51 protein-coding genes, 3 pseudogenes and 1 riboswitch (1 of these 55 cut by a window edge) are annotated in these 56,105 nt (G+C 71.2%); of the genes and pseudogenes, 14 read left to right on the top strand and 40 right to left on the bottom strand.

What is annotated here, in order from left to right; all coding sequences use genetic code 11:
- Nucleotides 1-25 carry the end of an MBL fold metallo-hydrolase gene (locus OG627_RS34200; protein ID WP_329071861.1) on the top strand. 920 nt of this gene lie to the left of the window's left edge, so 25 of the gene's 945 nt are visible here — the last part of the coding sequence; the start codon falls outside the window, past its left edge; the stop codon is at nt 23-25.
- 244 nt (nt 26-269) lie between these two features.
- Here the strand turns inward: OG627_RS34200 and OG627_RS34195 are convergent, their stop codons facing one another.
- The 3 genes and pseudogenes from OG627_RS34195 to OG627_RS34185 form a co-directional block, all read right to left on the bottom strand.
- Nucleotides 270-413: a zinc-binding dehydrogenase gene (locus OG627_RS34195; RefSeq protein ID WP_329073192.1), complete on the bottom strand. Its 144-nt coding sequence runs from the start codon at nt 411-413 to the stop codon at nt 270-272.
- 466 nt (nt 414-879) lie between these two features.
- A pseudogene (locus OG627_RS34190) lies at nt 880-1,053 on the bottom strand (M15 family metallopeptidase); the annotation flags it as partial.
- A 54-nt stretch (nt 1,054-1,107) separates the two neighbouring features.
- Nucleotides 1,108-1,470 carry an ArsR/SmtB family transcription factor gene (locus OG627_RS34185; protein ID WP_329071859.1) on the bottom strand — a complete coding sequence of 121 codons (363 nt, stop codon included), beginning with the start codon at nt 1,468-1,470 and terminating at the stop codon, nt 1,108-1,110.
- A gap of 100 nt (nt 1,471-1,570) precedes the next feature.
- Between OG627_RS34185 and OG627_RS34180 the strand changes: the two genes are divergently transcribed.
- Nucleotides 1,571-2,986, top strand: a complete 1,416-nt coding sequence (locus OG627_RS34180) for an NAD(P)-binding domain-containing protein (RefSeq protein WP_443073595.1) — start codon at nt 1,571-1,573, stop codon at nt 2,984-2,986.
- A 192-nt stretch (nt 2,987-3,178) separates the two neighbouring features.
- Here the strand turns inward: OG627_RS34180 and manD are convergent, their stop codons facing one another.
- The 4 genes from manD to OG627_RS34160 form a co-directional block, all read right to left on the bottom strand.
- Nucleotides 3,179-4,399 (bottom strand): D-mannonate dehydratase ManD, encoded by a 1,221-nt coding sequence (gene manD / locus OG627_RS34175; protein WP_329071857.1) that lies wholly within the window; start codon nt 4,397-4,399, stop codon nt 3,179-3,181.
- Nucleotides 4,400-4,490: 91 nt separating this feature from the next.
- On the bottom strand, nt 4,491-5,375 hold the full coding sequence (locus tag OG627_RS34170; protein ID WP_329071855.1) for a carbohydrate ABC transporter permease: 885 nt from the start codon (nt 5,373-5,375) through the stop codon (nt 4,491-4,493).
- Complete coding sequence (locus OG627_RS34165; RefSeq protein ID WP_329071853.1) at nt 5,372-6,343, bottom strand: carbohydrate ABC transporter permease; 972 nt, start codon at nt 6,341-6,343, stop codon at nt 5,372-5,374. Before OG627_RS34165 ends, OG627_RS34170 begins: the two co-directional genes overlap by 4 nt.
- Entirely contained in the window at nt 6,343-7,521 is a 1,179-nt protein-coding gene (locus tag OG627_RS34160) for an ABC transporter substrate-binding protein (RefSeq protein ID WP_329071851.1), read from the bottom strand. Before OG627_RS34160 ends, OG627_RS34165 begins: the two co-directional genes overlap by 1 nt.
- Between OG627_RS34160 and OG627_RS34155 the strand changes: the two genes are divergently transcribed.
- Nucleotides 7,511-7,687, top strand: coding sequence for a hypothetical protein (locus tag OG627_RS34155; RefSeq protein WP_329071850.1), 177 nt, complete (start codon nt 7,511-7,513; stop codon nt 7,685-7,687). The two genes, OG627_RS34160 and OG627_RS34155, sit on opposite strands and share 11 nt — an antisense overlap.
- Before the next feature lie 258 nt (nt 7,688-7,945).
- Here the strand turns inward: OG627_RS34155 and OG627_RS34150 are convergent, their stop codons facing one another.
- Nucleotides 7,946-8,737 (bottom strand): FadR/GntR family transcriptional regulator, encoded by a 792-nt coding sequence (locus tag OG627_RS34150; protein ID WP_329071848.1) that lies wholly within the window; start codon nt 8,735-8,737, stop codon nt 7,946-7,948.
- A gap of 105 nt (nt 8,738-8,842) precedes the next feature.
- Nucleotides 8,843-9,715: a helix-turn-helix domain-containing protein gene (locus tag OG627_RS34145; protein WP_329071845.1), complete on the bottom strand. Its 873-nt coding sequence runs from the start codon at nt 9,713-9,715 to the stop codon at nt 8,843-8,845.
- Nucleotides 9,716-10,046: 331 nt separating this feature from the next.
- Between OG627_RS34145 and OG627_RS34140 the strand changes: the two genes are divergently transcribed.
- Nucleotides 10,047-10,895 carry a hypothetical protein gene (locus OG627_RS34140; RefSeq protein WP_329071843.1) on the top strand — a complete coding sequence of 283 codons (849 nt, stop codon included), beginning with the start codon at nt 10,047-10,049 and terminating at the stop codon, nt 10,893-10,895.
- Between the two features lie 55 nt (nt 10,896-10,950).
- Here OG627_RS34140 and OG627_RS34135 read toward each other — a convergent pair whose 3' ends face one another.
- The 11 genes from OG627_RS34135 to OG627_RS34085 all read right to left on the bottom strand — a co-directional run bounded on the left by OG627_RS34135 (nt 10,951) and on the right by OG627_RS34085 (nt 21,512).
- Complete coding sequence (locus OG627_RS34135; protein WP_329071841.1) at nt 10,951-12,144, bottom strand: phosphopentomutase; 1,194 nt, start codon at nt 12,142-12,144, stop codon at nt 10,951-10,953.
- Nucleotides 12,141-13,316 (bottom strand): alanine racemase, encoded by a 1,176-nt coding sequence (locus tag OG627_RS34130; RefSeq protein WP_329073190.1) that lies wholly within the window; start codon nt 13,314-13,316, stop codon nt 12,141-12,143. The genes OG627_RS34135 and OG627_RS34130 overlap by 4 nt, the downstream gene beginning before the upstream one ends.
- 5 nt (nt 13,317-13,321) lie before the next feature.
- Nucleotides 13,322-14,425, bottom strand: coding sequence for an aminotransferase class V-fold PLP-dependent enzyme (locus OG627_RS34125; protein ID WP_329071839.1), 1,104 nt, complete (start codon nt 14,423-14,425; stop codon nt 13,322-13,324).
- A gap of 1 nt (nt 14,426) precedes the next feature.
- Nucleotides 14,427-15,458: a phosphotriesterase family protein gene (locus OG627_RS34120; protein ID WP_329071837.1), complete on the bottom strand. Its 1,032-nt coding sequence runs from the start codon at nt 15,456-15,458 to the stop codon at nt 14,427-14,429.
- 88 nt (nt 15,459-15,546) lie between these two features.
- The gene (locus tag OG627_RS34115; RefSeq protein WP_329071835.1) at nt 15,547-16,944 is read right to left on the bottom strand and encodes a YhfT family protein; all 1,398 of its coding nucleotides are present in this window, start codon (nt 16,942-16,944) and stop codon (nt 15,547-15,549) included.
- Nucleotides 16,945-16,980: 36 nt separating this feature from the next.
- The gene (locus tag OG627_RS34110; RefSeq protein WP_329071833.1) at nt 16,981-17,337 is read right to left on the bottom strand and encodes a DUF2620 domain-containing protein; all 357 of its coding nucleotides are present in this window, start codon (nt 17,335-17,337) and stop codon (nt 16,981-16,983) included.
- A complete protein-coding gene (locus OG627_RS34105) occupies nt 17,334-17,723 on the bottom strand; it encodes a PRD domain-containing protein (RefSeq protein ID WP_329071831.1) in 390 nt (129 codons plus the stop codon). Before OG627_RS34105 ends, OG627_RS34110 begins: the two co-directional genes overlap by 4 nt.
- A gap of 180 nt (nt 17,724-17,903) precedes the next feature.
- Nucleotides 17,904-18,842: a GntR family transcriptional regulator YhfZ gene (yhfZ, locus tag OG627_RS34100; RefSeq protein ID WP_329071829.1), complete on the bottom strand. Its 939-nt coding sequence runs from the start codon at nt 18,840-18,842 to the stop codon at nt 17,904-17,906.
- Between the two features lie 248 nt (nt 18,843-19,090).
- Nucleotides 19,091-20,455 (bottom strand): FAD-dependent oxidoreductase, encoded by a 1,365-nt coding sequence (locus tag OG627_RS34095; RefSeq protein ID WP_329071828.1) that lies wholly within the window; start codon nt 20,453-20,455, stop codon nt 19,091-19,093.
- Between the two features lie 125 nt (nt 20,456-20,580).
- Complete coding sequence (locus tag OG627_RS34090; RefSeq protein WP_329071826.1) at nt 20,581-21,198, bottom strand: TOPRIM nucleotidyl transferase/hydrolase domain-containing protein; 618 nt, start codon at nt 21,196-21,198, stop codon at nt 20,581-20,583.
- Nucleotides 21,199-21,362: 164 nt separating this feature from the next.
- The gene (locus tag OG627_RS34085; RefSeq protein ID WP_329071824.1) at nt 21,363-21,512 is read right to left on the bottom strand and encodes a hypothetical protein; all 150 of its coding nucleotides are present in this window, start codon (nt 21,510-21,512) and stop codon (nt 21,363-21,365) included.
- Nucleotides 21,513-21,592: 80 nt separating this feature from the next.
- Here OG627_RS34085 and OG627_RS34080 point away from each other — a divergent pair, with 80 nt between their 5' ends.
- On the top strand, nt 21,593-21,991 hold the full coding sequence (locus OG627_RS34080) for a hypothetical protein (protein ID WP_329071823.1): 399 nt from the start codon (nt 21,593-21,595) through the stop codon (nt 21,989-21,991).
- Nucleotides 21,992-22,327: 336 nt separating this feature from the next.
- Here OG627_RS34080 and OG627_RS34075 read toward each other — a convergent pair whose 3' ends face one another.
- From OG627_RS34075 to OG627_RS34065, 3 genes are all read right to left on the bottom strand, one after another.
- On the bottom strand, nt 22,328-22,525 hold the full coding sequence (locus OG627_RS34075; RefSeq protein ID WP_329071821.1) for a hypothetical protein: 198 nt from the start codon (nt 22,523-22,525) through the stop codon (nt 22,328-22,330).
- 108 nt (nt 22,526-22,633) lie between these two features.
- The gene (locus OG627_RS34070) at nt 22,634-24,115 is read right to left on the bottom strand and encodes an MFS transporter (RefSeq protein ID WP_329071820.1); all 1,482 of its coding nucleotides are present in this window, start codon (nt 24,113-24,115) and stop codon (nt 22,634-22,636) included.
- Nucleotides 24,108-24,554 carry a MarR family winged helix-turn-helix transcriptional regulator gene (locus OG627_RS34065; RefSeq protein WP_329071818.1) on the bottom strand — a complete coding sequence of 149 codons (447 nt, stop codon included), beginning with the start codon at nt 24,552-24,554 and terminating at the stop codon, nt 24,108-24,110. Before OG627_RS34065 ends, OG627_RS34070 begins: the two co-directional genes overlap by 8 nt.
- A gap of 112 nt (nt 24,555-24,666) precedes the next feature.
- Between OG627_RS34065 and OG627_RS34060 the strand changes: the two are divergent.
- Nucleotides 24,667-24,919 (top strand): annotated as a pseudogene (locus OG627_RS34060) (class I SAM-dependent methyltransferase); the annotation flags it as partial.
- Nucleotides 24,920-25,218: 299 nt separating this feature from the next.
- On the opposite strand, the gene OG627_RS34055 reads toward OG627_RS34060, so the two are convergent.
- The 3 genes from OG627_RS34055 to OG627_RS34045 form a co-directional block, all read right to left on the bottom strand.
- Nucleotides 25,219-25,863, bottom strand: coding sequence for a hypothetical protein (locus OG627_RS34055; protein ID WP_329071816.1), 645 nt, complete (start codon nt 25,861-25,863; stop codon nt 25,219-25,221).
- Nucleotides 25,864-26,057: 194 nt separating this feature from the next.
- Nucleotides 26,058-26,564 carry a DUF4232 domain-containing protein gene (locus tag OG627_RS34050; RefSeq protein ID WP_329071814.1) on the bottom strand — a complete coding sequence of 169 codons (507 nt, stop codon included), beginning with the start codon at nt 26,562-26,564 and terminating at the stop codon, nt 26,058-26,060.
- A gap of 144 nt (nt 26,565-26,708) precedes the next feature.
- The gene (locus tag OG627_RS34045; protein ID WP_329071812.1) at nt 26,709-28,160 is read right to left on the bottom strand and encodes an amidase; all 1,452 of its coding nucleotides are present in this window, start codon (nt 28,158-28,160) and stop codon (nt 26,709-26,711) included.
- A gap of 127 nt (nt 28,161-28,287) precedes the next feature.
- On the opposite strand from OG627_RS34045, the gene OG627_RS34040 reads away from it, so the two are divergent.
- Nucleotides 28,288-28,902, top strand: coding sequence for a TetR/AcrR family transcriptional regulator (locus OG627_RS34040; protein ID WP_329071810.1), 615 nt, complete (start codon nt 28,288-28,290; stop codon nt 28,900-28,902).
- Between the two features lie 44 nt (nt 28,903-28,946).
- Here the strand turns inward: OG627_RS34040 and OG627_RS34035 are convergent, their stop codons facing one another.
- The 3 genes from OG627_RS34035 to OG627_RS34025 are packed head-to-tail and all read right to left on the bottom strand — an operon-like array spanning nt 28,947 to nt 31,892.
- On the bottom strand, nt 28,947-30,002 hold the full coding sequence (locus tag OG627_RS34035) for an ABC transporter substrate-binding protein (protein WP_329071808.1): 1,056 nt from the start codon (nt 30,000-30,002) through the stop codon (nt 28,947-28,949).
- A 16-nt stretch (nt 30,003-30,018) separates the two neighbouring features.
- The gene (locus tag OG627_RS34030) at nt 30,019-30,804 is read right to left on the bottom strand and encodes an ABC transporter ATP-binding protein (protein ID WP_329071806.1); all 786 of its coding nucleotides are present in this window, start codon (nt 30,802-30,804) and stop codon (nt 30,019-30,021) included.
- On the bottom strand, nt 30,804-31,892 hold the full coding sequence (locus tag OG627_RS34025; RefSeq protein ID WP_443073669.1) for a FecCD family ABC transporter permease: 1,089 nt from the start codon (nt 31,890-31,892) through the stop codon (nt 30,804-30,806). The genes OG627_RS34030 and OG627_RS34025 overlap by 1 nt, the downstream gene beginning before the upstream one ends.
- Before the next feature lie 124 nt (nt 31,893-32,016).
- Nucleotides 32,017-32,192, bottom strand: a riboswitch (cobalamin riboswitch).
- Nucleotides 32,193-32,207: 15 nt separating this feature from the next.
- On the opposite strand from OG627_RS34025, the gene OG627_RS34020 reads away from it, so the two are divergent.
- Nucleotides 32,208-32,870, top strand: coding sequence for a TetR/AcrR family transcriptional regulator (locus tag OG627_RS34020; RefSeq protein ID WP_329071802.1), 663 nt, complete (start codon nt 32,208-32,210; stop codon nt 32,868-32,870).
- Nucleotides 32,871-32,897: 27 nt separating this feature from the next.
- On the opposite strand, the gene OG627_RS34015 is transcribed toward OG627_RS34020, so the two are convergent.
- The 8 genes from OG627_RS34015 to OG627_RS33980 form a co-directional block, all read right to left on the bottom strand.
- Entirely contained in the window at nt 32,898-35,588 is a 2,691-nt protein-coding gene (locus OG627_RS34015; protein WP_329071800.1) for an ATP-binding protein, read from the bottom strand.
- A 194-nt stretch (nt 35,589-35,782) separates the two neighbouring features.
- Entirely contained in the window at nt 35,783-36,796 is a 1,014-nt protein-coding gene (locus OG627_RS34010) for a hypothetical protein (RefSeq protein ID WP_329071798.1), read from the bottom strand.
- 41 nt (nt 36,797-36,837) lie between these two features.
- Nucleotides 36,838-38,124 carry a TRAP transporter large permease subunit gene (locus OG627_RS34005; RefSeq protein WP_329071796.1) on the bottom strand — a complete coding sequence of 429 codons (1,287 nt, stop codon included), beginning with the start codon at nt 38,122-38,124 and terminating at the stop codon, nt 36,838-36,840.
- Nucleotides 38,125-38,127: 3 nt separating this feature from the next.
- A complete protein-coding gene (locus OG627_RS34000; RefSeq protein ID WP_329071794.1) occupies nt 38,128-38,781 on the bottom strand; it encodes a hypothetical protein in 654 nt (217 codons plus the stop codon).
- Nucleotides 38,778-40,907, bottom strand: coding sequence for a hydantoinase/oxoprolinase family protein (locus OG627_RS33995; RefSeq protein ID WP_329071792.1), 2,130 nt, complete (start codon nt 40,905-40,907; stop codon nt 38,778-38,780). The genes OG627_RS34000 and OG627_RS33995 overlap by 4 nt, the downstream gene beginning before the upstream one ends.
- A gap of 137 nt (nt 40,908-41,044) precedes the next feature.
- Nucleotides 41,045-42,655, bottom strand: a complete 1,611-nt coding sequence (locus OG627_RS33990) for an FAD-dependent oxidoreductase (protein WP_329071790.1) — start codon at nt 42,653-42,655, stop codon at nt 41,045-41,047.
- Nucleotides 42,656-42,720: 65 nt separating this feature from the next.
- Nucleotides 42,721-43,824, bottom strand: a complete 1,104-nt coding sequence (locus OG627_RS33985; RefSeq protein WP_329071789.1) for a LacI family DNA-binding transcriptional regulator — start codon at nt 43,822-43,824, stop codon at nt 42,721-42,723.
- Between the two features lie 436 nt (nt 43,825-44,260).
- Nucleotides 44,261-44,632, bottom strand: coding sequence for a bifunctional 3-phenylpropionate/cinnamic acid dioxygenase ferredoxin subunit (locus OG627_RS33980; protein ID WP_329071787.1), 372 nt, complete (start codon nt 44,630-44,632; stop codon nt 44,261-44,263).
- A 143-nt stretch (nt 44,633-44,775) separates the two neighbouring features.
- Between OG627_RS33980 and OG627_RS33975 the strand changes: the two genes are divergently transcribed.
- From OG627_RS33975 to OG627_RS33960, 4 genes are all read left to right on the top strand, one after another.
- Nucleotides 44,776-45,573: an IclR family transcriptional regulator gene (locus OG627_RS33975; RefSeq protein WP_329071785.1), complete on the top strand. Its 798-nt coding sequence runs from the start codon at nt 44,776-44,778 to the stop codon at nt 45,571-45,573.
- 213 nt (nt 45,574-45,786) lie between these two features.
- Nucleotides 45,787-48,324, top strand: a complete 2,538-nt coding sequence (locus OG627_RS33970) for a GcvT family protein (protein WP_329071783.1) — start codon at nt 45,787-45,789, stop codon at nt 48,322-48,324.
- A 25-nt stretch (nt 48,325-48,349) separates the two neighbouring features.
- Nucleotides 48,350-49,510 (top strand): N-methyl-L-tryptophan oxidase, encoded by a 1,161-nt coding sequence (gene solA / locus OG627_RS33965; protein WP_329071780.1) that lies wholly within the window; start codon nt 48,350-48,352, stop codon nt 49,508-49,510.
- Nucleotides 49,511-49,524: 14 nt separating this feature from the next.
- Nucleotides 49,525-50,673 (top strand): aromatic ring-hydroxylating oxygenase subunit alpha, encoded by a 1,149-nt coding sequence (locus OG627_RS33960; protein ID WP_329071779.1) that lies wholly within the window; start codon nt 49,525-49,527, stop codon nt 50,671-50,673.
- A gap of 140 nt (nt 50,674-50,813) precedes the next feature.
- Here the strand turns inward: OG627_RS33960 and OG627_RS33955 are convergent, their stop codons facing one another.
- The gene (locus tag OG627_RS33955; RefSeq protein ID WP_329071777.1) at nt 50,814-51,545 is read right to left on the bottom strand and encodes a ribonuclease H family protein; all 732 of its coding nucleotides are present in this window, start codon (nt 51,543-51,545) and stop codon (nt 50,814-50,816) included.
- 268 nt (nt 51,546-51,813) lie between these two features.
- Complete coding sequence (locus OG627_RS33950) at nt 51,814-52,716, bottom strand: alpha/beta fold hydrolase (RefSeq protein ID WP_329071775.1); 903 nt, start codon at nt 52,714-52,716, stop codon at nt 51,814-51,816.
- A gap of 208 nt (nt 52,717-52,924) precedes the next feature.
- Between OG627_RS33950 and OG627_RS33945 the strand changes: the two genes are divergently transcribed.
- Both OG627_RS33945 and OG627_RS33940 read left to right on the top strand, forming a co-directional pair.
- Nucleotides 52,925-53,764, top strand: coding sequence for an SDR family oxidoreductase (locus OG627_RS33945; RefSeq protein ID WP_443073594.1), 840 nt, complete (start codon nt 52,925-52,927; stop codon nt 53,762-53,764).
- Between the two features lie 152 nt (nt 53,765-53,916).
- Nucleotides 53,917-55,389 carry a hypothetical protein gene (locus tag OG627_RS33940; RefSeq protein ID WP_329071771.1) on the top strand — a complete coding sequence of 491 codons (1,473 nt, stop codon included), beginning with the start codon at nt 53,917-53,919 and terminating at the stop codon, nt 55,387-55,389.
- Between the two features lie 95 nt (nt 55,390-55,484).
- Here the strand turns inward: OG627_RS33940 and OG627_RS33935 are convergent.
- A pseudogene (locus tag OG627_RS33935) lies at nt 55,485-55,995 on the bottom strand (SDR family NAD(P)-dependent oxidoreductase); the annotation flags it as partial.
- Between the last annotated feature and the right edge of the window lie 110 nt (nt 55,996-56,105).

Genomic DNA, 56,105 nt, shown 5'->3' with positions numbered 1-56,105 from the left:
GACGAGGGCGTCAGCCTCTGAGTGAGCCTTTGGTCCGGTGTATCGCGCGTGGTCCCGGATGAGGCCGGGGCAAGACGGATGTGAAAGATGCGTTCGTCCTTGCTGATCAAGCACGCATGCACCAAGACCCCGGTCTCACGCGGCCACGCCCTGGTACTCCAGTGTGACTTCGCGATCCTGTAGGGACCCTGGTCGGGAACGGGTACGGTCACCGCGTGATCATCGGGGGTTGTACGGACCCCTTTCGCCTGGCCGGGCCGGCAAGGCGATCACAGGACGAGCATGACCTTGCCGCCGGGTCGCCGGGACTGGCTGAGCTTGGCCGCTTCTTGGATCTGGTCGAGCGTGTAGGTGCGGGCGACCGATACGGCCAGGACGCCTTCGCCGGCCAGCCGGGCGAACTCGCCCATCAGGTCGTAGCGGATCTCGGTGGTGATCCGGGCGCCCAGCTCGGCCGCCGCGGCGAAGTCCGAGACGGTGAGGACGCGGTCGGGATCGCCGGTCGGTCAGCTCGATCAGCGTCTGGGCGCCGATCCCTTCCAGGACAGCGGCCCGGGTCGGCCCGGCGGTGGCGATCACCCGAATACCCCGGTGCAGCGCGAAGCGCACCGCCGCCTCACCCACCGTGGTGCCCGCGCCGTGGACGATCAGCAGCTCACCCGGCTGGACGCCGAGGTCGTCGAGCGCGCGCCACGCCGTCTCGGCCGCCATCGGCAGCGCGGGGCCTGCTCGGCGGTGACGCCCTCTCTCCATCCGGATCGGCTGGGCTCCCTCATGAGCGATCAAATCCGTCAGACAGTGCCGGGCTCGTCGCGATCACCAGGCGCATCGGATCCGCCGACAGCAGCGCGCGGACCCGCTGGCTGCCGCGGCCGTCGTTCAGAACGAACAGCCGAGGTCGTGCGGCCCGTAGCGGGCCGCGGCCGCCCCGGTGGCCATGGCCCAGTAGAGGTCCTGGAAGGACCAGTGCCACCACTCCCTCGGACAGTTCACCAGGCCCACGGCTGTCAGAGCCGCCGCCAGGATCGCCCGGTGGGCGCGCGCCTCCTCAGAACGATCTCAGTCATGGGCCGATCATCCCCGACGCGCCGGTCAGTGGCGTGATCGTCATACGGGGGCCGCGCGGGTGAGGAGTTGGCCCATGGCTGCGAGCACGGACGGCTCGACCCGGTAGTACACCCAGGTGCCGCGCCGCTCGGAGGACAGCAGCCCCGCCTCCCGCAGCTTCTTCAGGTGGTGGGAGACCGTCGGCTGGGAAACGCCGACGTCGGAGATGTCGCACACGCACGCCTCCCCGCCCTCGTGCGAGGCGACCAGCGAGAACAGCCGCAGCCGCACCGGATCCCCGAGCGCCTTGAACATGGCCGAGGTCCGCTCGGCCTCCTCGGCCGTCAGCGGGCGCTCGGACAGGGGCGGGCAGCACGGGGCCACGGACTCCGGCTCCAGCAGCGGCAAGACCTTCGCGGACATGCCTCCATCATCCGTGGAACTTCGATGAATGTCTATGTTGACGGTTGTCGATTCACGGTGCCATCCTGAGAACATCCGTATATCGATATTTGTCGAATCAATGGGAGAGCCCATCGTGAGCGCATCCACCGAAGCCCTGCCCGTCGTCGTCATCGGTGCCGGGCCCATCGGCCTCGCGGCAGCCGCCCAGCTCATCGAGCGGAACATCCGGCCCCTCGTCCTGGAGGCCGGACCGGCCGCGGGATCGGCGGTGCGCGAGTGGGCGCACGTCCGGCTGTTCTCCACCTGGTCCGAAGTGGTCGACGCGGCCGCCGAAAAGCTCCTCGCGCCCACGGGGTGGGTCCGGCCCGACGGGGCCGCCTACCCGTCCGGCGGGGACTGGGCCGATCTCTACCTCCAGCCGCTCGCCGATGCCCTGGGCGATAAAGTCCGCCGCAACGCCACCGTCACCGGCGTCTCCCGCCCCGGCCGCGACCGCGTCGTGGACGCCGGCCGCGAGGACCAGCCGTTCCTCGTCCACTTCACCGGCGCCGACGGCGGCGAGGAGCGCGTCCTCGCCCGCGCGGTCATCGACGCCTCCGGCACCTGGGCCACCCCGGGCCCGGCCGGCGGCAGCGGCCTCCCCGCTCTCGGCGAGAAGAGCGCCGCCGACCACATCACCTACCGCGTCCCCGACCTCGACAACCCGCTGGTCCGGGCCCGGTACGCGGGCAGGCGCACCGCCGTCATCGGCTCCGGCGCCTCCGCGTTCACCGCCCTCGCCCACCTGGCCGACCTGGCGAAGACCGACGAAGGCACCGGCACCCACGGCGTGTTGATCCTGCGCCGCGGCATCTCCGGCTCCACCTTCGGCGGCGGCGAAGCCGACCAGATCCCCGCCCGCGGCGCCCTCGGTCTCGCCGCCAGGGCCGCCGTCGACGAAGGCCACGCCGAGACCGTCACGGGCTTCCTCGTCAGCGCCGTCGAGCGTGACGACGACGGCCGTCTGGTCCTGACCGGCGAAGACGGACAGCGTCTCGACGCGGTCGACGAGGTCATCGTCCTCACCGGCTTCCGCCCCGACCTCACCTTCCTCGACGAACTCCGCCTCGGCCTAGACGAACGCCTCCAGGCACCCACCGCGCTGGCCCCGCTGATCGATCCCAACCAGCACTCCTGCGGAACCGTCTACCCGCACGGTCACCGCGAGCTCTCCCACCCCGAGCCCGGTGTGTACCTGGTCGGCATGAAGTCCTACGGCCGCGCCCCGACCTTCCTCGCCCTGACCGGTTACGCGCAGGTCCGCTCCATCGCAGCGGCGATCGCGGGCGACCTCGACTCCGCCGACCGCGTCGAACTCACCCTCCCCGAGACCGGGGTGTGCGGCGGCGCCGGACTCTTCAACGCACCGGCCGCCGACCGGGCCGACGGCGGAGGCGGCCGCGCCCCGGAGCCCGCCCTCGTACGGCTCGGCGCCTGCGCCCCGGCGACGGCGACCGCCGAGGAGCCGTCGGCGGGCGGCGCCTGCGGCTCGTGAAACAACGTCAACACCCCTGAGCGCGGGGCCGCGACCGGAACGGGGGACCGGCCGCGGCCCCGGCGGCTCCCCCTCCCTCTCCCTCTCCCTCTCCACACGGCGAAGCCCTGGGGCCGTTCGTCCCAGGGCTTCGCACCCGGACCTCCGCCAGCGCGCCGGGCCTCTGTCAGCGCACCGGGTCGGTGTCAACGGTCACCAGTCGTGGACCGTACCGTCCAGGAGGCGGTTGACCGGCAGATAAGCGGCCTCGTATCCGTGGGCGGCGGCGAGGTCCTCGTCGAGTTCCACACCGATGCCCGGCGTCTCGCCGGGGTGCAGATGTCCGTCGGTGAAGGTGTAGGCGTGCGGGAACACCTCGTGGGTCAGCGGCGTGTACCCCGCGTACTCCTGAATGCCGAAGTTGTGGATCGCCAGATCGAGGTGGATGGCGGCGGCCATGCCGACCGGTGAGATGTCCTCCGGCCCGTGAATGGCGCTCTTGATCTGGTGCTGCGCGGCGAAATCGAAGAGCTTCTTCAGCGGCGAGACACCACCGAAGTGGGTGACCGCGGAGCGCACGTAGTCGATGAGCTTCTCACTCACGAGCGTCTGATAGTCGTACACGGAGTTGAAGACCTCGCCGATCGCGAGCGGTGTGGTCGTGTGCCGGCGGACCAGGCGCAGGCCGTCCTGGTCCTCGGCGGGCGTGCAGTCCTCCAGCCAGAACGGACGGTACGGCTCAAGGTCCTTGCCCAGCTGAGCCGCCTGGATCGGCGTGAGCCGGTGATGGGCGTCGTGCAGCAGGGGCAGTTCCGGACCGAATTCGCCGCGGACCGCCTCGAAGACCGTCGGTATGTGCCGCAGGTAGGCCGCGGTGTCCCAGTCCTCCACCACCGGACGGGCCTGCTGGTGCGGCACGGGGCCGTCCCCGTCGGGGCCGGCCCCGTGGTGCACGCCGTATACGGTCTTCAGGCCCGGGATGCCCGTCTGTATCCGGATCGCCGGGTAGCCCTCGGCCAGCCGGGCGCGGATCGAGTCGAACAGCTCGGGGACGTCCTGCCCGTTGGCGTGTCCGTAGGTTCCGACGCGCTCGCGGCTCGCGCCGCCGAGCAGCTGGTAGAGGGGAAGACCGGCGGCCTTGGCCTTGATGTCCCACAGGGCGACGTCAACGGCGGCGATCGCGGCCATCGTCACCGGGCCGCGGCGCCAGTACGCACCCCGGTACAGCGACTGCCAGGTGTCTTCGACGCGGTGCGGATCGATACCGATGAGCAGCGGTGCGACATGGTCCTGGAGGTAGCTGGCGACGGCGAGTTCCCGCCCGTTGAGCGTGGCATCGCCGAGACCCGAAATGCCTTCGTCCGTCGTTATCTTGAGGGTGACGAAGTTGCGGCCGGGGTTGGTGACGACGACCTTGGTGTCGACGATCTTCATGAATACGCTCTTCCTGAGCTTGCGGTGCGGACAGTGGGGGGTAACGGAGAAAGGTCGAGGAGGGGACAGCGGCCGGGCTGTCGTGTGTGGTTCAGCCCTTGGAGGCACCCGAGGTCAGCCCGGCCACGAGGTACTTCTGTCCGAGGAGTGCGGCGAGGAGGACCGGCAGTGTGATGAGGGTGGCGGCGGCCATCAGGCCACCCCAGTCCGTGCTCGCGTAGGAGATGAAGTTGAACAGCGTCACGGGCACGGTCTGGGTGTGCTCGTCCGCGAAGATCAGCGCGAACATGAAGTTGTTCCAGCTGAAGACGAACGCCAGCAGGGACGCGGTGGCGGTGCCCGGCGCCGCGAGCGGCAGCGAGATGCGCCAGAAGGCGCCGAACGCGGACAGTCCGTCCGTACGGGCGGCTTCCTCCAGCTCGACCGGCAGGCCCTCGAAGAAGCTGATCATGATCCAGAGGATCAGGGGGACCGATACGAACATGTGGCTCAGGATCAGCACGGTGTAGGAGCCGACCATGCCCGCCTGCACGAACAGGTAGTACCAGGGGACGAGCAGCGAAATCGCGGGAATGATGCGCGCGACGAGGATGAGGGACCCGGTGCGGCGCATCCGGAACCGCCCCACCGCCCAGGCGGCCGGCACCGCGATGATCGCGGAGAACACGGTGGACGCGAAGCCGACGATCAGGGAGTTGCTCATCGACCGGAGGATCTGACCGGCCTCCAGGACGCTGCGGAAATTCTCCAGCGTCGGTGAGAACCACAGCCCGACGCTCGGGTCGGTCACCTGGACGTTCGTCTTGAACGCGGCGGCGAACATCCAGATGATCGGCAGCGCGAAGACGAGCACCACCAGGGCGATGGCGATTCCCCTCAGCCAGGACCAGTTCCGGCGCCTGCGGCCACGGACGGAGGTGGCCGGGGGCGGACCTGCGGCGGTCTCCCGCGGGGAGGAAGAGAGGGTGGCGCTCATGCGGACTTCCTTCCGGCACGGCGGCGGAGCAGGACCACGACGCCGATGATGAAGAGCGTGAACAGGATCAGGACGGCCGAGGCCAGGCCGTATTCCTGGTAGTCGAAGGTGAGGCCGTAGGCGTAGACGTTGAGGGTCTCCGCCTCGAAGTCCGAGCCGCCGCCCGCGCCCTTCGTCGCGTACAGGATGTCGAAGGTCTTGAGTGCATCGACGGCGCGCAGTACGAGAGCGGTGGCCAGTGTGGGGCCGAGCATCGGCAGGATGACGTAGCGGAACCGCTGCCAGGCGTTGGCTCCGTCCACACGGGACGCTTCCTCCGGCTCCTCCGGGATGGTGGTCAGACCGGCGAGCAGCAGCAGGGTCATCATCGGTGTCCACTGCCAGACGTCGATGAGCATCAGGGTCGGCAGCGACTGGCTCACCGAGCCGAGGAACTCCTGCGGGGGCAGCCCGACCGAGCCGAGGAGGTGGTTGGCGATGCCGTTGGTGGGGTCGAGGATGAGCAGCCACAGGATGCCGATCGCCACCGGCGTGGTGAGCAGCGGAATGATGAGAACGGTACGGACCCATCGCATGCCGCGGAACGGCTTGCGCATGAGCATCGCCAGGGCGAGACCGAGCACCGTCTCCATGATCACGGCACCGACGGTGAAGATCACGGTGCGTTGGGCGGCGGGCCAGAAGCGGCGCGAATCACCCAGTGCGTCGGCGAAGTTCCGCAGCCCGATGTAGCCCTTCTCGGCGTTCACCGCGCCGAAGGCGTCGGTGAGGCTGAGGTTGAGCGTGAAGACCAGGGGAAAGACGATCATCAGGCCCACGAAGATCAGCGCCGGGGCGAGCATCGCCCACTTCAGGCGCCGGTTGGCCTGCTCGAACGTCCGCGGTTTCCGCGTGCGGGACCCCGTCCCGGGCGGGGACGTGCCGGCCGGGCGGCCGGACACCGTGCGGGAGACCTCGGTGGTGGACATCAGGACTCCTGGTGGCGGTTGTCGCGGACGAGGAAATCGGCGAACTCGGCGTGGGCATCCCGGGCGACGGGTGCCACGGGGTCGCCGAGGATTCCGGCCACCAGCGGACGGCCGATGATGTCCCGCGCCCGGCCGACTTGGAGGACCCGGGGCCGGTCGTAGCCGATGCCCCGCTCCGCGTTGATCCGCATGCTCTTCGCCAGCTCGGGCGGGAACGAGGCGAGGGTCTTGGCGTCCGACCACGCCGACTGGCGGGCGCCCGGGATTCCGGCCGCCTGGAGTTCGGCCACCATCTCGGGGCTCGACGCCCACCGGATGAACTCCCAGGCGTCGTCGCGCAGCAGGGAGAACTCGTTGATGCCCAGGCTCCAGGACGGGATGTTGTGCGGCCGGGCCCCGGCCGGGCCGGCCGGGAACGGGGCGAAGCCCACCGTCTCCCCCACCGTCGAGATCTTCGGGTCGAGGAAGTTGCTGTAGACCGCGTCGGCGTCCACGAAGAGCGCCGCCTTGCCCTGAGCGAAGATCGGCATGGCCTGTTCGAGGCTCATGTTGGTGGCACCGGGCGGGCCTGCCCGGTCGAGCAGATCGCCGTAGTACTGGTACGCGGCCAGTGCTTCGGGCGTGCCGATGCCCGACTTTCCGTCGACGACGAAGTCCCCGCCGAAGGAGTAGAGGAAGCTCGACCACTGGGTGACGGCGCCGCTGCGCTGGCCCCGCCCGACGTAGCCGTAGAAGCCCTTGCGCCGGTTCGTGAGGTCCAGCGATATCGCCATCAGCTCTTCGAGCGTGCGGGGCGGACCGCCGAGATCCTCGACCAGGTCCTTGCGGTAGTAGAGCGCCGGGCGTTCGGTCACCACGGGGACGCTCAGCACCTTTCCCGCGGTGACCGACCCGTCGCGCGGGGCCTTCTGGAAGTCGCGCCAGTCGTACGCCTTGTCGCCCTCGACCCGGTCGGTGAGATCGGCGAGCCAGCCGTTGTGCGCGAAGACCAGTTGTTCCTGGAGCGCCCGGACCATCATGACGTCCACGTCGGTGGCGGAGGCGTTGAGTTTGACGTTGTAGCTGCTGGCGAGCTGGTCCGCGGTGAGCAGGACCATGGAGACCTTGCGTCCGATCCGGTCTTCGAACTCCTTCGTGCGACGACCGATCGCCTGGGACCAGACGTGGTTGATCGCCATGATCCTGAGCGGTGCGTTCGGAGACGGCGTATCGCCGCGGGCCGAACAGGCGCTGAGCGACCCCACACCCGTCGCGGCCGCGGCACCGGCGGCGATCTTGCCGAAAGAGCGCCGACTGAGGAACTGGCTGCTCGTGGACATCCTTGTCCTCGTCTTTCTGATGTGATGCATACCGGTCCATCTGGTCCAACTGGTAGGACCAGATGGACCGTAACAGCGGACCCCACACCCTGACCAGCCTCGAACGCCCGGAAACACGCACGCGGACCGGCACACCACGGAGAGCTAAGCAGCCGATGCCGCCGGGGAACCGGACACCTGGGGAGACGAGCAGGCAGCCACGCAGGACGCGCGACGCCCCGGGGAGAAGCCGACCGTGCCCGAACGCGCCCGTGCGGTCCGGACGGTGCTCAGGGCGCGACGGTCAGTGCCTGCCACTGCCGTTGGACTCGCCGAGCAGCGTCTCGATGTGCTGACGCGCCATCACGTTCACGTTCAGATCGAGATCCGCGCCATAGGTGCGCAGGCCCAGAGTGAGATGCGCGCGCATGCGTTCGCAGGCCAACTCGACATCGCGCGCGACGATCGCCTCGAAGATCTCGGGGTGGTGCGGAATGCCCGGCTCACCGATCGACGGATCGGAATTCGAGCGGAGCATCATCTCGAACATCATCCCGCTGATCGACGACAGCATGATCCGGAGAACGGGATTGCCGCTCGCGGCCGCGATCGCGTCATGAAAATCGACGTCCGCCTGGGCCTTGCGGACGAAGTCGGTCGCCGTTTCCAGGGCGTCCCTGGCCGCCCGGATCGTGGCGATGTCCTCCTCCGTCGCCCGCGCCGTCGCCAGCCGGACGGTCTCCACCTCCAGCGGGAGCCGCGCCTCGATGAGCTGCCGGACCGTGGGGCGTCCCGCGCGGTACAGCGCGTCGTAGTTGCGCGCCTGCTGGGACGTCTGCTCGCATACGAACGAACCCCGGCCCGGCTCGACCTGGATCAGGTGCTGGGCCTCCAGCCGCCGCAGCACCTCACGCACCACGTTCCGGCTGGCGTGAAACTGAACGGCCAGCTCGCGCTCCGAGGGCAGCTTGGTCCCCACGGCGATCTCTCCGGACCGGATGTCGTGCTCCAGCTGACGCGCGATGCGCTCGGTCAGGAGTCCGCGTTGGGCGGGGGGTGCGACACGGCCCGGCGGTGAGGAAGGGGCAGCTGTCATGGTGATGAGGATACAGGCCGAACATCTGCCCGAAGATCGGTTCGGTGAACACCTGGGGCTTCGGAGTGCGCGCGTGCCCCTGGCACCGCCGCCTCGCCGCCTGCCTCATCCGGCGGGAAGCGGCAGTGCGGTGCGGACGGCGGTGCCCCGCAGAAGGCCGAGCTTCTCCGCGTCCGGTGTGCCGGGCTCTGCGGTGTACGTCATGATCCTCACGTCGTGGTCCGGCACCTTCAGCACATCGCTGTCCAGCACGATCTCCCCGACGAGCGGGTGCTGGATCCGCGTACGGCCGCCGAGGCGCGAACCAAGCGTCGCGGTGGCCCACAGCTCCCGGAAGTCGGCGCTGACCCGTGCGGTCTCCTCGACCAGTTCGGCGAGTCCTCTCTCCCCCGGGTACGCGGCGCGAGCGAGCCGCAGATCGGCGACAAGAGCCGCTTTGAAGGCGACGTCGCTCCGGTCGGTGGTGGGGAAGAGGACGGAGCGGTCAGCCGTGGACGGTTCGGCGAAGACCGCTCGTACCAGGTTCCGTTCCCGCGGTGGTCGGGTCTCCGGGTCGCCCAGCAAGGCCGCCCAGGACCGCGTCCAGGTCAGCAGGGTCCACGAGGCCGAGAACACTCCCACGGAAATGCCCTCCCAACGGCTGATGAGCCGGTCGACGCTCGGCGGTACCTCCTGCGGAACCTCACCCGGCACCGGCGGGAGCAGTCCAGCGACAAGATGCAGATGGCACACCTCGTCGCCCGTCAGGCGCAGCGCACGGGCAATCGAGGCGACCACATGGCGCGACGGGCAGCGGGCCCGGCCCTGCTCAAGGCGCAGGAGGTAGTCGACGGAGATTCCGGCAAGTGACGCGAGCTCCTCGCGACGCAGCCCGGCCGTCCGACGGCGTCCCGTGGCCGGCAGGCCGACGTCGTCCGTCGTGAGGCGGTCGCGCCAGGCACGCAGTGCCTCACCCAGGGAGTTGTCCGGCCGGCTCATGGCCCCATTGTCGCTTACCGGGAGGTCATTAGCGTGGTACTGCGATTCCAGGGTTGAGCGGGGTACTGGCTGCGCGGCACGCAGAGACCGACGCTGTTCCCCGGCAGGTCACACAGGCGACTACCGACACGGGGCGCGGGCGCGAACAGCCTTCGGCCCGCCCGGGTCGCCGCTGTGGCCCGACGCCGGCAACACATCGGATACGGAGTCACTCGTGCACAAACACCTTGCCGTCCGCCTGGCCGTAGCCACCGCGAGCGCGATGATCGGGTTCACCGCGGTCTCGGCAACAGCCGAAGCGGCCACACCACCCCTCTCGGACCCACACATCGTGGCTCACTTCGACCGGCCGAACGGGCAGGTGGCGGAGAGCGTCATCGTGGAGCCGGACGGTTCGGCCGACGTCGGCCTCATCCTGTCCCGTCAGGTGGCACACGTGTCCCTCGACGGACGCGTTGAGGTGCTGGCCACCATGCCGCTCCCGGCGGACGGAGGGGTGAACACCCCGAGTGTCGGCGTCGCCTCCGTGACAGGAATCGAACGAGGCGAGGACGGCACTCTCTACTTCCTGTACTCCGCGGGCGACAGGCACCTCACCGGTCTGTGGAAGCTGCCTCCCGGCGGCGAGCCGACGCGTATCGCGGCTCTGCCGGCGGCGAGCTTCGCCAACGGGCTCGCCCGGGACAACAGCACGGGGAACTTCTACATCACCGACTCCACGCGGGGAAAGGTGTGGCAGGTCCGTCCGCACGGCGGAACGGCGACGGTGTGGGCCGAGGGGCCCGGCCTCTCCCCGACCCACTTCTTCGGTGCCAACGGTGTGAAGGTGCACAACGGTGCCGTGTGGGTGTCAAACATCGATCATGGAACGATCCTGCGCATCCCGCTGACGGGCCGGGGAACGGCCGGGACGCCCCAGGTCAGGGCCTCGGGGCTGGACAGCGTCGACGACTTCGCCTTCACGGGGCGGGGTGACCAGTTGCTGGCCGCCCTCAACATCCCCAGCAAGGTGGTGCTCATCACCCCGGGCAGGCCCGACCGCACCGTCCTCGACCAGAGCGACGGCCTCCAGAACACGACGGCCGTCGCCGTCGACGAAGACACCGTTTACGTCAGCAGCGGTGCGCTCACCACGGGCGGGGACGCCAACCTCCTGACCGCGCGTCTCGATCGGCGCTGAGACCCGGCTGCCGGGCCGGCAGGCGCCCGGCCGCCCGGCTACCCGGCAGCCCTGCTCAGGTCACCGGGGGAAGCCCGAGCCACTCCGCGGTGGCCGCGCCCACATCCGCGAGCGTCGTCGCGTCCTCGCGGAGTTCGATTCCCGCTCCGTCCGGTCGGTAGGTGAGGACCGGTACGTACTCGCGGGTGTGGTTCGGGTGCCCGATGGTGGGGTCGTTGCCGTGGTCCGCGGTCACGACGAGCCGGCCACCCTGCCGGCCGATGGACTCCACGAGCACCGCGAGTCCCGCGTCGACCTGTTCCAGGACGCGGCCGTACTCGCGCGCGTCCTGCTGGTGGCCGGCGAGGTCGGTCTCCTGGACGTTGGCGACGACGAGCCCGGTGCCGGGGGCCCGTACCGCTTCCTCCGTGTGTGCCAGCACGTCTGCCGTGGCGACGGCGGGACGGCGGACGGCCGCGTCGCAGGTCAGGATGTCCACCGCCTTGCCGACGAGGGTGACGGGGACGCCCGCGCGGGCGGCCCGCTCGGGAAGCTGACGGGTGTGGTCGACGGGCGCGCCCAGGTGTTGTACCTGAAGTCCGCCGTTGCGGTAGAGGCCCGTGGCGGGTGTGTCGAGGCCGTGGGTTCCGCCGTCGCCGTCGCGTACGTAGGCGGGCAGCGGGCCGTCCGCGTGTCCGCCGACGGCGATCACCCGGGCGACGGGCGCGACGCTGCGTACCGTACGGGCGATGGCGAGGATCCGGTCGAAGGGAAGGTCGTCGAGGCGCCCGGTGACGTTCCAGTTGATACCGGGGTCGGCTTCGAGGTTGTCGTGGATCAGGACGGTGCCGTCCGCGACGAGCAGCGGCCGGTGGCCGAGGCGTTCGACCCGGTGGCCCGCGGCGGTCAGCGCGGAGGTCACTTCGGGGAGGTGGTCGGCGAGGCGGGCGACGGTGACGTGGCTGAAGTCGGCGCCCATCATGGTCTGGTGGCCGGCGAAGGTGTCCGCGCCGGAGTAGCCGAGGGCGGCCCGGCCGACGGCGACGGGCCGTTCGGTGTGCCGGGCCAGGTCGGGATGCGGGTGGACCAGGCCGAGGCCGAGGGCCCCGAGGGTGGGCAGGCGCAAGGGCCGGCCCAGGATCCGGCGGCAGTGGTCCAGGACGTGCCGGCAGGTGTCGGCGGCGACGTCGGCGGGCCGGAGTACGCCGGCGTCGGGCATGGCGCCGATGCCGAATCCGTCGAGGACGACGATGACGGTCTTCTCGCTCATGCGGGGGCTCCTGACAGAGCGTGGCCCTGCGCGTCGTACAGGCCGGTCAGCCGGGGCCGGCCGGTGCTGAGGCCGGTGACGACGGCGACGGTCGAGCGCGTGACGAAGATCTGGGTGCGGAAGGCGAGCAGCGCGCATTCGCCGGCCCGGACCTCGGTGCCGGCGGGGGGCGCGTCGAGCAGTCGGTAGTAGTCGATGTTCTCGGCGGGCGCGTCCTGGACACGGAGACGCAGTCCGGTGCGTGGCAGCAGGGCGTCGCGGATGTCGGCGCGGGCGTAGAAGCCGCCGCCGTGGAGGGCGGGGCGGCCGTCGGCCAGGGTGTGGGCGATCTCGGTGACGTACACGTAGGCGGGTTGTTCGGGCTGGTGCGGGTCGACGGCGTGCAGCGGGGTCGTCCCCGTGAGGGAGTGGCCGGGCTCGCCGTGTGTCGCGCCCAGCTCGGCGAGCATGGGCAGGGTGGCCATGGAGGTGGCGCTCGGGGCGCTGAGTTTGACGGTGTGGCCCCGGGCGGCCAGGAGTTGTTTCGCTTTGAGGGCGAGTTCGAAGGTGGGAGTGGGTGCGGGCTGTCCGGTGGCGGGGTCGCACAGCACGCAGGGGAAGGCGGTGACGCCGGCGAGCCGTACGGACGGCAGCCGCTCGACGGCGGCGGCGAAGTCGTCGAGCGCGTCGAGCGGGACGCCGCCCTCCTGGCCTGGGTAGACAGCACCGGGGGCGCCTTCGATCCGTACGAACAGGTCCTGGCTCAGGCCGAGCCGGCCGGCGGCGGCGGAGACGGCGCGGGCGTTGTCGAGGTCGAAGACGGTGACCGCTTCGGGGCGCCAGGCGAGTGTCTCGGGCAGGGCGCGGTGGGGAATCTGCACCAGATGGCCGAGGTTGCCGGGCCGCGCGCCGGCCGCGTGGAGGGTGCGTGCTTCGGAGACGTCGATGGCGGCGGATCGCGGGATGTGCCGGGCGATGGCCCGGATGAGAGGGGGGTTGCGGCCGAGCTGCTTGACGACGAACCAGAGGGTGAGGCCGAGCCGTTCGGCCTCACCGGCCAGCAGCCGCGCGTTGGCCTCCACGGCGTCGGCGTCGATGACGTAGGTGTCGGGCGGGATCGCGCCGGAGCGGTGCAGAGCGGCGGCGGTGTCGGCCAGCGCGGGATTGCGTGTGAGGAGGGTGTCCAGGAACACGGCCATCAGCCCTTCAGGTCGTGCAGAGCGCGGCTCAGGATGCCGATCACGAGGTCGGCTCCGGCCCGCATCGGGTTGATCCGTACCACCCGGTCGGCCAGCTCGGGAGCGTCGTGGAGCGAGGAACTCGACATCCGGTAGAAGAGCGGGGCGATCTCGTAGCGGGAGTTCGAGCCCACGGGGTAGGGCGCGGCGCCGTGGCGTGCGGCCGCGGCGGGCAGCTCGCGTGCGACCGGGCGGTCCAGGCGTACCAGCAGGCAGCGGTCCTGGACGTTGGCGAGGCGGACTTCGGCGACGCCGGGTACCTCGCCGGCGGCGAGGCGCTCGGCGACCTCGGTGCCGACCTGGGACTGGATGGCCCACATGACGGGGACGTGGGTGAGGGCGCGCAGCGCGTCGAGGGCCTGGTGGCCCTGGACCTGACCGCCGCCGGAGTAGTTGTCGGCGCGTACGCGTGCGACGAGGTCGCGGGTGCCGACGACGGCTCCTACGCCCTCGGGGCCGTGCAGTTTGAAGAGGGAGAAACAGGAGGCGTCCGCGCCGAGTTCCACTCCGCAGGCGGGTACGCGCAGCACCGCGTAGTTGTCGTCGACGACCGTGCGGACCCCGGCGGCGCGGCAGGCCGCGATGACCTCGCCCGGATCGTAGGAGTCGGCGAGCCGCTGCCGGGTGTGCTGGACGTAGGCCCAGCGGAAGGCTCCGGAGTCCAGGGCCGCGCGCAGCGCCGTACGGTCGTTGAAGTCGGCCTCGGTGGTGCGGACGCCGAGGCCGCGCAGGGTGACGGCGGTGGTCCGGTAGAGGGGGGCCCGGTGGATCAGCAGCGGGTCGCCGGGTGAGAGGACCGCTTGGAGCGCGGCGCGGATCGCGCCCGTACCCGCGCCCTGGACGAGGGCGGCGTCGTCGGCGCCGAAGAAATCGGCGAGGACGGCTTCGACGCGCGCGGTCGTACGGGGGCGGCCGGGCCCGGGAACGACACCGGCGTCCGCTTCGAAGAGCTGCGCTCCCTCGAAGTGCGCGGCGGTGGCTTCGAGCAGCCGGAACTGCCGGTCGGTCGCGTCCTCCAGGGTGAAGGTCGCGAGCGGGAAGGTCTCGGGAAGCTGTACGGACATGTCAGATCTCCTCCGCGTCGGAGCCGAATCCGGTGCCGGTGCCGGTGGCAATGCCGGTGCCGGTGCCGGTAGCCACGCCGGGGTCAGCTCCGGGGTCCGCGTCGGGGTCCGCTCCGGTCAGGAAACGCACCGGGTTGCGGCGCGTCATCAGGTCGATCAGGTCGTCGTCCACGCCCGCCGCGCGCAGCCGGGGCAGGAAGGACCGCAAGAGGTGCCCGTATCCCTGCCCGCCCTCCGCCTCCAGATAGCCGTGGCGCGAGATGTCGCAGCTCAGCAGGGCACGGTCCGCGTGTCCGGCCTCCAGCAGGGCCAGCAGCAGCCGCAGCCGGGTCCCGTCGCTCTGATAGCTCTCCTTGCCGACGGTGTCGAAGGCGACGTAGGCCCCGCTCGCCGCCAGTTCACGGTGGACCGACGGCTCGTCCAGCAGATCCTGGTGTCCGATCGAGATCCGGTGCGCGGGCAGCCCCGTACCCGTGAGCAGCTCCAGCTGTGCCGGGCCGCCGCGCCCCAGCTGGGCGTGGGTGGCGACGGACAGGCCGGTGGCGAGCGCGGCGCGCGCGGAGGCGAGCAGGGCGCGGGTCTCGGGCTCGCTCGGACGGTCCCCGTGGCTGCCGATCTCCCCGAGCACCCCGGGCCGGATCCCGGTGTCGCCGAACCCGGCGGTGATCTCGTGGACGAGCGTCTCGGTGAGCTGTTCGACGCTCGCCGTACCGATGTCGTGGGGATGGAACGGTTCGTAGTACCAGCCGGTGGCGGCTACGACCGCGACCCCTGACTCCGCGGAGACGCGGGCCAGCGCGCGCGGGTCGCGGCCCATGCCCCGGCAGGTCAGCTCGACGACCAGGCAGAGCCCGAACTCCTCCCGCAGGGCGGACAGTTCGGTGGTGACGGCACTCCGGTGGCGCTTGGCGTCGAGGACCGCGGCGCCGTCGCCCGTACGGTCGAGATCGAGGACCAGATGTTCATGGGCGAGCGCCGGGCCGCGTACGGCGGCAACGGGCAGCGGCCCGGCGACAGTGGTGAGGTGGTGCATGGGTGCGGGTGCCTTCCTGGCGTGGGGGCCGGGAGCCGGGGGCGGGTGCCGGGGCCGGATGGGGTCCGGGCGGGGGGCCGGGCGGTGGTCAGCCCTTCACCGGGGTGAAGAGGTCCAGCCAGTAGAGGACGTTGAGGAGAACGCCGCCGACGATGACCGCCGCGGGCGCCGCCGCCATACGCACCACGGGCCTGCCCATCGCCTCGTTGAGGAGGTAGAGCCCGCCGACGATCAGGATCGCCAGTCCGCCGCCCATCACATTGGCCGCGAGCAGCGAGCCGAAGAGGATCGCGAGTTGCAGGGTCTCGGAGATCGCGCCGCGCAGATACTCGGAGGAGTCGCGCACGCTGGGCAGCTTGCCGAGGAGTTTGCCGATGGAGGACAGGGCCAGCACTTCGAGGGCGAAGACCACCGCGCCGACGACGGCAGCGAGGACCGGGTTCGGCATCAGATAGCCGAGGGGGTAGACGAGCGTGAACCCGGCGATGCCGTACGCGCCGGAGGCGAGCGCGGTCGTCGCGATCAGCGGAACGAAACCGAAGACGCGGTAGAAGTCGACCTGGGCGGCCTCGCCGTACTGCCCCTTGGCGATCAGGAAGCTGGTCGCCTCGCCGCCGCCGAAGACATGCATCTGGGCCAGTACGCAGATACCGGCGCCCAGCACCATGAACAGGGGCAGATGCCGGCGCAGCCGCAGCGCGCTGGAGCTGAAGAGGGAGGCCATCGGGTCGTCCCCGGCCGGTTCTCCGACCGCTCCCCCGGCCGCCTGTCCGACCGGTCCCGTACCAGATCCGCCGCTGTCCCCGGCCGCGCGGGCGGCGGCCCGGTCGGTCCGGCGCTGGAGCAGGTCCTTGCGGACGGCGAAGCCGATGAGCAGCAGCACCCCGACCGCCATCGCGAGGGAACCGGCGAAGACGCTGGGCCAGAGCTTCATGGTCATGACCACGAGCGCCACTTCCAGCACGGCCGCGAGTCCGCCGCGCAGCCGCCCGAACTGCCTGGTGATGGCGAGCACCGGGAAGAGGGTGAACAGGAACAGGATCGGCGTCGACATCTGCTGCATCGCGGTCAGGAAGTCGACGGGCAGGTCGTGTGCCACGTCGTTGGCCCCGTTGAGGCCGAAGACGACCACCGCGCCCCACGCGCCGCCGAGCAGCGGCGCGAGCCACTTCCGGGGGGCGAGGATGCCGAGGATGTCGGTGGGCAGGAAGAGCAGCCAGGGGTTCAGGACGCCGCTGGCCAGGGCCATCGGTGCGCCGAGGCCGAAGATGAAGCCGGCGGAGAGCCCGAAGGACACCGCCGTGGTGGCACTGCGGGTGGTACGGCCCTGGATGAAGTCGAGCAGGAACGGCCGGACGCCGTCGTTGAAGACGGCCAGTGCCAGGTGCGCGATGAACGCGGTCAGCGCGCACAGGGCTATGACGAACAGCTTCTGCGGCAGCGAGAGATCCAGACTCGTACTCGCTGCGAGGACGGCGGTGCTCACGGGGGATCTCCTTGGTGCCCTGGCGGGATGCCCGGATCAGCCGCGCGCGGCGATCGCGCGGGCCATGACCGGGGCGAGTACGTCGATCTGGTCGATGGCGAAGCCGAAGACCTTCTTGCCGTCCGCCAGCAGGGCGGCGACCTCCTCCTCGGTCGGCACCGAGCGGCCGAAGGTGTGGCACAGCGCCTGGCCCAGCAGGCCGACGAGGACGCCGAGCGAGGCGCCGGCTCCGGTGTGACAGGTGCCGAGGTAGTAGTCGGCCTGGCCCGTACGCAGCTTCATCGCGGCGTCCATGTCGTTGGACAGGGTGATCTCCAGGCCGTCGAGGGAGAGCTTGGAGACGGTGTCAGCGACCTCGGTCTTGCCGACGCCGCCGGTGAGGATCTTCGTCATGGCTGAGTCCTTTGCTTCGGTGTGGCACGGGCGAGCACGGCGAGGTGCAGGCCCAGGAAATTGATCTCGGAGTCCGGCAGGGGCGCGCCCAGCGCCCGCTGAGCCCGTCCGGCGAGGGCGCGGGCCCTGTCGAGTGCTTCGGGATGGTCGGTGAGTTCGGCCGCCACCTGCTCGTCGGTCGTGAACCCCTCGATCGGTGTGCCGTCGAGGAGCCGGTTGAGCGCCATCATGAGATGGCTGGTGAGCATGGAGCTGGTGTCCTCGGTGATGGTGAACCCCTCGGCGGCCAGGGCGTCCAGTTCGTGCGCGACGAACTCGGCGACCTGGGGTCTGACCTGGCCGCTTTCACGGAACAGCTGGATGCGGAGGGCAAGCTGGTCATCCATCGTCTTTCCTCGCTGGCTGAGGCGGCTTCCGCCGGGCGACACAAGAAACAGTAACCAGGATCTTGTACGTTGATTCCGTGCGGCAGCCTCGGAATGTCGCGGCCGATCGGAGGGAGGGTCGGTACACGCCGGGTGCGCGCCGGAGGGGCTACGCGCCAAAGGGGCCGACGCCGGAGGGGCTCAGTACATGGGAGTGCGCTCCCCCCTCAACACCTCGGCCTGAAGATCAGTGATCACCGACAGGTCGAGCGAATCCCGGACCGCACCGAGGGCCGTCGCACCCTCGGCCCTGCCGATCACCGCGGCGCTGGAGTTGCGCAGAGACAGCTCACGCGTCACCTCGTCGCCCAACGGCCGCACGTCCACGCTCTCCCCGAGCAGCGCCTGTACCTCATCGAGATTCCAGACCGTCGCATCGGCCCTGTCCCGCTCGAACAGATCGCGCAGGTGCATGTACGACGCCTCCACCCACTCGATATCGGTACGCCCGGCGAACGCGCGCTCGGCGAGCATGCGCTGGTCCTCCGACGCCGGGTCGACCGCGACACGCAGTCCCGGCGCGTCCGGGTCCAGACCGTGCCGCAGCAGCAGGCCGTGCGCGCCCACATAGGTCGCCGGCCCCAGATCCGCGACCAGCTCCACCGGGTGCTCCTCGATCAGCCGGTCGGCGGCGAACCGCGAGAGCACCACCAGATCGACCTTGCCGGCGAGCAGCGCGGCCGTACGGGCACCGGCACCGCGCATGAAGGTGATCGCGAACGGAGCGCCCGCCGCCTCGAACGCCGACCGCAGCCCGGTGGCCAGCCCCTCGTAACGGCGGGAGTACGGCAGGGGCATCGCCGCGAGCAGCGTGCCGAGCCCGGACAGCCGCCAGAGAGCGGCGCGGTCCGAGCCGACCAGGAAGGTTCCCAGGTGGCCGCGTGCCGTTGTCTCGATGGCGCCCGCTCTCTCCAGTATCTGGAGCGCCGCCTGCACCGTCCCGTTGCCGACACCGAGCTTCTCGGCGAAATCCCGGATGCGCGGCAGCCGGGCGTCCGGCTCGTACTTCAGCAGGAGAACGGCCAACTGCTGCGCCGCGAGGCCGTTGCGGGTCAGGAAGCGCTCATCGAAGCCGATCATAAGAAACGACAGTAAACGGGATTCTGGATACTGACAAGGTCCGATTGACCGATTGACACCCCGGACACACGACAGCGGCCTTCGTGCTGTTCCTCTGCCTCCGTGACGGAGCAAAGGATCAGACGAAGGCCGCTGTCGTATCCCGCTGAACTACGAGAAGGCCGGTCAGATCGCGCCGGTTTCGATACCCGCCTTGAGCGACGGACCACCGAGAGCCCTGTCACCGATCCGGTCGGCGGAGCGGGTACCTACGCGCCGCTCGCGTCGAGCATCTCCTCGCGCTCCACGACCTTCACGCGCTCACGGCCCTGTGCCTCGCCGAGCGCGCGCTCGTGCGCGTCCAGGCGGTGCCAGCCCTCCCAGGTGGTGAACCGCACGCCTCGTTCGCGCAGGTACTCCTCGATCGCGTCCTCGCCGGGCTCGGCGGGCACCTCGAGGCGGCCGGCGGCGTGGTCGGTGAGGAGACAGGCCACGGTCTCGTTGGCGTCCCCCTTGGTGTGGCCGATGAGACCGACCGGGCCACGCTTGATCCAGCCGGTGACGTACACGGACGGAATGTGGACGCCGTCGCCGTCCAGGACCCGGCCGGCCTCGTGCGGGACGGTGCCGGAGACCGCGTCGAAGGGAAGCTTGGGCAGTTCCTCGGACAGGTACCCCACCGCGCGGTAGACGGCCTGGACGTCCCAGTCGCGGAAGCGGCCCGTGCCGCGGACATTTCCGGTGCCGTCGAGTTCGGTGCGCTCGGTGCGCAGGGCGACGACGCTGCCGTCGTCGCCGAGGATCTCGGTCGGGGACTCGAAGAAGTGCAGGTAGAGCTTGTGCGGGCGGTCCCCCACATCGCGGATGGCCCAGTTCTCCAAGGTGGAGGCGACCATGTCCGCCTGCTTGTTCCCGCGCCTGGTGGCGATGGAGCCGTCGTCGTACTCGATGTCCTCGGGGTCGACGATGACCTCGATGCTCGGGGAGTGGTTGAGCTCGCGCAGTTCCATCGGGCTGAACTTGGCCTGGGCAGGGCCACGCCGGCCGAAGACGTGCACCTCAAGGGCCTTGTTCGCCTTGAGACCTTCGTAGACGTTCTGCGGGATCTCCGTGGGCAGCAGCTCATCGGCGGTCTTGGCCAGGACGCGGGCGACGTCGAGGGCGACATTGCCGACCCCGAGCACGGCGACCTTCTCCGCCGCCAGGGGCCAGGTGCGCGGGACGTCGGGATGGCCGTCGTACCAGGACACGAAGTCGGCGGCGCCGTAGGAGCCGTCCAAGCCGATGCCGGGGATGTCGAGCGGCCGGTCCGCGTCGGCACCGGTGGAGAAGATCACCGCGTCGTAGAAGCGGTGCAGGTCATCCAGGGCCAGATCGCTCGGATAGTCGACATTGCCGAAGAGCCGGACCTGGGGCTTGTCCAGGACCTGGTGGAGAGCGGCCACGATGCCCTTGATCCGGGGGTGGTCCGGAGCGACACCGTAGCGGATCAGTCCGAACGGAGCGGGCATCCGTTCGAACAAGTCGATGGAGACCCCTGGAGCCGCAGCGACATCGGACTTCAGTAGGGCATCGGCAGCGTAGATCCCGGCAGGACCCGCACCTACGATGGCGACCCGTATCGCGCGTGACATTGAACAACCTTCCCCTGGACGCAGCCACCCACCATACCCTGCGGTACTAAGGCGACCCTTACCGCGTCCACGCCTTGAACGCGGGCCCCGATCGCCGCGGTCCGCGGGCCATCGTCCTCAGTCGGTCAGAGGCTGGAGAGCAGGCCGTCGAGCGGGGCCGGGGCCCGGTCGGGATCGAGGGCCTCGACGAGGACGCGGCCGTAGTGGATCTTGCGCCCCTTCTTCGTTCCGAGGAAGCGCCTGAACTGCTGCTGCGGGGCGCGGCCCTGCTGCGCGGGCTGGCGCAGGAAGGTCCGCAGGGCACGCAGGTCGCCTTCGGCCCCGACGAGCTCCTCCACCCGCGTCACGCCCAGCACGCGGATGAGCTCGTCCTCCAGGTCCGCCGCGCAGACGAAGAAGCCGCGCCGCGCCGCACCGACCTGTTCGAAGCCGCGTGCGTAGTAGGGACGCTCCGCCTCGTCGCACAGTCCCGTGAGGCGGAGGTCCAGGCCGGGTGGACCGAGGAGTCGGGCATAGCGCCCGACGCTCATCGCACCGCCGATCGACAGGACGCAGACTCCCTCGGCCGCCAGGTCCCGGCCGCGGCTCTCGGCCAGCGCGTCGACCGCAGCGACATCGCTCGGCCCTTCGAGCAGGACCGCCGCCCGGACGGGCAGCCGCGCGGCCAGCTCGTGCGCGGAGTCGCCGGGGCCACCCGCCGCCCACGCGGTGACCGCGTCCCGGAACGCCCCCATGTCAGTCATGAGACGAGTCTCAGCCCATCCCGGCCGCAGCGCGAGGGAATTTCCGCGGGCGCGTCGACAGGCGGAGAGCGGTCGGACCCGAAGCTGCCGCCCACATGAGACTGGCTTCAAGACTCTCGGGCTTTTCTCAGGACTCCCGAGCGTCCGTCACGACAGCCCGGGGCTCACTGCTGCCGGAGCCACACCAACAGCCAGGTGACCAGACCCGAGCCCAGGGCTCCGGCCGCCCCCAGTGCGGTCTGGCGTGCGAGCCGCCGCCACAGCGGTGATCGCCCTTCGGTCGGCAGCGCCGTGTCGTCTCCGGGGATGGCCACGTTCTCTCTCCTCCTGATCATTTCCAGGCTTGCGCCTCGCATTCCATGGTGGCGGAGCAGAACGGGCCGCGGGGCCGGCGGTGGCAACGGCCCCACTGATCCTGGCCCTCGCCTCCGCGGAACTGTTCGAGGAACTCGACGCCGTGCTGAGCAGCACGATCGAACGCGAGGCGGCGGAAACCGTCTTGCTGCTCAGACAGCTGCGGAAGCTCGACCATCCGAGGACACCGCTGATCCATGTGATCGCGCGTCGCCTCGTGTACAACACCGTACGTGCGCGCGACGCGCACCACCTCGTGGATCTGGTCGTGGCACTCGAAGCCTCGGAGCTGAGCGTGCACTCCCACGGCTTCATCTCGGCCGCCACGTCTCTGCACGGATCGACCTTCACCGACAAGCTGAAGAAGACACGCGGCAAGCACCAGCAGAAGATCCTCTCCCGCGCGTTCTGGCAGAAGACACCGGCCACCCGCCTGTGAGGACCGGCGCGGACACCTCCACCGGGGCACGGCTCGGCGGGGGCAGGGGGGGCAGGGGGGGCAGGGGGGGCAGGGGGGGGCAGGGGGGGGCAGGGGGGGGCAGGGGGGGCAGGGGGGGCAGGGGGGGCGGGCCGGGCCGCCTCGGATCTGCGGCATGAGCCTTCGCGTCCACATCCCGCAGGTCGCCTGTCGCGGAGTCGCTCGCGGCAGGCAGGGACTACTCGGCGACGGATGCTCTCCTGCCCCTCATCCCGTCCCTCGTGGCATGGGACCACGACGAGAGCGCTCTCGTACACCTCATGGGAGAGCAGGCCCGAGTGGCGAAGCCGGGCCAGGTCAAAGCGCGCCGAAGATCTTGTTGCGGGGGTGGGCGTCGATGTGTCCGGGGCGCAGCTGAAGTGACACGTGGATGACCGGGATCCCGGCGGCGCGGGCCGTGTTGAGGGCATGCACGGCACGGGGCAGGTAGTCGTCGGGCAGGTGGGCGAGGTGGTTGCTCTGGATGTCCATGAGCAGCAGGGCGGTACGGGACATGGTCCTGCCTTTCGTGTGCGGGAGCGTTGTCGGTGGAGAGGTCGCGGCTGCGGGATGTGGGTTCCGGGTGGCGATCCGTACGGTCGCGGGGCCGGGCTGCTCGGGGGTCTACTTCGCCGCCTGTGTGTCCGTCGTCGCCACACGGCCGAGCGTGCGGTCGAAGACGGTCACCAGGAGGAAGAGCACACCTGCGCCGAGCATGATCCAGGCGAGGTGGTGCATGCCGCCGGTGTTCGCGCGTTGTCCGAAGGAGGCGGCCGTGGTGGAGGAGGCGACCATCGACCCGACGTAGGCGAAGGTACGCAGCAGGCCGGCCGAGGAGGCGGTGCGCTCGGGATCGGCCTGGAAGTAGACGGAGTTCTGCAGGGCCAGGCTGTTCAGTCCCTGCGGGACGCCGAAGATCAGGGCGACGACGACCAGCATCCATACCGGGCTGTCCCCGTGGAGCGTCAGCATCACCAGGCAGGCGACGATCTGTCCGACCGCGCCGACGAGCAGTTTGCCGCGCACTCCCTGGCGCCGCCCGGAGACGATCGAGGCCCCGATCCCCAGGAGGAACATGGGGATCTGCACCAGCCCTGCGTGGAAGGGCGAGAGCCCGAAGCCCTCCTCGGTCCACTGGGTGAACCCGTAGAGGAAGGCGTAGGCGACGACGTAGGAGACCAGCGCGCGCCCGTAGGTGACCAGCAGCGGCGTGTTGCCGCCCAGCACCCGCAGGTCGATGAACGGGGTGGCGGCCCGCAGCTCCCGCGCCGCGAACGCGGCCCCCGCGGCGGCGGTGATCGCCAGCAGGTACCAGTCGCGCAGGTGCAGGTTCATCAGGAACAGCAGCAGCGAGATGAGCGTCGCGGCGAACAGGCCCATGCCGGGCAGGTCGAGTTGGGTGTCCGGCCGCCCACGCCGCGGGGACTCGCCGCCTATCTCGGCACCCGTTCCGCCGCCCGCTTCGGTGCCCGCTTCGACGCCCATGCCGCCGCCCGTTCCGGCCGGCTTGGGCAGTCGCAGCAGACCCAGCAGCACGGCCGCGACGGCCAGCGGCACGTTGAGCGCGAAGGTGGCGCGCCAGCCGCCCAGTCCGATCAGCAGGCCGCCCAGCAGCGGGCCGATAACGGCGATGGTCTGGTTGGTGACCGCCAGGGCGGTCAGCACACCGGCGGGGCTGTCCCGTCCGGTGCGGTTGGCCTCGCTGCGCAGCAGTGCCATCGCGGCGGGATAGCCGGCGCAGGTGCCGAACCCGAGCAGGACGCGCGCGGCGACCAGCACCCACAGGTTCGGTGCCAGGGTGCCGACGACGCCGGCGACGCCGACGAGGCTCGTGCTGACGAGGAAGAGCCTGCGCGGCCCGAAGATGTCGATGAGCCTGCCCACGACCGGCTGCCCGAGAGCGGTGGCCAGATAGAGCGCGGAGACCAGCCACGCGGTCTGCGAGGGCGGCGCGCCCAGGGCCTTGCCGATGGGGATGAGCGCGACGGCGATGATCGTCGAGTTGATCGGGTTCAGGACCGAGCCCAGCATCATCGGTGGCAGCAGCCGCCGGTCGAAACCGGGCTGGTCCGCCTCCCTCACGGCGTCCGTCCTGGCCTCAGTCATGAGTCAGCCGCTGCAGTACGGCCATGGCAGCGATCACGGTCTGGCGCTCCTCCTCCGTGGCCCTGTCCCGCAACCGGCCGGCGAGCCATTCCGTACGGGCCTGCCGCCCCTCCGCCACCCGGCGGTGCCCTTCCTCGGTCAGCGTGATCAGCAGGCGCCGCCCGTCGTCCGGGTCGGGACTCCGCTCCGCCAGCCCCATGGCGGCGAGCGACGCGACCGTCGCCGTCATCGACTGGTGCCGTACCCCTTCGGTGGCCGCGAGGTCGCTCGCCGTGACGCCTCCCTTGTCGGACAGGCGGGCCAGGACGGACATCTGGCTCAAGGTGATGTCTTCGACCTCGGCGGCCTTCATGATGCGGCGCCGCAGTCGGCTGATGACCGCGCGGACCTCTCGCGACGCCTGGATCGCCGAGGGCGGCAGGCTCGGGTTCTCACTCATGCCTGCCACGCTAATTTCTACAGATTTAACTGTCCAGTTTCACCTGTACAGTACGGCCTGCATGATCGCCGGTGGACCGGCCCGGCGCGGTGCCGAACTCGCGGGCGACGTCCGCCGGATCGTGGACCTGGGCTGTGGGACCGGCGCCGATACCTTCGCCCTGCTCGCCCGCTTCCCCGGAGGCGCACGTCACCGCCGTCGACGCATCGGCCGGCCATCTGCGGCGCCTGCGCGGGAAAGCGCGCGCCCAGGGCGTCAGGGATCGCGTGACCGGCGTCCTGGCCGATCTCGACACGGTATGGCCGGACCTCGGCACGCCCGATCCGGTGTGGGCATCGGCCTCCATGCACCACATGGCCGACCCCTCGCCGCACTCGACCGGCTGCTCGACACCAGCAGTTCGCACAGCGTTGTGCGCGGCGGCGATCTGGCCGTACGCACCGAACGCACCGTATGGGCCGCACGCCGCCGCTGACCGCGCGCCTGACGGATCGCCGCATTCGCCTGCGGAGCCTATGAGCGAACGCGGCAATCCCCTGCGCGCCCCAGGGCCGTTCCCACCGCCAGGGCTATTCCCACCGCCAGCGCCATTGCCGCCGAGGACCGGAGGCCGGCGCGTCGGGGTGGTGACACGGCCCGCCAGGACGATGGCCGGCGGCGCGGGTCAGGCGTCGGCGGACGCGGGCTCCTTGTCGGCCGGAGCCGCGGTGGTTGCCGAGTCGTCCCGCGTTGAGGCCGTGTAATAGACGGTCGAGCCCTGCTTGGCTCGCTCCACCTGGCCGCGGGCCACCAGACGCTCCGTTGTGGTGCGCACGAGATTGTCGCTGATGTTGCGGTGCGGGTGTGCCGTGGTCAGGGCCCTCGCGATCTCGCCGGCCGTACGCGGCTCGAGGTCCACGCTCAAGTGCTCATGAATCAGGTCACCGAGCGCACGGGGCTTCTCCCCCGCGGGCGCGCTCTTCGCTCCGCTCGTCTTCTTCGCGGAGGCGGACTTCTTCGCGGAGGCGGACTTCGTCGCGGAAGCCGTCTTGACCGTGACCTTCTTCCCCGCGGCCTTCGCCGGTGTGCTCCTCACCCGGGTCCCGGTCTTCCTGCCGGACCCGCGCGGCGTGGGAACCGTGGCGGTCCCACCGAGCGCGGCACGCATGCCGACCAGCAGTTCGTGGTCCTGCTCAAGACCGCTCAACTGCTCCTCCAGCGAGGCGATCTCCGTCCGGATGCGCTCCTGCTCGGCCGTGTTCCGCTCAAGGTCCGCGGTGACTTTCTCGGCGTACTGAGACTTCAGGGTGTTGCTCTCCGGCGTGGGCATGAGGGCTCCTCGACTGGGGGGGTTGGGTGTGGACTCTACCCATATGACCTGTGGGGATGCGGTGTGCGGAGAGGGATGGCGGTGAACGCGCGTGCGGCGCGGGGTCGGTGGGAGGGTGTTCCTCGGCGAAAAAAGACGGTGTCGTCCCGCCGCAGCAACACTGCGGCGGGACGCCACCGGTATACGGGAGGAGGTCAGGCGCCGCTCTGGACCGGACCGATGAGAGTGCCGGCGGCCACGTTGAGCCCGCCCTCGGCGAAGGACGTGCCGGGGATCTCCCCACCCGGAGCCTGGAGTGTGAACGATGCCTCGTCCGCGGCCGTACCGCTGCCGTTGTTCGGAACCTGGATGTCGAAGTGCACCGGGTGCCCCGGGCCGAAGGTCACCACGGCCCCCTGGCCGCCGTAGCGGCCGGCGGTGATCCCGCTGTCCGAGCCCTGGTTCGAGAACCGCACGTCGGTGGGCGAACCGGCCAGCTCGCACGACTCGTACCCGCTCGGCGCGGTCAGGGTGACGCGGTAGTGGCGGTGCCCCGCGCTGCTGGGCGCCTCGGTGATCTCCGCGGTGTGGTTGGCCGGGCGGCAGGCGGAGGGGGCGGCACTGCCACTCGTTGTCGGCGAAGCCTGCGCGACTCCCCCACCAGCGGCGCCCGCCAGCACGGTGGCGACGAGGGCGACGGCGATCTTCCGGTTGGTACGCATCAAAAAACGCTCCTTGCCTTGCTCAATGGCCCTGCGGGTGTGCACCGCCAGAACCATGGTCAACACCATTCCTGCCCGCCCGCCAGCGCGGGAAATGTCTCAGAACTGCCACAGCCGAGTCACCGTGTGCGGGGGGGGGGATCCTCAGTGGCCCGTGTGGTTCCCCGCCCACACCGTGGGGGTTCGGCCCGACCACGGGCTTGCCTCTTCGAGTTGGCCGGCGAGACGGAAGAGACCGCCCTCACGCCCGTAACCGGCGGCGAACTGCACACCGACCGGGAGCCCCGTCCCGGCATCGGCCGTCACCGGCACGGACATGGCGGGTGTGCCCGCCACGTTGAACGCCGCGGTGAACGGCGAGCGGTCGAAGAGGCGGTCGAGCCAGCCGAGACCATCCAGCGCCTCCGCGCCCTCGGCGTAGGTGCCCAAGGGCACGGGAAGCTCCGGCAAGGTCGGGGTGAGCAGCATGTCGTGAGCGTCGAAGTACCGTGCGAGGCTTCGAGCGACCCGGTTCCGGGTCGCGAGGGCGGCGACGAACTGGGCGCCACTGACCCGCTGCCCGTAGTGGTAGCTGGCAAGGATCACCGGCTCCAGGGTCGAGGAGTCGACGGGCCGGCCGAAGGCGGCGCCGAGTTCGTCGACCGAGGCCGTGAGATTCGCCGTCCACTGACGGGCGTTGGCCAGGACGAACTCCTCCCAGTCGACCCCGAGGTCGACCTCGACCTCCTCCACCTGGTGACCGAGGGATTCGAGCAGACGCACGGTGCGGGCGAGCGCGTCGGCCACCGGTGTGGTGGTGCGGCGTCCGCCCCAGGCGTGGGTGAGGACACCGATCCGCAGCGAGCCCGGGTGGCGGGTGACTTCCTCCGCGTACGGCCGGGACGGCTGCTGGGCGAAGTAGGGGTCACCCGGTTCCGGGCCGCGGATCTGGTCGAGCAGTGCCGCGCTGTCGCGCACTGTGCGGCTGACGCTGCCCTGCACGGCCAGGCCGTTGAAGATCTCGTCGACGTCGGGGCCCATGGAGACCCGGCCGCGCGTGGGCTTCAGCCCGAAGAGACCGTTATAGGCGGCGGGTATACGGATCGAGCCGGCGGCGTCGGTGGCGTGTGCGATCGGGACCACCCCGGCGGCGACGGCCGCGCCCGCGCCCCCGCTGGATCCGCCCGCGCTCCGCTCCAGGTCCCACGGGTTGCGGGTCGCGCCGTACAGCACTGGTTCCGTCGTGATGCTGTAGGCCATCTCCGGTGTCGCGGTACGCCCGAACGTCACGAGGCCGGCGCGGCGGAAGCGCCGCATCAGGGAGGAGTCGGCGCCGGCGACATTGCCGGCCGCGAGGCGGCTGCCCAGCTCCACCCGCCGCCCGGCCATGGCGACTCCGAGGTCCTTGATCAGGAAGGGGACCCCGGCCAGCGGTGTGCCGCCGGGGTGGGGCCCGTCGTCGGCCGGCCATGTCTCCACGATGGCGTTGATCTGCGGATTGACCGCCTGCGCGGCCTCGCGTGCGGCCGCTTCCAGTTCGGCGGGGGTCACCTCGCCCTGTGCCACCAGCTCGGCGAGCCCGACCGCGTCGAAGCGCACGTATTCGCTGACTTTCACTGTCACTCCCAACGCAAAGAACGGTACCGTTGAGTACCTAACGATACCCAACGGTATCGCATGGCACGGACTGGTACCGTAGAGGAAGCGAGGGGCCCCACCACCGACCGGACGTCACGGAGCAGTCATGGCATCGACCACCAGAAGGCCGAGCAGGGTGGCGAAGCTGCCGCCGCGTGAGCGCATCCTCGACGCGGCGGAGGAGCTCTTCCAGAGCGAGGGGATCCGTCGCGTGGGCGTCCAGGCGATCGCCGAGAAGGCCGAGACCACCAAAATGGCGATCTACCGGCACTTCGAAACCAAGGACGCTCTGGTGGCGGAGTGGCTGCGGATCGTCGCCGCCGACTATCAGGCGGCCTTCGACCGGGTCGAGGCCGCGTACCCGGGCCGGCCCAGGGAACAGATCCTGGCCATGGCCCGCTTCATCGCCGAGGGATTGCCGGCGATCTCACACCGGGGCTGCCCGTTCATCAACTCCCTCGCCGAGCTGCCCGACCGCTCCCATCCCGCGCGGCAGGTGATCGAGAACCACAAGGCCAAGCAGACCCGCAGACTGGTCGGCATGTGCGCCGAGGCCGGCCTGCCCGACCCCGAACAGGCCGCGGCCGAGATCACCTTCGTACTTGAAGGCGCGCAGGTCAGCACCCAGAACGGAAGCATCGATCAGGCAGGGGACCGTCTGATGAGAATCGTCGAGGGGATCGTGGATCAGCACCGCTCCCCCCGGGCGACCACCGGCTGACCGCCCGGCAGCCCCCGCGGCCACCTGTCCGAGGCCGCCGATGATCAGCTCTCCGGGCACCGCAACGCGCAGCCGTTCGAGTTCCTCAGGGCTGCCGCGAGTGACGCAACAGCCGCGGGATTACGCGGGCTTTCGACGAGATCCACGTAGTCGAGGACGACGATCCGGTCGTTCTTGATGGCCGAGACGTTGGCCAGCGGAGGATAGGACTTCAGGAACTTCCGCTTCTGGTCCGCGCTGGTGTCCCCGTAGTTGTTGATGACGATCACCTCGGGGTCACGCGCGACGACCGTCTCCCAGCCCACCGTCGTCCAGCTGTCCTTGAGGTCCTTCATGACGTGATCGCCGCCCGCCCTGGTGATGATGTCGTGCGGTCCGGCGTAGGCACCGGAGGTGAACGGCTTGTCCCGGCCGTCGTCGTACAGGAACACCCGCGGCCGGTCGGCTCCCTTCAGCGCACCCGCCTGTGCTTCGGCCACCTGCTTCCGGAACCGCGCGACGAGGGTTCCGGCGCGCTTCTCGACGTCGAATATCCTCCCCAGGTTCCGCAGATCGGTGTAGAGCGCTTCGAGCGGCGCCATCACACCCCGTGCCTTGCCCTGCCCGTTGCGGCACGACTCGCTCAGCAGGTACGAGTCGACGCCCACCTTCTCCAGCTCTGCCGGGGTGAATCCGTCGCCCTCGTTGAAGCCGTAGTTCCAGCCCGCGAAGACCAGATCGGCGCGGGCGTCGAGGACCAGTTCCTTGTTGATCCTGTCCTTGGACAGCCAGGTGGTCTTCTTGTAGCCGCCCTTCCAGGGGACAGACGTCAGATCGCCCTTGTTGTCGGGCATCACATAGCCCGCCATATGGTCTTCGAGCCCGAGAGCGAACATGATCTCGGTTATGCCGACGTCGTTGGTGACCACGCGCCGCGGGGCCTTGTCGTAGGTCTTCTTCTCACCGCAGTTCTCGACGGTCACCGGATAGTGGTCCCCGGCCGCGCTCGCGCTCTCTTTGTCGTTTCCGTCCCTCGGGGTGACCTCCGCGCCGCAGCCGCTGAGGACCACAGTGGCGGTGAGTGCGAGGCCGAGTGCGAGGGGACGTACCAGGTTGGGCATGGTGACGGGGGCTCCTTCAGGAGGGGGAACGGTCAGGGAGGAGACGGTCGAAGAGCAGTTGCACCACTCCGGTCTCCGGGTGCGGCACCCGGTGCGCGCGTACGCCGAAGACCTCGGCCAGCAGCTCGGCCGTGAGAACGTCGTGCGGCGCGCCGGACGCGACGATCCGGCCGTTGTCGATGACATGGAGGAGGTCGCAGTGGAGCGCGGCGAGGTTGAGGTCGTGCAGCGCGGTGAGCACGGTCAGCCCACTGCCGCGCACCAGAGCCAGCACCTCCAACTGCTGGGCGATGTCCAGGTGGTTGGTGGGCTCGTCGAGTACGAGCACCTGTGGCTGCTGGGCCATGGCGCGGGCGATCAGGACCCGCTGCTTCTCGCCGCCGGAGAGGGTCAGGAAGCCACGGTCGGCCAGATGACCGGCCCCTACCTCCGCGAGCGCCGCCTCACACGTCCGCCGGTCCTCCTCGGTCGCGCGTGCCACCGATCGCTGGTGCGGCATCCTCCCCATCGCCACGATCTCGGCGACGGTGAAATCGAACTCGTACGTCGCCTCCTGGGGAAGCGCGGCCAGCCGGCGGGCGCTTTCGCGCGGGCTCATGGCGTGCAGGTCCTCACCACCGATCCGGACGGTTCCGGCGGAGGGGCGCAGGGCCCGGTAGACGCAGCGCAACAGGGTCGACTTCCCGCTGCCGTTGGGCCCCACCAGGCCGACGAGCCGGCCGTCGCCGGCCCGCAGAGTGATGTCCTCCACCAGACGCGCACCGGCGATCTCGACCGTCAGCTCATCGATGTCGATCCGCATCACGCGCCCCCGAAGGTGTAGGAGCGGCGGCGCATCAGCAGGACGAAGCACGGCACGCCGATCATCGCGGTCAGCACCCCCACCGGCAGTTCGGCCGGCGCCAGTACCACGCGCGAGAGGATGTCCACCCAGATCAACAGGACGGCCCCCGCGAGCGGTGCGACGGCCAGCAGCCGGCGGTGATCAGCGCCGACCAGCATCCGTACGCCGTGCGGGACCATCAGGCCGACGAAGCCGATCGCGCCGCTCACCGCGACCAGCGCTCCCGTGACCGCGGCGGAGACCAGGAAGAGTTCCTTGCGCAGCCTTCCCGCGTCCACCCCCAGGGCGGCGGCGGTCTCGTCGCCCATCGCCAGGGCGTTGAGGCGACGCGCCGACCACCCGAGGTGGGCGAGGCCACCGAGCACGGCGCCCGCGGCGATCGGCACGGAGGACCATGTGGTGCCCCCGAGGCTGCCGAGCATCCACATCATCGCGGAGCGGGCGGCCTCGCCCCGCTCGGCGGCGAAGACCATGAACGTCGTGACGGCCGAGAAACCGTAGTACATCGCCGTGCCCGTCAGGACCAGTCTCAGCGGGGTCAGGCCGCGAGCGGTACGGGCGATCGCGTACACGAGCATCATCGCGAGCAGTGCGGAGAGGAAGGCCGCCGTGGACAGCGCCCAGACACCGAGCGCGCCGAAGGCTCCGAAGATGAGTACGGCGTTCGCGCCGACTGCCGCGCCGGAGGAGATGCCGAGGACGAACGGGTCGGCCAGGGCGTTGCGGACCATGGCCTGCACCGCGACGCCGACGGCCGAGAGACCGGCCCCGACGACAGCGGCGAGCACGGCTCGCGGAAAGCGCAGTTCCCAGACGATGGTGTACCCGGGGACTTCGTCGGGGGCGATGGCCCCTCCCGTCAGACCGGCCCACAGGTAGCGCGACACCGCTCCCCAGGAGAGCCCCGAGGCCCCGAGTCCGGCGCCGCAGACGAGGGAGAGCGGAAGCAGGACACCCAGGGTGATCAGCAACAGCGGCAGGGGCACACGCCGGGGAGGGGCGGGCCCGCCACCGGCGCGGGCCGTACGCGAGGGCGCGGCAGGTATGTGTTCGAGGGGCGTGACCACGGGCGGACCGCTTTCGCCTCGGGCCGTGCACCTGCGCGAACGAAGGAGCGGCCCGGACGCGGGAGCGCCCTGCGCAGCGCCTCTCGCAGTCCACGGCGAATTGACAGGAGCCATCACCACCGCGGGTAATCGGGCTTGCGAAGCCATGAGACGGCTCCGCCTACCGTTGCGGGTCAGCGCCGGAATTCGACCGGACTTCCCCCACGGGGCGTCTGCAGCTTAGCGGGTACGGGTTGTCGCCCCTCCGGGAGGAGGGGGACCTCCGCGCTAAACTTCACTATGTAAGGTGACAGCATGGAACACACCGGATCAGCCGCATCGGCCGCACGCGGACCGGCCCGCGCGCGCAACCGCCGCGGCGAGGGCGGCCGCCTGCGCGACGACATCGTCGCCGCCGCGGTGGAACTCCTCGACGAGGGCGGCGACGAACGCGCCATCACCCTGCGGTCGGTCGCCCGCAGGGTCGGGATCGCCGCGCCGTCGATCTACCCGCACTTCCCCGACCAGCCGGCCATCATGCTCGCCGTCGTGCGCCAGGAGTTCACCGCGCTGGAGAACAGCGTGCGCGCGGCGCTGGACAGGACCGACGACGACCCGCGGCGACGCCTGTACGCCGTGTGCCACGCCTATCTCGAATTCGCCCGGCTCCACCCCGAGCGCTACCGCACGATGTTCGGCGGGCTCTGGATGCCGGACCTGGGCGACAATTCCCTGACCAAGCAGGATCTGGCCACACTCGGCGACGAGACCATGCGGCTCCTCGCCGGCGTCCTCGGCGGCTGCGTCGACGCCGGCCAATCCACCAGCACCGACCCCTCCGCCGACACGGTCGCACTCTGGCTGGGCCTGCACGGACTCGCCCACCAGCGCACCCTGGCCCACGCGTTCCCCTGGCCGGAGGACATCGCCGACCGCATCATCACCGCGCTCGCCCACCTGAACACCAGCGACACCTGATCCCGTACCGCCCGGTGGCGACATCCGTCAGACGCCGAGGTCGGGCCGGTTCCTGAGCTGTCTGCGGGAGGTGATGCCGAGCTTGCGGAATATGTTGCGCAGATGGGCGTCTATGGTGCGCGGGCTGAGGAACAGCCGGGCGGCGACCTCGTTGGACGTCGCGCCGGTGGCGACCAGCCGGGCGATGTACACCTCCTGAGTGGTGAGTTGGTCGTAGGTGTGCCCGGACCGGCTGCGGGCTTTCTCGCCGGTGGCGCGCAGCTCGTCGGCGGCCCGGCGGGCGAACGCCTCGATCCCGGCCTCCGACAGCAGTTCGTGGGCGGTGCGCAGGTAGCGGCGGCAGTCGCGCCTGCGGCCTTCGCGCCGCAGCCACTCCCCGTACAGCAGATGGGCTCTGCCCCGGTAGGGAAGCAGGGGGCTCTTGTCCAGGAGGTCGACGGCTTCCCGGTAGTGGTCCTCGACGCCGGTCACCAGCCCTCGCGCGTACGCCGCGATCCCCAGGCCCGAGACGGTCCCGCCGGCTTCGGTGCGTTCGGTCAGGGATTCCAGGGCGGTGGCGGCGGCCGCGGGCTCGCCGCACCGGACGGCCGCCTCCACCAGCTCGGGCAGGGATATCCCGGTGAGGAAGAGGTCGCCGTGCGCGGTGGCCTGCCGGGCCGCGGCCAGTGCGGCCGGGTAGTCGGCCAAGCCGTTGTGCAGCACGGCCGCCGCCCAGTGGGTGTTGGCGATCAGTTGTCCCGGGCCGCGCGCGCCGGCCGCTGTGAGGACCGATGCGAACAGTTCCATCGCCTCCTCGCGGCGGCCGCGCATCGCGGCCAGTTGCAGCCGGTGGTACGTCACCGGGGGCCCGCCGATCGCGTCGGCGATCGCCGCCTCCTCGGTGATCGCCGCCATCGCCTGCCCGAGGTCACCGCTCAGCACGGCGCAGGACGTCTGCTGGGCGAGGCCGAGGCGCAGCACGAGCGGCGAACCCGACGCACGGCCCGTCTTCATCAGCGAGTCGACGACGGCCTCATGGGCGTGCGGGTCCCACAGTTCGCAGGCGAGCATGACGGCGAGCGCGGGCCGCCGAGTCCACAGGGGGCTGTCACCGCCGTCGAGTATGTTCCTCAGCAGGGGCGCGGCGGCCCGGTGCCCCTCCGTGCTCAGCAGCGTCAGCGCGTCCAGGACGTCCGGGGAGCGCGATTCCGGCGCCGCGGCCCGCGCGGCGGTCAGCACACTGTCCATCACACCGCTGGCCCGTCCGACGACCAGGCTCATTTCGAGCGCGTCCAGGAACCATTCGCGTGACTGGTCCGGGTCGGACACCGCGAGTCGCTGCGCGGCTCGCAGCATGAACATCGGTCCGTTGACATCGGTGTGCCGTACGAAGGCGATCCGGCCCCGCAGCAGATCCACCCTGGCGTGCTGGAGTTCGTCCAGTGCCGTGTTCTCGACCGTCGTCAGAAGTTCCGCCGCCGTGTCGGTGGTGCCCGCGTCGAGATGGGCCTCCACGGCCGCGAGTGTCCGTTCGGTCCGCCGGGCGGCGTCGAGCGACAGGGCCGCCGCGCGTTCGATGAAGGCCGCAGCGGCCACCACTCCCCCGCGCGACTGGGCGCGGGCCGCGGACCGCTCAAGCTCGGCGGCGACTTCGTCGTCGGGGCCGGTGCCGGCCTGGGCGCGGTGCCAGGCGCGCCGGTCCGGGTCCACGACCGGATCGGTGACCTCGCCCAGTACGCGATGAGCGGTACGGCGCTGAGCCGGCTCGGCGGCCCGGTAGACCGCGGAGCGGGCCAGGGGGTGGCAGAAGCGGACGCGCGTGGAGAAGTCGACGAGCCCGGTCTCGGTCGCCGCGGTGCTGGTCGTCGTCACGTCCATGTGCAGGCGCGTCGCGGCGGGCCACAGGAGACCCGGGTCGCCGGTGGGGTCCGCGCTCGCGATCGTCAGCAACAGCCGTGCGTCTGCGGGCAGATCGCGCAGCCTGGCCTGGAAACCTCGCTCGATCCGGGTCGGCACCGAGGACGTGTCCGGCGGCGCGAACCCACCGGCCCTGGGCAGTTCGAGCAGTGCCAGGGGGTTTCCGCGTGCCTCGGCCATGATGCGCTGCCGCACCTGGTCGTCGAGGGTCGCATGGCTCTTCGCCGCCAGCAGCGTCCGCGCGTCGGCGTCGCTCAGCCCGCCGACGGACAGGCCGGGCAGTTCGTCCAGTTCGCCCGGCTCGCCGTTCGGCCGGACCGCGAAGACCACGGCGACCGGTTCGGAGGAGACGCGCCGGGCGAGGAAGGCCAACGCCTTCGACGAAGCCGTATCCAGCCATTGGGCGTCATCGATCAGGCACAGCAGCGGGCGTTCGCGGGCCGCGGACGCCAGCAGTTCCAGGGTCGCCAGACCGATGCGGAACATGTCGGGGGCGCCCGTGGACAGGCCGAAGGCGACCTGGAGTGCCTCGCGGTGCTGGGCGGGCAGTTCGGGGAGATGTCCCAGCACCGGCGCGCAGAGCTGGTGCAGGGCGGCGAACGGCAGCTCCGTCTCGTACTCCGACCCGAACGACCGGACGATCCGGAACCCGGCGGCCGTCCGTCCGGCGTGGTCCAGCAGCGCGCTCTTGCCGATGCCCGCCTCACCCCGCAGGACCAGCACCCCGCCCCGGCCCGCACGGGCGGCGCCGGTCAGCGCGTCGACGCGCCGGATCTCGTCCTGTCTGCCGACGAGTGGACCGAAAGATTGAGCCAACGTCATTTCACACAGGTTAGGCGAGGTGCGTCGCCGTGCCTCTGGCGGCGTGTGAAGTCGTGGCGGTGATCCGTGCGGATCCCGGGGTTGTCCGCGGTGGGAGCGGCCTCGGGGTGGGCCCCGCCGGGTACGGGCGGGGCCCACGTCACCGGGCCGTCCGGCGTGGTGAGGGCGATGTGATGTCGTAACCCGCGGGACGGTCAGCCCCGGGCGACCGCGATGCTGCCCTGAAGGCGTTCACCGGACTCGTAGACCATGTAGGGCACGCCTCCCTCGGTGCCGAAGCTGGGTGCGGCGCTGCGGCCGTTGTCGGGGGCGCCGGCCGAGGAGTCGTAGAAGCGGCCGAGGTGGCGGCGGAGCGTGAAGTCCGCCCCGACCTCGGTGATCATGATGTCGCCGCCGCTCTCCTTGTCCTTGTTGTAGACGACGAAGGCGCTGCCGCCGCGGGTCAGCAGGTGCGGACCGCCGACGTTGACGGCGGAGACGTCGTTGTGGCTGACGAGGGCCTTCTGGTCGAAGGTCCAGTTCCGGCCGTCCGCCGACCAGCCCCAGTGGATGTCCCGGTGGTTGGTGGTGTTGTTCAGCATGAACAGCATCACGAAGTGGGCGTTCTTCGCGGGCAGTTCGTACGGGAAGACCCGGGCGTACGAGGTCTCGGTGGTGCCGGCGGGCAGCATGGACGTGGAGAGGACCGTCTTGTCGTAGGTGAAGGTGATGCCGTCCTTGGACCGGGCCAGCCGCGTCGTGGTGTTCTCGCCGTGGAAGTAGAGCCACATCTCCTTGGCGCTCTCGTTCCACATGACGTGCGGGGAGGAGACGTGGCTCACGGAGTAGTGCGGCTGCCAGACGTTGGCGACGACCGGGTTGTGCGGGTACTCGGTGAAGGGCCCCTCGATGTGGTCCCCGTAGGCCAGACAGATACCGCCGGGCGCGTCGTGCGGCGCGTAGTAGAGGTAGTAGCGGCCCAGCGGGGCGGACAGCCGCCCCGCGGTTCCCCGGATGCACGGGAAGATGATCTCGCCGGTGGGGTTGTACTTGAGCTGACTGGGCTTCAGAAGGGTCTTGACGTAACGGTAGTCGGGGAATCCGCCGGGAGCGGCGGCCGGGCTGTCGGCCAGGGCCGGGGAGGCCGCCGAGCCGACGGCGAGCGCCGCCGTGGTCATGGCGGCCGACTTGAGGAGGATGCGGCGGCTGGGCTGGTGCGGCTGGTGCATGGGATGCTCCGTCCCGTACATGGAGGTGACTGTGCCGGAGGTCAGAGGGCGGTGGCGGCGGTGACGCAGAAACCGCCCAGGGCGACGAACCAGACGTAGGGCAGGGTGCGCGCCATCACTTGCTGGGGGCCGACTCCCGCGTACTGCGCGCTCCACACCGTCTGGGTGCTGGTCGGGTCGGCGACGCCGAACACCTGGTTGTAGGACGCGGTGATGCCGAGGACGGCGACGGCCGGGTAGATGCCAGCCGCGATGAGGACGCCCGCGATACCGGCGCCGAGGCCGTACACGTTGAGCGGTCCGCGGTACAGGCACAGCGGCACCAGCGCCGTGAAGACCACGACGAACACCACCGGGTTCTGCGGGCTGACCTTCGTGACGAGGGGTTCGAGCGCGTCCACGGCGCCGGGGAGTCTGACCGCGGCGAGCAGGATGCCGATCGCCACGAACAGCGTGATGGGCGCGGCGGCCACCTCGAAGCCGCCGTACAAAGTGCGCAGCAGCCGGCGGTTCATGTCGCGCGGCCGGGTCGTCGTCACGAGCGCGTAGATCACTCCGGCCAGCAGCGAGGGGATGATCGCGACCTCGAAGCCGAGCGCCAGGACGAGGGGGACGACCGGGGTGAGCAGCGCGTACCACGGGGCGTCGCCGAGCCGCGCGCGGCGCTTGCCCGCCTTGGTGCGCGGGGTCTCGGTGCGGAAGGCCCAGGCATGTTCGACGCCGCGCCTGCGGGACTCCACGAGGACGAACATGACGGCGGCGAACAGCGCGAACGGGAACAGCTTGATCATGAAGCCGCGTACGTCGGAGACCGGCAGGTCGAGGGCGCTGGAGAAGAACTGCCACACCGGCAGTTCGAAGGGCATCCCGGCGGCGATGCCCATGAGGATCGTGCCGGCGGCGGTCACCTTGGGGATGCCGACGGCGATCATGGCGGGGATGCCGATGATCCCGGCGAGCATCGCCGCGGGCGCGGAGCCGGTGACGGTGCCGATGAGGGTCGAGACGACCAGCACGCCGAGCGCGACGACGGTGGGCCGGTCGCCGCCGAATTCGACGATCTTGCGGACGAGGGTGCCGGCGATGCCGGTCTCGTCGAGCAGTTTGCCGAGCCAGGAGCCCAGCAGGATCGCGATCATCGTCGCGGCGAGCAACGGGGCGCCCTCCTGGAGGACGGTGTCGAAGACGCTGTTCTCGCCGCTGAGCGGGGCGCCCGAGACGAGAGCGATGACCACACCGAGCAGGACGAGCGCGAAGGCGGTGGGGAGTTTCTTGGTGAGCATCGCGGCGACACCGGCCGCCATGATGAACAGGATGACGATGCCCATGAGTTACTTCTCTCTTGCCGGGGCGGCGGACGCGGCCAGGGCGGCGGACAGCAGCAGCGGACTGCGGCCGAGGCCGCAGACGGATTGCGCGTAGGCGTGCGCGGCGAGTTCCTCGGCGCCCGCGACGTGTGCGAGGACGCGCAGGCGCCCGAGGCGCAGGGCGGTGTGGCCGAGGGCTTCCTTGAGGGCGGCGCGCCCGGGGCCGTGGTGCAGCCTCTCGTGGACCGTCTCGTGGGCGAGGGCGGCGCTGCGGACCGAGCCGGCCGGGAACCAGGCCCGCCAGCCGTGGACGCTCACGAGGCGCTCCGCCGCTTCGATGGAGTCGGTGTACAGCTCGACGGTGGGCGGCCGGGAGGTGTAGCGGGCGAGGAGTCCGCGCTCCAGGCCCCCCGTGCCCTCCACGACCCGTACGGATTCGGCCCGTACGGATTCGTCCGGCGCGGATTCGACCCGCGCTGAGTCGGCCCGTACGGACTCGGCCCGCGCGGCGGGGGCGAGGGCGGCGCCGAACTCGGCGGCCGTCGCGGCCCAGTGGCGCAGCAGCGCGGGGTCGCGGCCCTCGTGCAGCGAGAGCGAGCCGAGGAAGCGCGCGCCGTACTCGATGTCGTCGACGGCGGCGAGCCCGGCGGCCGGCGGGGTGGGTGCGAGGCGGGTCATGACCGCTCCTCCACGATCGCGACGACGGGCTCGTCGCCGGGGCGGCCCTCCATCTCGGTGCGGGCCAGTGCGAGCAGCGGCCGCGGGTCGAGCACTCCGGAGAGGTCGGCGATGCGGGAGCCGATGAGCAGCCGCAGCGCGGGGGCGCGTACTCCGCCGTCGCCGTAGGCGGTGGCCTCGTCTACGAGGGTGGCGAGGGTCTGCTGTGCGGAGGCGACGGTGGTGGTGTCCACGCGTGCGTCGGGGGCGTGCAGCCGGACCACTCCGTCGGCGTCGACGACGCGTACGGGATGGCGCGCCGCGCGCAGTCTGCGGCGCAGTTCGGTGCCGTAGACGGTGTAGGCGGCGGTGCCGGCGAGGACGTCGACCCGCTGCTCGGGGACTTTGAGGCTCTCGGCGGCCAGCCGCAGACGTTCGGCGTCGTCGGCGCGGTGGGCGCGGTCCTGGGTGCGCAGTTCGGTGGCGCCGGTGGCGACGGCGCGCACGGTGTTGGTCTGCGGGTCGACGGTGACCTCCACCTCGACGGCGTCGGCGGCGGCGCCCTGGGCGACGACGGCCCGTTCGGCCTCGGAGCGCACCGCGAGGATGTCCTCCTGGTTCGCGCCGGGGATGATCCGCTCGACCTGTTCACGGACGAGGGCGAGGGCGACCCCGATGGGGCTGATGACCTCGCTGTGCGCGGCGATTCGGCCCTCGTGGCCGGTGGTGGCGGCCAGGTGCGGGGTGACGGAGGCGGCGCCGCCTCCCCCGCCGACGAGCAGGACGGTGTCCTTGTCGAGGCGGTAGTCGTCGATCATGGTGTCGACGACGCTCCTGACCTGGTCGATCGCGGCGTCGAGCACCCGGGTCGCGGCGGTGTCGACGTCCGTGCCGAGCGCGGCGGCCAGCGGGGCGAGGGCGGCGCGGGCGACCTCGTGGTCGGCGCGCGCGAAGTCGCCTTCGGGGACCCGGCCCAGGGCGTTGGCGGCGCAGGTCAGGGTGAGCGCGTAGCGGCCGCCCGCGGCGTCGAGCACGACGTGGTCCTCGGCGTCCTCGGGCAGCGGGCGGACCGTGGTGAGCCGCGCGCCCGCGAGGTCGTCGGCGGAGGCGAAGCAGGCGTAGGGCAGTCCGGCGATGTGCGCGCTGCGCGGGCCGACGGTGGTGACCTTCCCGCCGCTGATCCGGATCATCGAGCCGCCGCCGACGCCGACGGTGCGTACGTCGAGCGCGGAGAGGTAGGAGGTCTTGCCGAGGAGGGTCGCGTGGCGGACGGCGACCTTGCCCCGGCGTACGACGCTGATGTCGGTGGAGGTGCCGCCGGTCTCCAGGAAGACGCCCTCGCTGACACGTTCGCGCATGAGCGCCCCGGCGACACCGGCCGCGGGGCCGGACAGCACGGTCAGCAGGGGGCGGCGGCGCATCTCGTCGAGCGACATGACGCCGCCGTCGCAACGCATCACCATGAGCGGGGCGGTGACGCCCGCCTTGGTGATGGAGGCATCCACGAGGTCGGCGGTGGCGAACATCTTCGGCAGGATCGCGGCGTTGACGACGGCGGTGCGGCTGCGCTTCTGGAGGCCGTAGAGCGAGGTGATGTCGTGGGCGGCGGTCATCGGCAGACCGCGCCCGGCGGCCACCTCGCGTACCGCGTCCTCGCCTTCGGGGCGGTCCACGCTGAAGGGCTGGGTGGCCACCAGGACCTGAGCCCCGCCGCGGGCCACCTCGTCGACGGCGGACTCGACGGCGGCCCGGTCCTCGGGGTCGGCTATGTGCGCGTAGATCAGCGGGAGCCGCTTGCCGGGCGACAGTTCGAGCTTGGCGAGGGAGGCGAGGCGGCGGGTGAAGGCCCGCCCGGCCCCGGTGCCGATGCCGAGCAGTCCGACGGTGGCCACATCGCCCTCCAGCAGGGCGTTGGTAGCCTGTGTGGTGCCGTGGGCCAGGAAGGCCACGTCCTCAGGGGCGTGTCCGGTCTGTTCCATCAGGCGGTCGAGCGCTTCCACGATGCCGTGGGCGACCCCGTCCTCGTGATGATGGCTGGTGGGAACCTTCACCTGCCCGAGCAGGTCGAGGGTCGTGGCGTCTACGGCCACGGCGTCGGTGAAGGTTCCGCCCACGTCGATGCCGACGCGGATGCGGTGGGTGGTCATGGTCTGGGCACCTCCTTGTGCTCGGTCGGCGCGTACGCGGGCGGTGGGCCGGACGGGGCAGGTGGAGCTGCTCCCGTCCGGCCGTCCCGCCCTCGGGGGACAGGGCGCGCCGTGCTGCTTCCCGGTCCCCGGTGGGGTCAGTAGCCGCGCACCCGCGGCCAGTGGCGTTCGACTCCGGCCCGGTCGAGCAGGGCGGCGAAGGTTTCGAAACGCTTGTCCTCGGCCTGCACCTCGTGCGGTTGGACGTCCTCGTCGAGGCAGTGGGCGGCGAGCGCTCCGGCGACCTCGCCGATGTTCCACTCCACGGGGTGCAGCCGGTAGCAGCCGTTGGTGATGTGGGTGGTGCCGATGTTCTTCCCGGCGGGCAGCAGGTTGCGCGTGCGGCGCGGGATCAGCGCGCCGAGCGGGATCTCGAAGGGCACGGAGCCGATGTCGATGTAGTTGTCGCCGCCGGTCGAGGGGTGCAGGTCGATGCGGTAGCTGCCGACGCCGACCGCGTCGCGGTGGCGGGTGCCGCCGGTGGGGCCGACGAGGTCGATCGCCACGTCCTGTTCGGTGACGGTCGTGACGGCCTTGATCCGGCGGGACTCGCGTACGTAGGGGGCCTTGGCGAGGCCGTCCTCGCTGCCCATGACGTCGGGGCGCAGCCGCAGCCCGGGGAAGCCGGTGCCGCCGTCGGGGCGCGGGGCCTCGGTCTGGAGCCAGTACAGGACGGACAGCGACAACTGCTTGGCCTCGCGGACCGCTTCGGCCGCGGTCTGCTCGCCGGCGCCGATCAGCGGCTTGAGCCAGTAGTCGTTGAGGGGCCAGTTGACGAGTGTGATGTCGGAGTCGAAGGCCCCGTCCCGGTGCAGTCTCCGGGCCAGGATGCGGCGGAAGCCGAAGAGTTCCTTGTCGCCCGCGTCGGCGGACTGGTCGGCGCTGACGGCGAGCGGGTCGATGTCCGGGTTCGGTACGAAGGTGCGCGGCACCGCTTCCAGCGAGCGCGGGTCGGGGGCCAGGAAGCCGAGCAGCGGGCCGGGCCAGAACTCCGGGGTGTAGGCGCGCCAGAAGTCGTAGTCGGCGGGCCTGTCTATCGTGTGGTCCTCGCCCTCGTGGTGGGAGAGCGCGAAGCAGAAGGTGATGCCCTGCTGGTTGAGCGGGTCGGCCGTCTCGGGGGCGTGCGGTTCGCCGAACTCGGCGCGGGACTCGGCGCCGAGCGCGTACTCGACTCCGGCCAGCTCCAGCAACTCGCCCGTCTCGGTGGCGTCGAGGACGTACGGGGCGGTGAAGGTGCGCCGGCCGCCGCCGCGCAGGTCCTCCAGCGTGACGGACCGTACGGTGTCGCCGTCGGTCTCGGCGGCGACCGGGCGGTGCTCGGTGAGCAGGGTCAGCCGGCCCGCGGCGCGGTGCGGGGCGAGCAGCCCCTCCAGCGCGGCGAGCGCGACCCGGGGCTCGGCGCACAGCTTGCTGACGCGGCCGGCGCCAGGGTTGAGGCCGGGCAGGGCGGCGGCCTCGGCGCGCAGCGGGTACCAGTCGCGGTAGTAGCCGCGGATCGCTTCGCGCAGCGCGCGGTAGGAGGCGGTGACGCCGAACTGCTCGACCCACGGGTGTTCGTCCGGTGGGACGGCCTGGGAGGTGAGCTGGCCCCCGATCCAGTCGGTCTCCTCGGTGAGGACGACCGTGCGGCCGGCGCGGCAGGCGGCGAGGGCGGCGGCGACACCGCCGAGTCCGCCGCCGACGACGAGGATGTCGGGTTGGCTGGTCACGGTTGGTTCTCCTTGTGGTGCGTTGTGATGCGGGTGATGCGGGTGATGCGGTCGTACGGGGATGGTCAGGGGCGGCGGGGCGGCGCTCCCGCCGTGGCGCCGGTCCTGAAGGGGCAGGTGACGAGCGGTTCGTCGGCCTCCTCCCCCGCGACCAGGGCGGCGAGCAGCCGTACGGCGGCGGCGCCGAGCTGGGGCCGGGGGATGTCGAAACCGGTGGGGACCGCTTCCGCCGCGAGATCGGCGGGCGGGCTGCCGAGCAGGGCGAGGCTCAGCTCGCCGGGGCAGTCGAGACCGGCCTCACGGATGGCGGCGCGCAGGGCCCGCCACGGGCTGCCGGTGTCGGTCTCCTCGGCGACGAAGGCGGTCACGCCCTCGTCGAGCCACTGCCGCAGCCGCTCGGGGGTGAGCGTGCGCGCGGGGTCGGCGGTACGGAAGACCGCGTCGGGACCTGCGGGCAGTCCGGCGTCCTCCAGACCCTTGAGGAAGCCGTACTCACGGTCGGTGGAGGCGGGCGCGTCGTCGTCCTCGCGGACCAGCACGACGCGCCGGTGGCCGAGCGCGGCGAGCCGGGTGACGACCTCGTGGCTCGCGCTCACGTAGTCGGCGCCGACCCAGGCCAGGCCCTCCAGTTCGTCCCTGCGGCCCACGTGGACGGCGGGAAAACCATCCCCCACCAGGCGCCGCAGCTCCTCGGTGGGCGCGTGACGGCCCAGGAAGAGACAGCCGTCGGCGAGCCTGACCCGGCTGAGCGCGTCCGGTCCTGCGGCAGCCGCGCCGCCGGAGCTGGACCCGGTGAACAGGACGAGGTCGTAGCCGCGTGCGGCGGCCTCCCGCTCCACGCCGATCAGGAAGGGGTAGTACGAGTGCTGCACGTCCGTGGGGAAGGTCGCGGTGAAGCTGAAGACGCCGAGCAGGTCGTTGCGCGCGGCGGCGAGTCTGCGGGCCGCCGGGTCGGGCACGTAACCGAGGCTGTTGGCCGCGTCGAGCACCTTCTGCCGCGTCTCCGCCGAGATGGCGGCGCCCTGCTTCTTGCCGCCGAGCACGAGCGAGACCGTGGCCTGCGAGACCCCGGCCAGCCGCGCCACCTCGGCCTGGCGCGGCCGTGAGGTGCGGCGGCCCGGGGGCGCGGGGGTGCGTCCTGGCCTGGCTCGCTTGCGTGGTTCCTCCACCGGCACTCCTCCTCGGAAACGACCGTCCGATGACGGTCCGATGACCCGCCATCGGTCGTTAATGCGCATTACTGATGCGCATTAACGAGCACTCTGGGCATCGGGGAGGCTCACGTCAAGAGAATGGACAGGACTTTCCGGCCGGGCATTCCGCTCACTGCTGCCCGGCCGTACGGTGCGATCACCCGCGGATCCCGTGCGCGCGGCGGCCCGGCGCGACGGCCCGGCGCGGCCGCCCGGGCGCGGATGTCTGACGCGGATGTCTGACGCGGATGTCTGACGCGGATGTCTGACGCGGATGATGCCGTCGCCGTACGGCGACGGCCCGGAGCCGGCCCCCGTCTTGAACGGGGGCCGGCTCACCGTGCGTTGTCCGGGCGGCGCCGGAGGGCCTCCCGAGCGGAGTCGCTGGACGCCACCAAGAAGGTGGCGGGCCTCACCCGATGCCGCCCTCCCCCAACGCCGCCACACCGGCCGCGCCCACCGCACCGGCCACGGCGGGCGCCGGAGCGCCGGTCAGGACGTGGATGACGCCGTCGACGACTTCGACCCGGTGGGTGCGGACGGGCACGTGGGCGGGCGGGCACGTGGCGCGTCCGGTGCGCAGGTCGAACGCCGCCCCGTGCAGGGGGCATTCGACCTGGCAGTTCTCGATCCAGCCCTCGGAGAGCGAGGCGTCCTGGTGTGTGCAGGTGTCGTCGATCGCGTACAGCTCGCCATCGGCGTTGATCACGGCGATCGGCGGTTCCGTATCGATACGGACGGCCTCGCCCTCGGGCAGGTCCTCAAGACGGCAGACGGGAAACACTGGCCCCCCTCACACGATCCAAATACGGTTGCACATGATGCATCGCGGGGCGCGATGCGCAACAGAATCCTGGCCGGACGCCCGGCCGTCAAGGGCTTCCAGAGATGACGGCCGGATCGATTCGCGGGTGATGGGACCGGAACATGGTGAACACAACTGAAGAGACGAACGAGGCGAAGCGGAGCACGGCCGGATCCGTTCAGTCCGTCGACCGGGCGGTGAGCGTACTGGAGATCCTCGCCGCGCGGGGCGAGGCCGGAGTCACCGCCATAGCCGACGAGTTGGGTGTGCACAGATCCACCGCGTTCCGGCTGCTCGGGGTGTTGGAGAGCCGTGGTCTCGTCGGCCAGGAGAAGGACCGGGGGAAGTACTACCTGGCCGCCGGGGTACTGCGGCTGGCCGGCGCCGCCGCGCTGCGGCTGGACATCTCGCAGGAGGGCGTCGCCGTGCTGCGGGCGCTGGCCGAGGACACCGGGGAGACGGCGAACATCGCGATTCTGGACAAGGACGCGGCCGTCAACATCATGCAGGCGCGCGGATCCGCCGCCGTCACCGCGCACAACTGGCTGGGACGGCGGTTCGCGCTGCACGCGACGGCCACCGGGAAGGTACTTCTGGCCAACCTCCCCGAGGGGCGGCGCGAGGAGATCCTGGCGCGCGGGCCGGAGCGTTTCACCGAGCGGACGATCACCGGCCGGACCGCTCTGCGGGCCGAGTTGGCGACCGTGGCGGAGCAGGGGCACGCCCGTACCGTGGAGGAGCTGGAGAGCGGGCTGAACGCCGTCGGGGCCGAGGTCAGGAGGTTCGACGGCTCGGTCGTCGGAGCGATCGGGGTGTCCGGTCCGGCGTACCGGATGACCGAGGAATCGCTGTCCGGGGCGGCGCGCAAGGTGGTGGAGGCGGCCCAGGAGCTGTCCCGGCGCATGGGGCACGGCGGCTGACACCCGGGCCTGGCGCGGGACGGACGGCGGCGGGAGCGGGACGCGGCCGAACGCGGCGACGGAGACGTGGGACGGATCGGATCCGGCCTTTACCCGTACGTGACGGTGCGCCCTTGACACCCGCCCCCGCCGTTCTCAGGATGCCTCTCAGAGCGCAACACGTACCGCACCGCGCAACAGCACACCCCCGACCGCAATGATCCGAGGAGGGGTATGTCCAGCACGTCCACCACCGCCGCGGGTACGTCCGCCACCGCCGCGTGCACGTCCACCGCCACGGGTACGTCCGCCACCACGGCGAGCCCGCCCGGCACCGCGGCGCGCGTCGTCGTCATCGGAGCCGGCATCGTCGGCTGCTGCCTCGCCGAGGAACTCACCGCCCGTGGCTGGTCCGAGGTGACCGTCCTCGACCAGGGACCGCTGCCCGCCCCCGGCGGTTCCACCTCGCACGCCCCCGGCCTGCTCTTCCGGACCAATCCGTCCAGGACGATGACCGGGTTCGCCGCGTACACGGCGGAACGGTTCCACCGGCTCGTCGAGGACGGTCTGCCCTGCTTCGACCCGGTGGGCGGTCTGGAGATCGCCACCACTGCCGAGCGCTGGGCCGATCTGCACCGGAAGGCCGGCTGGGCCGCCTCCTGGGGCGTGGCGGGCGAGCTGATCACTCCGCGCCGGTGTGCCGAGCTGTGGCCGCTGCTCGATCCCGACCGGCTCCTCGGTGGCTTCCACACCCCGGACGACGGCCTGGTGCGCGCCGTACCCGCCTGTCGCGCGCTGATCCGCCAGGCGGAGGAACGCGGCGCGCGCTTCCTGGAGCGGCACACGGTCACCGGCATCGACCGGGCGGACGGCCGGGTCACCGGTGTGGTGACCGACCGGGGGACCTTCCCCGCCGACATCGTGATCTCGGCGGCCGGTCTCTGGGGGCCGGTGATCGGGCAACTGGCCGGTGTGCCCGTGCCGTTGCTTCCGCTGGCCCACCAGTACGCGAAGAGCGCGCCGCTGCCCGGACGCGGTGCGCCCGACGGGGAACACGCGCGGAGCGGACGGCCGATCCTGCGGTTCCAGGACGCCGATCTGTACTTCCGCGAGCACGACGACCGGATCGGCATCGGCTCGTACGACCACCGGCCGCTGCCCGTCGACCCGTTCACCCTGCCCGCGTACGACGCGGCCGCGGTGATGCCGTCCTCGCTGCCCTTCACACCGGGCGACTTCACCCGGGCCTGGGAGGAGTCGGGACGGCTGCTGCCGGCCCTCGCCGGCAGCAGCGTCGAGGAGGGCTTCAACGGGGTCTTCTCCTTCACCGCCGACGGGATGCCGGTCCTCGGCGAATCGCGTGAACTGCGCGGGTTCTGGCTGGCCGAGGCCGTGTGGATCACTCACTCGGCCGGGGTCGCGAAGGCCGTCGCGCAGTGGCTGACCGACGGCCGGCCCTCGGTCGACGTCCACGCGTGCGATCTGCGGCGCTTCGAGGACGTCCAGCTCTCGCCCGCGTACGTCGCGGAGCGCGGCGCGCGGCAGTTCGACGAGGTGTACGACATCGTCCACCCGCTCCAGCCCGCCGAGTTGGCCCGGTCGCTGCGCGTCCCGCCCTTCCACGGACGGCAGCGGGAGCTGGGCGCGGTCCTTCTGGAGAGCGCGGGGTGGGAGCGTCCGCAGTGGTACGAGGCGAACGCCCCGCTCGCCGGATCGCTCGAACTCCCGCCGCGTGACGCCTGGTCGGCCCGGTTCTGGTCGCCGGTCGTGGCGGCCGAGGCGCGGGCCACCCGCGAGCGGGTCGCGCTGTACGACATGACGCCGCTGCGGCGACTGGAGGTCACGGGCCCCGGAGCGCTCGCGTTCCTCCAGCGGATGACCACCAACCAGCTGGCGAAGAGGCCCGGGGCCGTCACGTACACCCTGCTGCTGGACGAGGCGGGCGGGATCCGCAGCGATCTGACCGTCGCGCGGCTCGGCGAGCGGCGGTTCCAGGTCGGTGCCAACAGCGCCCGGGACCTGGACTGGCTGCTGCGACACGCCCCGGCGGACGTGCGGGTCCGGGACATCACGTCGGGCACCTGCTGCGTCGGTGTCTGGGGGCCGCTCGCCCGCGAGCTGGTGCAGCCGCTGACCGGCGACGACTTCTCCCACAAGGGCTTCGGCTACTTCCGGTGCCGCGAGACGTACATCGGCCATGTGCCGGTGACCGCGATGCGGCTGAGCTACGTCGGTGAGCTGGGCTGGGAGCTGTACACGAGCGCCGATCTCGGGCTGCGGCTGTGGGACACCCTGTGGGCGGCGGGCCGGGGGCTCGGTGTGATCGCCGCCGGACGCGGCGCCTTCGACAGCCTCCGGCTGGAGAAGGGCTACCGCGCCTGGGGACAGGACATGACGAGCGAGCACAACCCGTACGAGGCGGGTCTCGGCTTCGCGGTCCGCCCGGACAAGGGCGAGTTCACCGGCCGCGCCGCGCTCGCCGGGCTGTCGGAGGAGACCGTCACCCGCCGGCTGACGTGTCTGACCCTGGACGACCCGGCGGCGGTGGTGCTCGGGAAGGAGCCGGTGTACGTGGACGGGGCGCCCGTCGGCTACGTCACCAGCGCCGGCTACGGCTACTCGATCGGCCGGACCGTCGCCTACGCCTGGCTGCCGGCCGCCGACTCCGTACCGGGGACGGCCGTGTCCGTCGAGTACTTCGGGGAGAAGGTTCCGGCGACCGTCGCGCGCGAGCCGCTGTTCGACCCGGAGATGGCCCGTATCCGCCGCTGACACCACCGATCTTCCGGAGGGGCACATGGCACCGACGTACGACGTGATCGTTCTCGGACTGGGCGGCATGGGCTCGGCCGCCGCCTACCATCTGGCGGCGCGCGGCGCCCGGGTGCTGGGTCTGGAGCGGTTCGGCCCGGCGCACGGGCGTGGTTCCAGCCACGGCGGTTCCCGGATCACCCGGCAGTCCTACTTCGAGGACCCGGCCTACGTACCTCTGCTGCTGCGCAGTTACGAGCTGTACGAGCGGCTGGAGCGGGACACCGGCCGCGAGGTGGCGACGCTGTGCGGCGGTGTGATGGTGGGGCGCCCGGAGAGCCTGACGGTGTCGGGCTCGCTGCGCTCGGCGCTGCGCTGGGACCTGCCGCACGAGATGCTCGACGCCGGGGAGATCAGACGGCGCTTCCCCACGCTGACGCCGGAGGACGACGAGGTCGCCCTGTTCGAGGCACGCGCGGGGCTGGTCCGCCCGGAGACCACGGTCACCGCGCATGTCGAGCTGGCGGCGCGGGCGGGGGCCGAACTGCGGTTCCACGAGCCGGTGACCGGCTGGACGGAGCTGCCGGGCGGCGCGGGCGTCCGGGTCAGGACCGCCGCGGGCTCGTACACCGCCGGGCAGTTGGTGATCTGCCCGGGGGCGTGGGCACCCGGGCTGCTCACCGACCTGGGGGTGCCGTTCACCATCGAACGGCAGGTCATGTACTGGTTCCGGCCGGAGGGCGGCACGGCGCCGTTCCTCCCCGAGCGTCACCCGATCTACATCTGGGAGGACGCCGACGGCGTGCAGGTGTACGGCTTCCCCGCCATCGACGGACCGGGCGGCGGCGCCAAGGTCGCCTTCTTCCGCAAGGGCACGGTGTGCACGCCGGAGACGATCGACCGGACGGTGTCCCGGGCGGAGACCGGGGCGATGGCCGCGCACGTCCGGCGGCACATCCCGTCGCTGCCCGGCGCGTTCCTGCACGCCGCGACGTGCATGTACTCCAACACCCCCGACGAGCACTTCGTCATCACCCGGCATCCGGCCCACCCGGAGTCCGTGGTGGTGGCCTGCGGGTTCTCCGGGCACGGCTTCAAGTTCGTCCCGGTGGTGGGAGAGATCACCGCCGATCTCGCGCTCACCGGCTCCACCCGGCACCCCATCGAACTGTTCGATCCGCGCCGGTTCTCCGCCGCGGCAGCCTGAGAGGCGGAACCGCCATGACGACCACACCGGCGTCCGTGGGGAACGGCACGGCCCCGAGCCTGATCCGGACGCTCCCCGGCCACTTCTACACCGATCCGGCGGTCTTCCGGCAGGAGCAGGAGAAGATCTTCGAGTCGCTCTGGTTCTGCGCGGTACGCGCCTCCGACCTGAGCCGGCCCGGCGCGTTCCGTACCGTACGCATCGGCCGCGAGTCGGTGCTCGTCACCCGGAACAGGGCGGGCGAACCACGCGCCTTCCTCAACGTCTGCCGTCACCGGGGCGCCAGGCTGTGCACCGAGGAGTCGGGCGAGGTACGCCGCAACCTGCAATGCGCGTACCACGCCTGGACGTACGACCTGGACGGCAGACTGATCGCCGCGCCCAACCTGGTGCGGATGCCGGACGTCGACGGGACCGCGTACGGGCTGACGGCGGTGCGGCTGCGCGAGTGGCTCGGCTACCTCTGGCTGTGCCTGGCGGACGAGCCGCCGTCCTTCGAGGAGACGGTGATGGGCGCGGCGGTGGAGCGGCTCGGCGACGCGGCGTCGATCGCGCGGTACCGCACCGAGGAGCTGGCGCTCGGGCGGCGCATCAGCTACGACGTCCGGGCCAACTGGAAGCTGATCGTCGAGAACTTCATGGAGTGTTACCACTGCGCGACCATCCACCCCGAACTGACCGAGATACTGCCGGAGTTCGCCCAGGGATACGCGGCCCAGTACTACGTGGGCCACGGCGCCGAGTTCGCCCCCGGGGCGCGGGGCTTCACGGTGGACGGCAGCCCCGGCCCCGGGCGGCTCCCCGGGATCGCGGAGGAGCAGGACCGGCGGTACTACGCGATCACCGTGAAACCGGCGGTCTTCGTCAATCTGGTGCCGGACCATGTGATCGTGCACCGGATGTTCCCGCTCGCCCACGACCGTACGGCCGTGGAGTGCGACTGGCTGTACGCGCCCGAGGCGGTCGCCGGGGGCGCGGATCTGACCAGGTCCGTGGAGCTGTTCCACCGCGTCAACACCCAGGACTTCGAGGCGTGTGAGCGCACCCAGCCGGGGATGGCCTCGCGCGCCTACCGCGAGGGGGGCGTTCTCGTGCCCTCGGAACACCACATCGGGGCGTTCCACCGCTGGGTGACCGGGCTGCTGGCGGGCGGTCCGGGCTGACGGACCCTGTTGGGGACAGTACACCGGGTGATCTCACCCCGGCCCGGCGCGCCGCCGGAAGGTCCGAGGGGCCGGACCTTCCGCGGCGCGCCGGAGGGAGGCGGACCGTCCGTGGCACCGGAGGGGCGGAACGGACGACGTCACGCCTCGGCGGGCTCGGCGGCGGCACACGCCGGGTGGCCCCAGCCGTCGGGGTTCTTGGCGATGGACTCGCCGGCGGCGTAGGAGCGTCCGCAGCGGCACCGGCCCGGGAACTTGGCGTTGAGGGTCCGCTTCGCGCTCCCCGGGGCGCGCCGCCTCGACGGCGCGCCCGCCTTCGCCGCCCCGCCGGAGGAGCCGCGGCTCACCGTGGACCGTACGGTGTCGGGCGCGGGCGGCGGCTGCGGGGAGCCGAGGTCGCTGCCGGCGGACCGCTGGGTGATCGCGGCATCGCTGGCCGCCCGGTCGGCGAAGTCGTTGAAGCGGTCGCCGTCGACCTGGTGGGCGGGGACGTAGCGGAACTCCACCGAGCGGCCGGTGAGCAGGGTGTCGATGCGCGCGACCAGTTCCTGGTTGGCGACGGGCTTGCCGGAGGCCGTCTTCCAGCCCTTGCGCTTCCAGCCGGGCAGCCAGGTCGTGACGGCCTTCATCGCGTACTGCGAGTCCATCCGGACCTCCATCGCGACAGCGGGGTCCGTGGCCGTCAACAGGCGCTCCAGAGCCGTGAGTTCGGCGACATTGTTGGTCGCCGTACCCAGGGGACCCCCCTCCCACCGGGCGACCTCGGCCCCCTCGGCGTCGGCGATGACCCAGGCCCAGCCGGCGGGCCCGGGATTTCCCTTCGACGCCCCGTCACACGCGGCGATCACACGTTCAGACATGCCCCAGATCATGCCAGGGCGATGAGGCGCGGCGTGCCACACCCCCGTAGCCCGGTGTCGCACACGCACACGGGCGGAGCGGCCGGAGCGGGCAGAGCAGGGCGCCCCTTCGGCCGACCGACACAAAGTGCTGACCTGCCGCTATGAGCGATTGGTCCCTGGGGCCCGGTATGCCGCACTCCGGTCCCACACCGCCTTGAACCCACATCGGGTCTGCCGTGATCCGCGCTTTGGAGCCTCTCGACCGTCTCGGGACACCGGCCCCCGATCGTCCCGGCACCTACGGCGCGGACAGGAGCCCGCGGATCTCCTCGGCCACCAGCTCCGGCTCGGTGACCGGGATGTAGTGGCCCGAGCGTTCGGCGATCACCTGGCGACCCCGGGCCGCCATGGCCGCCGACGCGGCGTGGGCCCTGTTGATGGCCTCGCGGCCGGCGCGGGAGATACCGGAGCCGGGGAGGGCGCCGGAGATGACGGTGACCGGGACGCCGGTCACGTCGGGCGGGGCGGTACGGAAGGCGGCCAGGTCGTCCAGGTACGTACGGGACTGGGCGCGCTGAGTGCGGATGACGCCGGGGGCGAGCCCGTCGGCCAGCAGGTCGCGGCGCGCGTCCTCCGGCAGAGCCTTGGCCAGCGATCCGAAGAGGAAGCGGAGCAGCCCGAGCCGGGCCAGCAGCAGGCTGACTGCGATGAGGGCGCGCTCCGCGCGGCGGAACAGCGGGCGGAAGAGCAGGTCGGTGCCCTCGTCGGTGGGGTCGACCAGGACCAGGGCGCGAATGCGCTCCGTACGCCCGGCGGCGGCGAGGCGGACGAGGGGGCCGCCCGCGCTGTGCCCGACCAGGATGTACGGGCCGGGGCCGAAGTGGTCGAGCAGGTCCTCCAGATCGTCCGCCATGCGGCGCAGCGTCCGGGAGGCTGGGTCGGCGGGGCTGCGGCCGAGCCCGGCGCGGTCGTAGACGACGGCGCGCGCCCACCGGCCGACGGCGGGCTGCACCAGCGCCCAGGAGGAGCGGGTCGCGGCGGCGCCCGCCTCGAAGACGACGGTGAGGGGCGCGAGTTCCGCCTCGTCGGTGTCGGGGCCGGGGCCGGGCAGGACCATGGCGTGCAGGGTCCGTCCGTCGCGGGTGGTCACCCACTCCACGCTGCCCTGAAGATGCCGCGTACCGCTGGTCGTTGAGGACATACGCCGCCCGTCTCCCCTGTCGCGCCGACTTATTAGGTTACCCTAACCTTTACCCCCTGGCCTTGCCGTCGGGCGGCGTCCCCTCCGTGCTCTCGCGCGGGACAAGGCCCCTTTCGGCCCCCGAGGGTGGTCGTGCCGTGCCTGGGTGCACGGCACCCAGGTGAAGCGCTGCCTGGAAGGTGCAGCCGGACCGCCCGAAGGTGAGGACATGACCTTTTCTTCGGCCTCTTCCCCCTCCCCTTCCGCATCGGCATCGGCCGTATCCACAGGTGCCGCTTCCGCCGCCGAACCCGGTCGCCTCCTCGCCGGGCGGGTGGCCGTGGTGACCGGGGCCACGAGCGGCATCGGCGCCGCCACCGCCCGCCGACTGGCTCTCGGTGGCGCCGACGTCGCCCTGATGGGCCGGCGCGAGGACAGGCTCACGGAGCTGGCGAAGGAGCTGCGTCCGGCTGCCTCCGGCCAGATCCTGCCGCTGACCGTGGACCTCGCGGACCCGCACGCCATCACCCGCGCGGCGGAGTCCGTACGCTCCGCCCTCGGCCGGGTCGATCTCGTCGTGGCCAACGCAGGATCGATGCTGGGCGCGCCGTTCGAAACCGCCGACACCGCGGAGTGGGACCGCATGCTCGACGTGAATCTGCGCGGGCTGCTGCTCACCGGCCGCGCCTTCGCCGACGATCTGCTCTCCGCGGCGGAGGACGGCCCGGCCGACCTCGTGCACATCGGCTCCATCGGCGGTCACAGCCTCTACCCCAACTGGTCCGTCTACTGCGCCACCAAGGCCGCGGTCGCCCATCTGACCCGCAACCTGCGCGTCGAGCTGGGACCGCGCAACGTACGGGTGCACAACATCGAACCCGGCGTGACGGTAACCGAGTTGGGGGACGACATGCTCGACGACGACATGCGTACCGCCCTGGCACAGATGCGTACCGGCACGCGCCCTCTGTCCGCCGAGGACATCGCCGAGTCCGTCGCCTTCACCGTCTCGGCACCGGCTCATGTGAACATCGCGGAGATGGTCGTGGTTCCTGTGCAACTCGGCTGACGCCCGGGTTCTCCGCAAAAGCAACGACCCGGGACGCGCCCCGGCACCTTCAATATGAACACAATGACAGGACTGTGGGGCTTCCGCTCAGTTCTCCTTAGCATCGACGCCGCCGCGCGACGGAGCGCGGACGAGATCGAGGAGAGCACTCCATGAACGACAGGCTGAGCGGGAAACGGCAGAACATCCGGGAGCGATCGGGCAGCCGCCGAAGCCGGTTCGCGGCCCTGGCCACGGGTATCGCGGGTGTCCTGGCCGCAGCGGTACTCGGCCCGCACGTCCCCGCCGTGGCGGCGGCCGGGCCGGGTACCGTCGCCTGCCCGGCGAACCTGGCGGGGAAGGCGACGTGCTACACCGGGCAGGACGTCAACGGCGCCCACTACGCGGTCGCCGTACCCAAGAACTGGAACGGCTCCCTGGTCGTCCACGCGCACGGCGGCCCGGACCTCGGCGAGGGGTCCGACCCCGAGCGCAGCGTCGGTGACCTCGCACGCTGGTCGGTCATGGTGAACGAGGGGTACGCCTGGGCCGGCTCCTCCTACCGGCGGGGCGGGTACGGCACCCGTATGGCGGCCGAGGACACGGAGAACGTGCGCCGGCTGTTCGTGGCGCGGTTCGGCAGTCCCGCGAAGACCTATGTCCACGGCCAGTCGTGGGGCGGCAACGTGGCCGCCAAGGTCGTCGAGATGTACGGCGCGGGCAAGCGCGGTCCCTACGCGGGCGCCCTGCTCACGAACGGCGTTCTGGGAGGCGGATCCCGGGGCTACGACTACCGGGTGGACCTGCGCGTGGTCTACCAGTACTACTGCCAGAACCTGCCCCGCCCCTCCGAGCCCCAGTACCCGCTGTGGGAAGGACTGCGCGCGGGCTCGACGCTGACCGGCGCCGGGCTGCGGGCCCGTTTGGAGGAGTGCACGGGCTACGCATCGGCCCCGCAGGACCGCACCGCCCTCCAGCAGCGCAATCTGGACGACATCCTCGCCGTCACGCGCGTACCGGAAAGGACCCTGGAGTCGCATCTGCGGTTCTCGGTATTCACCTTCCGGGACATCGTCCACAACCGGCTCGGCGGCCGCAATCCGTTCAGCAACCAAGGTGTCGTCTACTCCGGATCTCACGACGACGCGGCGCTCAACGCGGGCGTCGAACGGTTCCGCGCCGACCCGACGGCGGTACGCGACCTGTCCTGGGACAGCGACATCACCGGTGACGTGAGGATCCCGGTGCTGACCCTGCACGCCATCGACGACCCGACGGCGTTCGTGGAACACGAGGCCGCCTACCGGGCCAGTCTGCGCGGCGCCCAGCGGGACGGGTACCTGGTGCAGAGCTTCACGCGGGAGAGCGAGCACAGCGGGCTGAGCGACTCGGAGTACGCCAACTCCATCACCGCGCTGGACACTTGGGTACGTACGGGCAAGAAGCCCACCCCGCGCTCCCTGGCGGCCTCCTGCCCCTCCCACGACCGCGAGTACGGCACCGGCTGCTTCTACCAGCCCGATTTCGTCCCCGGGTCGTACGCGTCACGGGTCAACCCGCGCCCCGGCGGCCTGCGCTGGCCGGTTCTGACGGCGGCGCAGGAGAAGGCGCTGAGCCGGATCGACGGGGTCGGCATCGCGCCCTGACAGGCCAGACGGTCCGGGTCGGTCGGCTACGCCTGTCGCTCCACGCGGTGGGCAGTGGCAGCGCCGACCCGGCGGTGCGGACCCTGGGCAGGAAATCACCACGGTACGGTCTGCCCACGATAGTCGAGATACTCAAGGCCGGGCCTGTCTCGTTTCGCGAGGAGCACGTTCACCAGGCTCGGTACGCTCTGCTCGATGGTCAGCGGGGCGCCCGACCCGCCGAGGGCGGTGCGGACCCAGCCGGGGGCCATCAGCACGAACGACCGTGCCGTGTCGGGCTGTCGAGCGGCGAAGCTTCGCATGAACATGTTGAGAGCCGCCTTGCTGCCACGGTAGACCTCGCGCATGCCGGTCGTGTTGTTGGTGATGCTGCCCTGTCCGGATGTCATGGCTCCGATCAGGCCCGTCGGCGACACGAGCCCTGAAGGCCTTCGATGGCGCGCATGGGGCTCAGCGCGTTGGTGACCATGATGCTCACGAAATCGTCCGTCGGAACGTCGCCGATCGGCGTTTGCTCGTTGTTCCGGCGTTCACGAACAGCATGTCGAGGGCTCTGCCGGAGAGACGCTCGCGGAGCGATGCGAGCTGAGCCGGCTCATTGATGTCCGAGGCCCCGCGAGGCTCCGATGATCAGGATGGTGGGGGCCGCGTCGCTGATGGGCGTAACAGGCATGGGTGCCATCTCTCCTCGCGGTCGTTCGGTCACGAACACGCAC

It is taken from the genome of Streptomyces sp. NBC_01429 (genome assembly GCF_036231945.1).
In the GTDB taxonomy this organism is placed as follows: Bacteria; Actinomycetota; Actinomycetes; order Streptomycetales; family Streptomycetaceae; genus Streptomyces.
The sequence above is the reverse complement of the archived record's forward strand: the minus strand, read 5'-3'. Positions and strand labels throughout refer to the sequence as shown.

Coding starts and splice junctions, on each gene's coding strand:
- OG627_RS34125 (WP_329071839.1), bottom strand. CDS start 14,425: ATGTCCGTACAGCTTCCCGAGACCTTCCCGCTCGCGACCTTCACCCTG.
- OG627_RS33945 (WP_443073594.1), top strand. CDS start 52,925: ATGACCTTTTCTTCGGCCTCTTCCCCCTCCCCTTCCGCATCGGCATCG.
- OG627_RS34180 (WP_443073595.1), top strand. CDS start 1,571: ATGGGAGAGCCCATCGTGAGCGCATCCACCGAAGCCCTGCCCGTCGTC.
- OG627_RS33970 (WP_329071783.1), top strand. CDS start 45,787: ATGTCCAGCACGTCCACCACCGCCGCGGGTACGTCCGCCACCGCCGCG.
- OG627_RS33975 (WP_329071785.1), top strand. CDS start 44,776: ATGGTGAACACAACTGAAGAGACGAACGAGGCGAAGCGGAGCACGGCC.
- OG627_RS34185 (WP_329071859.1), bottom strand. CDS start 1,470: ATGTCCGCGAAGGTCTTGCCGCTGCTGGAGCCGGAGTCCGTGGCCCCG.
- OG627_RS34065 (WP_329071818.1), bottom strand. CDS start 24,554: ATGAGTGAGAACCCGAGCCTGCCGCCCTCGGCGATCCAGGCGTCGCGA.
- OG627_RS33960 (WP_329071779.1), top strand. CDS start 49,525: ATGACGACCACACCGGCGTCCGTGGGGAACGGCACGGCCCCGAGCCTG.
- OG627_RS34015 (WP_329071800.1), bottom strand. CDS start 35,588: ATGACGTTGGCTCAATCTTTCGGTCCACTCGTCGGCAGACAGGACGAG.
- OG627_RS33950 (WP_329071775.1), bottom strand. CDS start 52,716: ATGTCCTCAACGACCAGCGGTACGCGGCATCTTCAGGGCAGCGTGGAG.
- OG627_RS34120 (WP_329071837.1), bottom strand. CDS start 15,458: ATGCACCACCTCACCACTGTCGCCGGGCCGCTGCCCGTTGCCGCCGTA.
- OG627_RS34000 (WP_329071794.1), bottom strand. CDS start 38,781: ATGACCCGCCTCGCACCCACCCCGCCGGCCGCCGGGCTCGCCGCCGTC.
- OG627_RS34040 (WP_329071810.1), top strand. CDS start 28,288: ATGGCATCGACCACCAGAAGGCCGAGCAGGGTGGCGAAGCTGCCGCCG.
- OG627_RS34170 (WP_329071855.1), bottom strand. CDS start 5,375: ATGAGCGCCACCCTCTCTTCCTCCCCGCGGGAGACCGCCGCAGGTCCG.
- OG627_RS34030 (WP_329071806.1), bottom strand. CDS start 30,804: ATGCGGATCGACATCGATGAGCTGACGGTCGAGATCGCCGGTGCGCGT.
- OG627_RS34145 (WP_329071845.1), bottom strand. CDS start 9,715: ATGAGCCGGCCGGACAACTCCCTGGGTGAGGCACTGCGTGCCTGGCGC.
- yhfZ (WP_329071829.1), bottom strand. CDS start 18,842: ATGATCGGCTTCGATGAGCGCTTCCTGACCCGCAACGGCCTCGCGGCG.
- OG627_RS34055 (WP_329071816.1), bottom strand. CDS start 25,863: ATGCCCACGCCGGAGAGCAACACCCTGAAGTCTCAGTACGCCGAGAAA.
- OG627_RS34110 (WP_329071833.1), bottom strand. CDS start 17,337: ATGACGAAGATCCTCACCGGCGGCGTCGGCAAGACCGAGGTCGCTGAC.
- OG627_RS33940 (WP_329071771.1), top strand. CDS start 53,917: ATGAACGACAGGCTGAGCGGGAAACGGCAGAACATCCGGGAGCGATCG.
- OG627_RS34090 (WP_329071826.1), bottom strand. CDS start 21,198: ATGACTGACATGGGGGCGTTCCGGGACGCGGTCACCGCGTGGGCGGCG.
- OG627_RS33955 (WP_329071777.1), bottom strand. CDS start 51,545: ATGATCTGGGGCATGTCTGAACGTGTGATCGCCGCGTGTGACGGGGCG.
- OG627_RS34020 (WP_329071802.1), top strand. CDS start 32,208: ATGGAACACACCGGATCAGCCGCATCGGCCGCACGCGGACCGGCCCGC.
- OG627_RS34165 (WP_329071853.1), bottom strand. CDS start 6,343: ATGTCCACCACCGAGGTCTCCCGCACGGTGTCCGGCCGCCCGGCCGGC.
- OG627_RS34005 (WP_329071796.1), bottom strand. CDS start 38,124: ATGGGCATCGTCATCCTGTTCATCATGGCGGCCGGTGTCGCCGCGATG.
- OG627_RS34150 (WP_329071848.1), bottom strand. CDS start 8,737: ATGACAGCTGCCCCTTCCTCACCGCCGGGCCGTGTCGCACCCCCCGCC.
- OG627_RS34035 (WP_329071808.1), bottom strand. CDS start 30,002: ATGCCCAACCTGGTACGTCCCCTCGCACTCGGCCTCGCACTCACCGCC.
- OG627_RS34105 (WP_329071831.1), bottom strand. CDS start 17,723: ATGGATGACCAGCTTGCCCTCCGCATCCAGCTGTTCCGTGAAAGCGGC.
- OG627_RS34075 (WP_329071821.1), bottom strand. CDS start 22,525: ATGTCCCGTACCGCCCTGCTGCTCATGGACATCCAGAGCAACCACCTC.
- OG627_RS34160 (WP_329071851.1), bottom strand. CDS start 7,521: ATGGCGATCAACCACGTCTGGTCCCAGGCGATCGGTCGTCGCACGAAG.
- OG627_RS34135 (WP_329071841.1), bottom strand. CDS start 12,144: ATGAGCGAGAAGACCGTCATCGTCGTCCTCGACGGATTCGGCATCGGC.
- OG627_RS34070 (WP_329071820.1), bottom strand. CDS start 24,115: ATGACTGAGGCCAGGACGGACGCCGTGAGGGAGGCGGACCAGCCCGGT.
- OG627_RS34010 (WP_329071798.1), bottom strand. CDS start 36,796: ATGCACCAGCCGCACCAGCCCAGCCGCCGCATCCTCCTCAAGTCGGCC.
- OG627_RS33995 (WP_329071792.1), bottom strand. CDS start 40,907: ATGACCACCCACCGCATCCGCGTCGGCATCGACGTGGGCGGAACCTTC.
- OG627_RS34050 (WP_329071814.1), bottom strand. CDS start 26,564: ATGCGTACCAACCGGAAGATCGCCGTCGCCCTCGTCGCCACCGTGCTG.
- OG627_RS34095 (WP_329071828.1), bottom strand. CDS start 20,455: ATGTCACGCGCGATACGGGTCGCCATCGTAGGTGCGGGTCCTGCCGGG.
- manD (WP_329071857.1), bottom strand. CDS start 4,399: ATGAAGATCGTCGACACCAAGGTCGTCGTCACCAACCCCGGCCGCAAC.
- solA (WP_329071780.1), top strand. CDS start 48,350: ATGGCACCGACGTACGACGTGATCGTTCTCGGACTGGGCGGCATGGGC.